Consider the following 57,671-nt stretch of genomic DNA (forward strand, 5'->3'; position numbering starts at 1 on the left):
TTCGGTGTTTCCAACCTTACCAGATCCTTTTTCCGTTCCGTTTCCGGTTCGGATTCTGTTTCCGGTGGCCGTTGGAGGGCCTTTGCCTTTCGGCTGCTCCGACTTTATCAGAGTTTCTCAGTCGGAATTTCCGGCTCTTCCCGGTCACCCTGAGAGACACACGAAGGTGTCGGGTGCCCGGTCTGGCGGAGCCGTAAACGTACTGGAGCGGGGCGCCCCGATGCAAATCGAGGGGCCCCGCTCCGGTGGACGAGCCGACAGGTCGTCAGACCTCCACGACCACAGGGAGGATCATCGGGCGCCGGCGGTAGGTGTCCGAGACCCACTTGCCGATGGTCCGGCGGATCAGCTGCTGGAGCTGGTGCGGCTCCGCGACCCCGTCCGCGGCCGACTTGGCGATGGCGTCCTGGACCTTCGGGACGACCGCGTCGAACGCGCCGTCCTCGATGCCGGAACCGCGCGCCTGGATGTGCGGGCCGCCCACGATCTTGCCGGTGGTGGAGTCCACGACCACGAAGACCGAGATGATGCCCTCGTCCCCGAGGATGCGCCGGTCCTTGAGGTGGACCTCGGTGACGTCTCCGACGGAGAGGCCGTCGACGTACACGTACCCCGCCTGGACCTTGCCGGTGATCCGCGCCTTGCCGTCGACGAGGTCGACGACGACGCCGTCCTCGGCGATGACGATGCGGTCCTTGGGGACGCCGGTCAGGGCGCCCAGCTCGGCGTTGGCGCGGAGGTGGCGCCATTCGCCGTGGACCGGCATCAGGTTCTTCGGCTTGCAGATGTTGTAGAAGTACAGCAGCTCGCCGGCCGAGGCGTGGCCCGAGACGTGGACCTTGGCGTTGCCCTTGTGGACGACGTTGGCGCCCCAGCGGCTCAGGCCGTTGATCACGCGGTAGACCGCGTTCTCGTTGCCCGGGATGAGCGAGGACGCCAGGATCACGGTGTCGCCCTGGACGATCCGGATCTGGTGGTCCCGGTTGGCCATGCGGGACAGGGCCGCCATCGGCTCGCCCTGCGAGCCCGTACAGACGAGCACGACCTCGTGGTCCGGCAGGTCGTCGAGGGTCTTGACGTCGACGACGAGGCCCGGCGGGACGCGCAGGTAGCCGAGGTCGCGGGCGATGCCCATGTTGCGGACCATCGAGCGGCCGACGAAGGCGACGCGCCTGCCGTACTCGTGGGCGGCGTCGAGGATCTGCTGGATGCGGTGCACATGGCTGGCGAAGCTCGCCACGATGATCCGCTTCTGGGCTCCGGCGAAGACCGAGCGCATCACGTTGGAGATGTCGCGCTCGGGCGGGACGAAGCCCGGGACCTCGGCGTTCGTGGAGTCCGAGAGGAGGAGGTCGATGCCCTCCTCGCTCAGCCGCGCGAAGGCGTGCAGGTCGGTGAGGCGGTTGTCCAGCGGGAGCTGGTCCATCTTGAAGTCGCCCGTGTGCACGACCATGCCCGCGGCGGTGCGGATGGCGACGGCCAGGGCGTCCGGGATGGAGTGGTTGACCGCGATGAACTCGCAGTCGAAGGGGCCGAGCTGCTCGCGGTCGCCCTCCACGACCTCCAGGGTGTACGGACGGATCCGGTGCTCCTGGAGCTTGGCCTCGATGAGCGCGAGGGTCAGCTTCGAGCCGATGAGCGGGATATCGGGCTTCATCCGGAGCAGGAAGGGGACGCCGCCGATGTGGTCCTCGTGGCCGTGCGTGAGCACGATGCCCTCGATGTCGTCGAGGCGGTCCTTGAGGCTGGTGAAGTCCGGCAGGATCAGGTCGATGCCGGGCTGCTCCTCCTCGGGGAAGAGGACGCCGCAGTCGACGATGAGCAGGCGGCCGTCGAACTCGAAGACGGTCATGTTGCGGCCGATCTCGCCGAGACCGCCGAGCGGGGTGACGCGCAGGCCGCCCTTGGGCAGCTTCGGGGGCGCGCCGAGTTCAGGATGCGGATGACTCAAAAGACTCTCCTCACCACACACGCCACGTACCAGTGAGGCACGTGGCGTGTATGTCATTCGTGCACTTGCTGTTGTCTGATGTTGCGTTCGTATTCAGTTGTGAAGTCTGTGGTTACAGCTGTACCCCGCCGGCGGCGAGGTCGATCTTGAGCTGCGCGGTTTCCTCCGGGGTGAGCTCCACCAGCGGCAGGCGCAGCGGCCCGGCGGCGTGGCCCTGGAGGGCGAGGGCGGCCTTGGTGGTGATGACGCCCTGGGTGCGGAACATGCCGGTGAAGACCGGGAGCAGCTGCTGGTGGATCTCGGTGGCCTTCTGGACGTCACCGGTGAGGTGGGCGTCGAGGAGGGCGCGGAGCTCCGGGGTGACGATGTGGCTGACCACGGAGACGAAGCCGCAGCCGCCGACGGAGAGCAGCGGGAGGTTGAGCATGTCGTCGCCGGAGTACCAGGCGAGGCCGCTGCGGGCGATGGCCCAGCTGGCGCGGCCGAGGTCGCCCTTGGCGTCCTTGTTGGCGACGATCCTCGGGTGGGCGGCGAGGCGGACGATCGTCTCGGTGTCGATCGGGACGCCGCTGCGGCCGGGGATGTCGTAGAGCATCACGGGCAGGCCCGTGGCGTCCGCGATGGCGGTGAAGTGGCGGAACAGGCCCTCTTGCGGGGGCTTGTTGTAGTACGGCGTGACGGCGAGCAGGCCGTGTGCGCCGGCGCGCTCGGCGGCGCGGGCGAGTTCCACCGAGTGGTGGGTGTCGTTGGTGCCGATGCCGGCGACGATGTGGGCGCGGTCGCCGACCGCCTCCAGGACCGCCCGTACGAGCTGCTCTTTCTCCGCGTCGCTGGTGGTCGGGGACTCGCCGGTGGTGCCGTTGAGTACCAGGCCGTCGTTGCCTGCGTCGACCAGGTGGGCGGCGAGCCGCTGGGCGCCGTCGAGGTCGAGCGCGCCGTCCGCCGTGAAGGGCGTGACCATCGCGGTGAGGACCCGCCCGAAGGGGGTCTGCGGAGTGGAGATCGGAGCCATGGGTAACACGCTACTCGCTGCTCTGCCCGCTGGGTCCCCTCGGGGGACGTGAGGAAGGTGGAGCCCGGCACTGCCTGCTCGGGGGTTCAAGCAGTGCCGGGTCCGTTTGATCAGCCTAGATGAACTTCTCGAAACGCCGCAATACGGACACTTCGGGCGGCTGATCCGTACATCTGTGCCGTGCGCTGACCTGCGACGACTACGGAGCGACGCGGCCGTTGGCGTTGAACGCCGCGTACGTCAGAGGCATCAGCCGGGCCCACTCCTGCTCCATCTTCTCGCCGACCATCTCGATCTCCCGCTGGGGGAAGGACGGCACCTTCGCCAGCTCGTGCTGGGTGCGCAGGCCGAGGAAGTGCATCAGCGAGCGCGCGTTGCACGTGGCGTACATCGAGGAGAACAGGCCGACCGGGAGGACCGAGCGGGCGACCTCGCGGGCCACACCGGCGGCGAGCATCTCCTGGTACGCCTCGTACGCCTGGACGTACGCGCTCTCCATCGTCCGTCCGACCAGGGCCTGCTGCTCCTCGGTGCCCTCCACGAAGACGTACTTGCCGGGGCGGCCCTCCTGGACGAGCTTGCGGGAGGCGTCGGGGACGTAGAAGACCGGCTGAAGCTCCCGGTACCGGCCGGACTCCTCGTTGTACGACCAGCCCACGCGGTGCCGCATGAACTCGCGGAAGACGAAGATCGGGGCGCTGATGAAGAACGTCATCGAGTTGTGCTCGAAGGGGCTGCCGTGCCGGTCCCGCATCAGGTAGTTGATGAGCCCCTTGGAGCGCTCGGGGTCCTTCTGGAGCTCCTCCAGGGACTGCTCGCCGGCGGTGGAGACCCGGGCCGCCCACAGCACGTCGGTGTCGGCCGCGCTGTGCTTGACCAGCTCGACGGTCACATCGCTGCGGAAACTGGGCTTCAGGTCTTCTGCGGGGGTGTCGCTCACCGGCGGGTCCTTCCCATTGCGTCGCTCGGGCGGCGCCCACTTTACGGCCCGGCACCGACAGCACATGAATCCCTGGGATTCGGGCACCGAGAGGGGCACCAAACCGCCGCTTCACACGTCTGTCCCTGTAGCAGCGTCCCGCACCGAGTACCTAGGAGGGTTCTCACATGTTCCGCCGGCGTGAGGCAGTCCCGTTCGCGTTCGTCGCCGAGGCCGACCGCTTCCGCAGTAACGTCACTCCCCCGGCTCGGCAGCGTCCCAGCATTTCCGAGGTCACCGGTCGTACGCTGATCGGGCTGACCGTCGTGGCCGGTCTGGTCGGGTCGCTGCTCTTCGGGCTTCCGGCGATGGAGGCGGGCCCGGGCACCACCGGTCACCAGCAGCAGTCCGAGGCGTCCCACGGGCGCTGACGCGGCCCCGCCCCCCGTACGGCCCCCTGATGTGGCCGGTCACGGCACTGCTGGGTAGCCTCACCCGGCACCAGCCCCATCGAGCGTGCGTATGAGTGAGGACCAGCCGTGCCCCTGCCCTTCCTGACGGCCGACCGTGGTTTCGACACCGACGAGGACGTCGCGCTGCCGTTCGACGACCACGACCAGTGGCGCCGCCCCTACCGCCCGGGCCCCTGGCGGGTCGGGGCGGCGGCGCTGGCCCTGCTGCTGGCCTCGTTCATGCTGCTGGCCACGATGATCGTCGCCTTCGCCGGGGCCCTGCCGGCCGCCGCCGTCTGCTTCGGGCTGGCGGCGCTGGTGATCGGCGCCGCGCTGCGGATGCTCCGGATGGGGACCTGGGTGAGCCGGCACGGCGTGCGGCACGTCGCCTTCCTCCGTACGGTGACGCTCCCCTGGGAGCGGACCGGCGGGGTCCGCACCGTGCAGCAGCCGGTGCGCCTGCTGGGGCTGCCGCGCACGGTCCAGGGGCAGGCCCTGGTCGTCGAGCGCGCCGGCGGTGAGCGGCTCGCGCTGCTCACCGATCACAGCGCGGACTTCCTCGCGCGCGTGGAGGCCTTCGACCGGGCGGCGGACACGGTAGAGGCGTGGAGCGAGGAGTACGCGGTCAGTTCCTGACCGGCTGCCCGTCCCGGTCCCGCTCCCCCGCCGCGTGGAGGGCGATCGCGCGCTGCATGGCCTTGCGGGCGCGCGGGGTGTCGCGGGCGTCGTGGTACGCCACCGCGAGCCGGAACCAGCAGCGCCAGTCGTCCGGGGCGTCCTCCGTCTCCTCGCGCCGCCTGGCGAAGACGGCGTCGGCCGAGTCGCGGTCGATCCGGCCGCCGGGGGTCCGCTTCAGCTCGTCCACCGGCAGGCCGCCCTCCGCCTCCAGCTCGGCGGCCAGCCGGTTGGCCCGGGTGACGAAACGGGTGTTCTGCCACAGGAACCAGACGCCGATGGCCGGCAGGACGAGCACCGCGCAGCCGAAGGCGACGGTGAGCACGGTGCCCTGCTGGATCAGCATCACGCCACGGCTGCCGACCAGGACGAAGTAGACGACCAGGACGGCTGCCGTGACGGCGTACGTGATCTTCGCGCGCATGGTGTGATCAGCCCAGGTCCAGGAAGTTTTCCAGCCCGAAGGTCAGACCGGGGGTCGTCACCACGCGGCGGGCGCCAAGCAGGATGCCCGGCATGAAGCTGCTGTGGTGCAGCGAGTCGTGCCGGACGGTGAGGGTCTCGCCCTCGCCGCCGAGCAGCACCTCCTGGTGGGCCAGCAGCCCCCGCAGGCGTACGGCGTGGACCGGTACGCCGTCCACGGACGCGCCGCGCGCCCCGTCCAGCGCCGTGGTGGTGGCGTCCGGCTGCGGGGCGCTGCCCGCCTCGGCGCGGGCGGCGGCGATGAGCTGGGCGGTGCGGGTCGCGGTGCCGGAGGGGGCGTCCACCTTGTTGGGGTGGTGCAGCTCGACGACCTCGACGGACTCGAAGTACGGCGCGGCGATCTGCGCGAACTTCATGGTCAGGACGGCGCCGATGGAGAAGTTCGGCGCGATCAGCACACCGGTCTCCGGGGACGCCTCCAGCCAGCCGCCGAGCTGCGCGAGCCGCTCGTCGGTCCAGCCGGTGGTGCCGACGACGGCGTGGATGCCGTGGCGTACGCAGAAGTCGAGGTTGCCCATGACGGAGGCCGGGGTGGTGAGCTCCACCGCGACCTGGGCGCCGTTCTCCGCGAGCGTCTCCAGCTTGTCGCCCCGGCCGAGGGTGGCGACCAGTTCCATGTCGTCGGCGGCCTCGACGGCGCGTACGGCCTCGGAGCCGATACGCCCCTTGGCGCCGATGACCGCGACCCGCAGCTTGCTGCTCATGCTCGTACTTCCTTCGGTTCCGTACGGTGGTGCCTGACGGGGGACGGGGTGCCGGGCCCTTACGCGACCGCGGTGTGGAGGCGGTCCGCCTGCTTGTCCTTCAGCGGGCCGATCACCGACAGCGAGGGGCGGCGGCCGAGGAGCTCGGCGGCCACGTCCCGGACGTCGTCGGGGGTGACGGCCGCCATCCGGGCGAGCATGTCGTCGACCGACATCTGGTCGCCCCAGCACAGCTCGCTCTTGCCGATGCGGTTCATCAGGGCGCCGGTGTCCTCCAGGCCGAGGACGGTGGAGCCCTTGAGCTGGCCGATCGCCCGCTCGACCTCGTCGTCGGTGAGGCCCTCGTGCGCGACGCGGTCCAGCTCGTCGCGGCAGATCCGCAGCACGTCGTGGACCTGGCTGGGCCGGCAACCCGCGTACACGCCGAACAGGCCGCAGTCGGCGAAGCCCGAGGTGTACGAGTAGACGCTGTACGCCAGGCCGCGCTTCTCGCGGACCTCCTGGAAGAGGCGCGAGGACATGCCGCCGCCGAGGGCCGTGTTGAGCACGCCCAGGGCCCAGCGGCGGTCGTCGGTGCGGGCGAGGCCGGGGACGCCGAGGACGACGTGGGCCTGCTCGGTGCGGCGGCTGAGCACCTCGACGCGGCCCGCGGTGCGGATGGTGCGGCGGCCGTCGCGGGGGGCGACCGGGGCGGCGGCCGCGCCGGAGAGGGCGCCGGCCTTCTCGAAGGCGCGGCGCACCTGGCGTACGACCGTGGCGTGGTCGATGTTGCCGGCGGCGGCGACGACCAGGTGCGTGGGGTCGTAGTGCTTCTTGTAGAAGCGGCGGATGCGGTCCGCGGTGAGGCCCTCGACGGTCTCGACGGTGCCGAGCACCGGGCGGCCCAGCGGGCTGTCGCCGAACATCGTCTTCGCGAACAGGTCGTGGACGACGTCACCCGGGTCGTCCTCGGTCATCGCGATCTCTTCGAGGATGACGCCGCGCTCGGCGTCGACGTCCTCCTGGAGGATCAGCGAGCCGGTGAGCATGTCGCAGACGACGTCGATGGCGAGCGGCAGGTCGGTGTCGAGCACCCGCGCGTAGTAGCAGGTGTACTCCTTCGCGGTGAAGGCGTTCATCTCGCCGCCGACCGCGTCGAGGGCGGAGGAGATGGCGAGCGCGCTGCGCCGGCGGGTGCCCTTGAAGAGGAGGTGCTCCAGGTAGTGCGTGGCGCCGCCGAGGGAGGGCGTCTCGTCGCGGGAGCCGACGTGCGCCCAGATGCCGAAGGTGGCGGAGCGCACGGAGGGCAGGGTCTCGGTGACGATGCGCAGGCCGCCGGGGAGGGTGGTGCGGCGGACCGTGCCGATGCCGTCCTTGCCCTCGAGAAGCGTTTGGGTACGGGCGACGGCCCGCGCCTCCGAGGAGGTGCGGGCCGTCGGCCTCGGACTACGGGACGTCACTGGTCGGCGTCGTCCTTCTTCTCGCCCTCGGCGGCGTCCTCGTCCGCCATCACGGGGATGAGGGAGAGCTTGCCGCGCTGGTCGATCTCGGCGATCTCGACCTGGACCTTGGCGCCCACCGCGAGCACGTCCTCGACGTTCTCCACGCGCTTGCCACCGGCGAGCTTGCGGATCTGCGAGATGTGCAGCAGGCCGTCCTTGCCGGGCATCAGGGAGACGAACGCACCGAAGGTGGTGGTCTTGACGACCGTACCCAGGTAGCGCTCGCCGACCTCCGGCATGGTCGGGTTGGCGATGCCGTTGATCGTGGCGCGGGCGGCCTCGGCCTGCGAGCCGACCTGGGCACCGATGTAGATGGTGCCGTCGTCCTCGATCGTGATCTCGGCGCCGGTGTCCTCCTGGATCTGGTTGATCATCTTGCCCTTGGGGCCGATGACCTCACCGATCTTGTCCACGGGGATCTTGACGGTGATGATCCGCGGGGCGTTCGGGGACATCTCGTCCGGCGTGTCGATCGCTTCCATCATCACGTCGAGGATGTGGAGGCGGGCGTCGCGGGCCTGCTTGAGGGCCGCGGCCAGGACGGAGGCCGGGATGCCGTCCAGCTTGGTGTCGAGCTGGAGGGCGGTGACGAACTCCTTCGTACCGGCGACCTTGAAGTCCATGTCGCCGAAGGCGTCCTCCGCGCCGAGGATGTCGGTCAGCGCGACGTAGTGCGTCTTGCCGTCGACCTCCTCGGAGATCAGGCCCATGGCGATGCCGGCGACGGGGGCCTTGAGGGGCACACCGGCGTTCAGCAGGGACATGGTGGAGGCGCAGACCGAGCCCATGGACGTCGAGCCGTTGGAGCCGAGGGCCTCGGACACCTGGCGGATCGCGTAGGGGAACTCCTCGCGCGTCGGCAGCACCGGCACGATGGCGCGCTCGGCGAGCGCGCCGTGGCCGATCTCGCGGCGCTTGGGCGAGCCCACGCGGCCGGTCTCACCGACGGAGTACGGCGGGAAGTTGTAGTTGTGCATGTAGCGCTTGCGGGTCACCGGGGAGAGGGTGTCCAGCTGCTGCTCCATGCGGAGCATGTTGAGGGTGGTGACGCCCAGGATCTGGGTCTCGCCACGCTCGAAGAGCGCCGAGCCGTGCACGCGCGGGATGGCCTCGACCTCGGCCGCCAGCGTACGGATGTCGGTCAGGCCACGGCCGTCGATGCGGACCTTGTCCTTGATGACGCGCTCGCGGACCAGCTTCTTGGTCAGCGCGCGGTACGCCGCGGAGACCTCCTTCTCGCGGCCCTCGAACTGCGGGAGCAGCTTCTCGGCGGCGATCTCCTTGACGCGGTCCAGCTCGGTCTCGCGCTCCTGCTTGCCGGCGATGGTGAGCGCCTGCGCGAGCTCGTTCTTGACGGCGGCGGTCAGCGCCTCCAGGACGTCGTCCTGGTAGTCGAGGAAGACCGGGAACTCGCCGACCGGCTTGGCGGCCTTGGCGGCCAGGTCGGACTGGGCCTTGCAGAGGACCTTGATGAAGGGCTTCGCGGCCTCGAGACCGGCGGCGACGACCTCCTCGGTGGGGGCCTCGGCGCCGCCCTTGACCAGCTGGATGGTCTGCTCGGTGGCCTCGGCCTCGACCATCATGATCGCGACGTCGCCGTCCTCCAGGACGCGGCCCGCGACGACCATGTCGAAGACGGCGTCCTCGAGCTCGGTGTGCGTCGGGAAGGCGACCCACTGGCCACGGATCAGCGCGACACGGGTGCCGCCGATCGGGCCGGAGAAGGGCAGGCCGGCCAGCTGCGTGGAGCAGGAGGCGGCGTTGATCGCGACCACGTCGTACAGGTGGTCGGGGTTGAGCGCCATGATCGTCTCGACGATCTGGATCTCGTTGCGCAGGCCCTTCCTGAAGGAGGGGCGCAGCGGCCGGTCGATCAGGCGGCAGGTGAGGATGGCGTCCTCGGAGGGGCGGCCCTCCCGGCGGAAGAAGGAGCCGGGGATCTTGCCGGCCGCGTACATCCGCTCCTCGACGTCCACCGTGAGGGGGAAGAAGTCGAGCTGGTCCTTGGGCTTCTTGGAGGCGGTGGTCGCCGACAGCACCATGGTGTCGTCGTCCAGGTACGCCACGGCGGAGCCGGCGGCCTGCTTGGCCAGGCGGCCCGTCTCGAAGCGGATGGTGCGGGTGCCGAACGCGCCGTTGTCGATGACGGCCTCGGCGTAGTGGGTCTCGTTCTCCACTAGCGGTTTCTCCATTGCTTGTCGTCTTTGGTCCCCTCGCCCGTGTGGCGGAGGGACGGGGCGGAGAAGCGCGCCTTGTGTGCGGGCCGGTCTTCGATCGAAGCACCCGGGGTGTCTCCCGGGGGCCACTACCGAGGACCGGCGGCGAGGGCGCCTCTCCTGATCCGTTTCCGGATCCGTTCCGGATCTGATTCCGGTCTGTTCCGGATCTGATCCGGTGAAACGTCGGTCGTGCTGTCTGAAGTTTTTACACGGCGTTCTGGGACCAGCCTACAAAGCGGCGGTGACAGTCCGCACGTACAGCAAAGGGAGCGGCCCCCTGATCGTGGGAACCGCTCCCTTCACGGCGTCTTACTTGGCGCCGCCGGCCGCACCGCGGCGGATGCCGAGGCGGTCGACCAGCGCGCGGAAGCGCTGGATGTCCTTCTTGGCCAGGTACTGCAGGAGGCGGCGACGCTGGCCGACCAGGATCAGCAGACCCCGGCGGGAGTGGTGGTCGTGCTTGTGGGTCTTGAGGTGCTCGGTCAGGTCCGAGATGCGGCGGGAGAGCATCGCGACCTGGACCTCGGGGGAGCCGGTGTCGCCCTCCTTGGTGCCGAACTCGGCCATGATCTGCTTCTTCGTAGCGGCGTCGAGAGACACTCGGTACTCCTCTTGGTGTTCGATGCGCCCGCGAGTGCCCCTGGTCGGTGTCTCAGGGGAGCTTCCGTGACTCGGAGGCGAAGGTCCGATGAGCGCTGCTTCCAGATGCTCCGGGAGCGCGTACACAAACGGCCGTCACACAGAGTACCAGCACGGCGGAGCGGTCGGGTCCGTGGCGGGTGCCGCGGAGCGGACCGGTGCGCCGGTCCGCTCCGTGCCGGGGCGCCGCGGCGTCAGGACGTCGTCGCGCGGATCGCGTGGTAGACGTCGAAGACGGCGAGGCACAAGGGCAGCAGGGTCAGCAGGACGAAGGTCTCCGCGATCTCCAGGAAGCGCCCCCAGAACGGGGTGACGCCCTTGCGCGGCACGATCAGGCCGATGGCGGTGATCAGGGCGGCGACGCCGGCGACCGCGGCGGCGAGCCACACCGTACGGATGTCCAGGGCGGTGGAGTCGCGCCACAGGTCCTCCGGCGGGTTCAGGCACAGGCCGAGGCCCAGCAGCACCAGGGCGCCGAGACCGGCGGCGAGGGCGCAGCCGACCTGGGCCGTGTAGCGGAAGAGGTGGGCGCGCATCAGCATGGCCACGCCGGTGGCCAGGGCCAGCAGCTGCGCCCACACGTTCCCGGAGAAGCCGAGGACCGCCGCGGCGCCCACGGTCAGCAGCGCGCAGCCGCCGACCAGCCCGACCAGCAGCTCGTGCCCGCGCCGCACCTGGGCGGCGATCCGGGTGGCGTCGACCGGGCCCTGGGGCTCCGGCTCCGTTCCGTAGCCGCCGACGGCCGTACGGGGCGGTTCGAAGCCGATGGGCAGGCGGGCGAACCGGGTGGAGAGGCCCGGCAGGAAGGCCAGGGCGCCCACGCCGAGCGGTGCGCACACGGCGGCCGTCTCGGAGGGGGTCATGGTGGTGAGGATCGCGACGAAGGTGACGAGCACCCCGGTACCGGACGCGAGGACGAACGCGACGAAGGGGCCGTCCCCGCCGGGTGAGACGAACATCAGGACGACGGCGACGACCAGGACGGCGGCGCAGGCGAGCAGGAACTGGAGCTTGCCGTTGCCCTGGCCGGCGGCCGGCGCCAGCAGTCCGGCGCCGGCGACGGCGGCGTTGGCCATCGCCCCGACGCCGAGCGCCACGGCGGAGCCCCGGTCGTCGTAGACACGCGCGCGTACCGCCGCCAGGGCGAGCAGCAGCACGGCGCCGACCGCGGCGAGGATGCCCGGCAGGCCGTGCATGTCGTGCCGGGGGCCGGAGGACCACAGGACGAAGGCGAGCAGCACCAGCAGGACCGAGCCGCCGAGGAGGCCGGCGCCGCGCATCAGGTCGTCGGACCAGAGGGTGCGGTCGCGGGCGACGGCCGAGGCGACGGCGTCGGAGACGTCGTCGAAGACGGCGGGGGGCAGCGACTCGGCGAACGGCCGCAGGGACAGCAGCTCGCCGTCGAGGATGCGCTGGGCGGCGAGCGAGCGCGCGCTGTCGAGGACGGTGCCGTCGCGGCGTACCAGGTGGTAGCCGACCGGGGCGCCGGGGGCGGGGCTCTGGCCGGACAGCCGCAGGATCTCCGGGTGGAGGTCGGCGACGGGGATGTCCTCGGGCAGTGCGACGTCGATGCGGCCGTCCGGTGCGACGACGGTGACCCGGCAGAAGCCGGTTCCGCCGCCGGACGGAGGCGCGGGAGTCGCGTGACCGGTTCCGGTTCCGGTGGCCGCGGCTGGGGCCGTCATACTCACCTGCTGCTTCCCCTCGTGGTGGTGGTGGAGCGCCCCGCGCGTGCCGGACGCGCGGCCGCCCGTGGTGCGCGGCCGCCCGTCGTGCTCGGCGGCCCGTCGTGCTCGGCTGCGCGTCGTGCTCGGCTGCGCGCCGTGCGCGGTTGCGCCGGGCGCGTGTTGCGGCCGCGTCCGGCGCGGTCGGCGGCGGCGTGGTGACGGGTCGCCGGCCGGTGGTGCCGGGGCCTCTCCGGTCCCCCGGGCCGCCGGGCCGATCGCCCCGCGGTCGAGGGGCGGCGCGGCCCCGCGATTTGCGTTGGTTCACGCACGCGCCAACTCGTCGCGCCACCCTACCGCCCACCCGTCACCCCCACCGCCAGTAGGATCCCCTCCGCGGATGGAGCCCGTCGCCACGGGGGCGCCGATAGGAACATATCCGTCCGGCAAGGGAATTGGTGAGCTGTGAGTCAGATCGTCGTCAAGCGCCCACCACGGGCCCTTCCCTCCGAAGTGCCGGGCGATCCGGTGCAGCTGCAACCGCCGCCGGAGTTGCCGCGGGGACAGCAGGAGGGCGTCCTGATGCAGCTGCTGCCGACGCTCGGCATGGGCGGTTCGGTCGTGTTCTTCTTCATGACGCCGAACCCCGTGATGCGCATCATGGGCATGGTGATGATCGCGTCCACCGTCGCCATGGCGATCGCGATGATGGTGCGCTACCGGCGCGGCACCCAGGGCCAACTGGCCGATCTGCGGCGCGACTACCTCAAGTACCTGACGCAGACCCGGCGCTCGGTGCTGCGGACGGCACGGCTCCAGCGCGACGCGCAGTACTACCTGCACCCGTCGCCCGAGCAGCTCTGGGCACTGGTCGCCGAGGGCAGCCGGGTGTGGGAACGGCGCCTCGGCGACGAGGACTTCGGGCAGGTACGCATCGGCCTGGGCAGCCAGCAGCTCGCCACGCCCCTCGTCGCGCCCGAGACCGCCCCCGTCGACGAGCTGGAGCCGCTCACCGCGGGCGCGATGCAGCAGTTCCTGTCCGCCCACGGCACCCTCGACGGGCTGCCGATGGCCGTGTCGCTGCGCGCCTTCTACCACGTGACGGTCAGCGGCGAGGAGGAGTCCGCCCGCTCGGCGGCCCGTGCCATGGTCGGCTCGCTCGCCGCGCTGCACTCCCCCGAGGACCTGGTCGTCGCCATCGCCACCGGCAGCGGCACCGCCGACCGGTGGGAGTGGGCCAAGTGGCTCCCGCACGTCCAGGCCCCCGGCCCCGGGGACGGCGCGGGCAGCCGGCGGCTCATCACCACCGACGCCCGGGACCTGCACGACATGCTGGCGGCGCGCCTGGAGGGCCGGCCCCGCTTCGGCGGGCAGCCGCTGCTGGACCAGCCGCACATCGTGGTCGTACTCGAAGGCCAGTCGGTGCCCCCGGCGTCACCGCTCGCCTCGCCCGAAGGCGTCCAGGGCGTGACCGTCATCGAGGTCGTACCCGGTGAGGTGCACGGCCCGCGCGGCGGCCTGTCCATGACCGTCACACCGGACACGCTGCGCCTGGAGTCGGGCCACGGCCTGGTCTACGACGGCGTACCGGACCGGCTGAGCCCGGAGGCGGCGGAGGCGCTGGCCCGCCAGCTCGCCCCGCTGCGCATCGGCTCGGGCGCGGACGACGACGAACCGCTGCTGGCGAACCTGGACTTCACCGACCTGCTCAACCTCGGCGACGCGGCCTCGGTCGACGTCGGCCGCACCTGGCGGCCCCGCTCCCAGTCGGAGCGCCTGCGGGTGCCCATCGGCGTCGGCGAGGACGGCTCCCCGGTGATGCTGGACCTCAAGGAAGCGGCGCAGGAGGGCATGGGCCCGCACGGGCTGTGCGTGGGCGCGACCGGTTCCGGCAAGTCGGAGCTGCTCCGCACCCTGGTGCTCGGCCTCGCCGTCACCCACTCGTCCGAGACCCTCAACTTCGTCCTCGCGGACTTCAAGGGCGGTGCCACCTTCGCCGGCATGTCGCAGATGCCGCACGTCGCCGCGGTGATCACCAACCTGGCGGACGACCTGACGCTGGTCGACCGGATGGGCGACTCGATCCGCGGTGAGCTGAACCGCCGCCAGGAGATGCTGCGCGACGCGGGCAACTACGCCAACATCCACGACTACGAGAAGGCCCGCGCCGCCGGCGCCCCGCTGCAGCCCATCCCCTCGCTGGTGCTGGTCATCGACGAGTTCAGCGAACTCCTCACCGCCATGCCGGACTTCATCGAGATGTTCGTGCAGATCGGGCGCATCGGCCGGTCGCTGGGCGTGCACCTGCTGCTGGCGTCGCAGCGGCTGGAGGAGGGCCGGCTGCGGGGCCTGGAGACGTACCTGTCGTACCGGATCGGTCTGCGGACCTTCTCGGCCGCCGAGTCGCGGGCGGCGATCGGTGTGCCCGACGCGTACCAGCTGCCGAACGTGCCCGGCTCCGGCTATCTGAAGTTCGGTACGGACGAGATGGTCCGGTTCAAGGCCGCGTACGTCTCGGGCGTCTACCGGGCGAACCGGAACGCCGCCGTTCCGGGCGGCCCGCTGCCGGTGGACCGCAGGCCGGTGCCGTTCACGGCGGCGCCGGTCCCGGTGCGGTACGCCGAGCCGGCCGCGCGGGCGCGGGTGCCCGAGCCGCGGGCGGCGGAGGACGACGCGCTGGCGGACTCGGTGCTCGACGTGATCGTGCGGCGGCTGGAGGGGCGCGGCGCGGAGGCCCACCAGGTGTGGCTGCCGCCGCTGGACAACCCGCCGCCGCTGGACGAGCTGCTGCCGGGCCTCACCGGGGTGGAGGGCCGCGGCCTGACGCAGCCCGGCTACGAGGGCGCCGGCCGGCTGGTCGTACCGCTGGGCGTGGTGGACAAGCCGTTCGAGCAGCGCCGGGACGTCCTGTACCGGGACTTCTCCGGCGCGGCCGGCCATATGCAGATCGTGGGCGGTCCGCAGTCGGGCAAGTCGACGCTGCTGCGCACGCTGGTGGCGGCGTTCGCGCTGACGCACACGCCGCAGGAGGTGCAGTTCTACGGGCTGGACTTCGGTGGCGGCGGCATGTCGTCGGTGGCGGGGCTCCCGCACGTCGGCGGGGTCGCCTCCCGCCTCGACCCGGAGAAGGTGCGGCGCACGGTCGCCGAGGTGTACGGCATCCTGGCGCGGCGCGAGGAGTACTTCCGCAGCGCGGGCATCGACTCGATCGGTACGTACCGCAAGCTGCGCGCCCGGGGCGAGATCTCGGTGGCGGACCAGCCGTGGGGGGACGTGTTCCTGCTGATCGACGGGTGGGGCAACTTCCGTACGGAGTACGAGGCTCTGGAGCACGCGGTGGTCGACATCGCGGCGCGCGGGCTGGGTTACGGCATCCATGTGGTCGTCACCGCGTCCCGGTCCATGGAGGTCCGCGCGAATCTCAAGGACCACCTGATGAACCGGCTGGAGCTGCGGCTGGGCGACACCATGGACTCCGAGCTGGAGCGCAAGATGGCCGCGAACGTGCCGACGGGCGTGCCGGGCCGCGGTCTCATCCCGGAGAAGCTCCACTTCATGGCGGCGGTCCCGCGCATCGACGGCATCAACTCGGACAGTGACCTGTCGGAGGCCACCGCCGCGATGGCCCAGGAGGTCGGCCGCCACTGGACGGCGCCGGGAGCCCCCGCCGTACGGCTGCTGCCGCGCGAACTCGACGCCAGGAGCCTGCCGGCGGGGCACGCCGAGCCGAAGCGCGGTGTCGCCTTCGCCATCGACGAGAACAACCTGGAGCCGGTCTTCGTCAACTTCGACCGCGACCCGTTCTTCCTGGTCTTCGGGGAGAGCGAGTCGGGGAAGACCAATGTGCTGCGGCTGCTGATCAAGCAGTTGTGCGAGCGGTACGACGGCGACTCGGCGAAGTTCTTCGTGATCGACAACCGGCGCGGGCTGCTGGACGTCACGCCGCCGTCGCACCTGGCGGAGTACGTGCCGATGTCCAACGCCATGGACCACCACGTGGACGCGCTCGCCGACCTGATGCAGCGGCGTACGCCCTCGCCGGACGTCACGGCCCAGCAGCTGCGGGACCGCAGCTGGTGGCGCGGTCCCACGGTGTACGTGGTGGTCGACGACTACGACCTGGTGTCCACGTCGAGCGGCAACCCGCTGGCCAAGCTGACGGAACACCTGCCGTTCGCCCGTGACGTGGGGGTGCGTTTCATCGTCGCCCGCAGCGCGGCGGGGGCGAGCCGCGCGGCGTACGAGTCGTTCATGCAGCGGCTGATGGAGCTGGGCGCGCAGGGCGTGCTGCTGTCGGGTGATCCCCAGGAGGGCGACATCCTGGGCGGCGTCAGGATGCGTCCGATGCCGGCGGGCCGGGGCATCTTCGTCTCGCGTCAGCGGGGCAACCCGCTGGTGCAGACCGGGTGGCTGGGCGAGCCGGAGTGAGCGTGCCGCGCCGCCCGCCGTGGTGGGCGGCGCGGAGTTCGCGTGCCGGGGCGTACGAGGTGAGGTGACGGCGCGCCGGAGCAGTGCCAGGGCGCAGGCCGGTCGCCGTACACGGTGCCGGAAGGTGACGAGGGAAGGGCGAGCACATGGCGTGGGACGAGTGGGAGCAGCTGAAGTCCTCGGCCGCTGAGAAGCAGTCGACGGGCATGAGGCTGAACGGGCTGCCGCCGGAGGACAGACCGAACGCGGGCGGCCCTCAGGGCGATCTGCACGTGGACCAGCAGGACCTGGCGAAGATCGGGGACCACGCCTTCGGGCTCTACAACCGGCTGTGGAAGGAGGCCCGGGTCACCAGCACCGATGCCACGGGCACCGACCTGACCTCGCAGGGCTTCGCGCTCGGCCAGGCGCTGCAGCACGTCTCGACACGGTGGGACAAGCAGCTGGGGTCGGTGATGGACGCGTGCGCGCTGATCTCCAACCACCTGGACTTCACCAAGAACGCCCACGCGGGCGACGAGATCCACATCGAGCGGCATGTGAGCAGCATCTACACGCTGGACGCGGGCTTCGACGACGACTGGGCCAAGCGGGGCGAGAAGAACCCCGTCTACGGTCAGAAGGAAAAGAAGAAGGACGAGGGCTGAGGAGCATCTGATGGATTTCGAAGCCCTTCACTCGGCCTCCTTCGGCCTGCTCGACGACACGGTGAGCGACTGGACCAGCATGCTGACCCGGCTCACGAACCTGAAGAAGGCCGCCGAGGACGGCCTCCACAAGCAGGCCAACAAGTCCAACTGGGCCGGCTACAACGCGACCGTGTCACGGGAGTTCGTCGGCAAGACCGCCGGGGAGTTCGGCGACGCCGTCGTCCAGGCCACGTCCATCCGCAACATCATGCGGGACACCCGTGACGAGCTGAAGGCGCAGCAGCGCCTGCTGAAGGACGCCATCGAGCGCGGACGCGGGAAGAACCTCACGGTCACCGTGAACGGCGGCGGCTTCACCGTACGGGAGAATCCGGACAAGAAGGCGCCGGGCGGGCAGGCGGACGTGGACGCCCTCCGGGACGAGCTCCAGGGCATCCTGAACAAGGCCACGGAGATCGACACCACCGCGTCGACCGCCCTCAAGGCGCTGGTCGACCTCGTCGACCACGGCTTCTCGGACGCGTCCTACAAGGACCGCGACACCGCCGCCGGTGCGGTGAAGGAGGCGGAGCGGCTCGCCGCCCTCGCCAGGAAGAAGCCCGAGGACCTCACTCCGGAGGACTTCGACGCCCTGAAGGCGGGGCTGGGCAGGTACGCGGGCGACGAGATCTTCGCCGAGCACTTCGCGTCCACACTCGGCGCGAAGGGCACCCTGGAGTTCTGGGCCGGGGTCAATGAGCCCCGGCTCGCCTACCGGATCGGTCACGAGCGTGTCGACCAGTTTGACGACCTCCAGAAGCACCTGAGCCTGACGCTCGCCACGGCCACGCAGGCGGACACCCCGGAGATGTCGAAGTGGAAGGCCGACATGGTCAGCCTCGGCGACCAGCCGGTCTCCCGGAACAGCACGTCCATGGGCTTCCAGGTGATGAGCAACCTGATGCGCTGGGGCAACTACGACGACCGGTTCCTTACGGACTACGGCAGCAGGCTCATCGAGACCGAGAAGAAGCTGTCCGACAACGGCCGCCATGTGCCGATGGCCTGGCAGCACATGATTCCGAGTCCCTACCTCAACAGGACCGGCACCGACACCGGGTCGGATCCGATGACCGGCTTCCTCAAGGCCCTGTCGAACAGCCCGGACGCGGCCACCGACTTCTTCAATGGCACTTTCGTCAGCAAGGACGAGGACCACGAGTTCATGACGAAGGACAAGGAAGGCAAGGAGGTCAAGGACACCCTGTCGAACTTCGACTATCTCTTCGAGGAGCGGGACTGGCCACAGGAGCGTGACGACAAGGGCGAGGACAGCATCAGCGGCCGGAACAACCTGGCACTCGCCCTCGAAGCGGCGACGACCGGCCACCCGGCCGGTGAGATGCCCACGGCGGACACTCCGCCGCACAGTGAGGCACAGGCGAAGCTGATGGAACGTCTTGTCAGCTCGATTTCCGAGGACAACAAGCGTCTTACGGATCACGGCTACATGTCCGACAGCATCGGACAGATCGCATCCGAGTACCTGCCGGACATCAACCGGGCCACCACGGACACCGACTCGAGTGCGGACGCCGGACGGGTCGAGAAGGAGGCCCGGGCGCGCGTTGAGAAGTTGTTCCCCGTTGCCGGGGCAGAAGCGGTCATGGACCACCGGGACGTTACGCGTTTCCTGCTCACGGTCGGTCAGGATCCTGAGGGATACGCCGCGGTCGAGGTGTCGCAGAAGGCATATATGGCCAACCTGATGGACTACCACCTCAACCCGGATCTGCCGGCCGATCAGCGTTACAGCGACAACAAGCAGTTGCTCGTCAGCGAGATCGCTCACGCTTCTGGCGAGGTCTCCGGAACTCTTAACGTCGGCCGTCAGGAGGCGGTGGCCGGCCCCGCAGCCGAAGCGGACAAGAAGTACGAGCAGTCCATGGCTCAGTGGAAGAACGGCGTTTCCGGCGGAATCGGCACCGGGATCGGCGTCGGCGTGTCGTTCATCGCCAGCCCCGTGGTCGGGGCGGCGGTAGGAGGCGCTGCCACCACCGTGAGCAGCCTGATCCTCGAAGAGATCTTTCAGAACGCCGAAGCAAAGGCCAAGGATGCCGCCGGCGCGCAAATGGGAGAAGACTGGGAGAGCGGGCTGGACAGCAACGTCAAGTACACCCAAAGCGCTGCTGCGGAAGCAGCGAAGGTGCACAACCTTCCCGATGAGGGCGACATCGCGGAGTGGGCACGCACTGGAGCCCGGGACGGCTACCAGCATGCCGGCGACTTCGCGGACCGTGTGGCGCCGGAGCTCCAGACAGACATCTGACGCCCACAGCTGCCAGGACCAGTGGAATCCCTACATGCGGAAGGACTGCAAATGATCCCGAACCCCCGGAGCGGGTTGCCGCGGGCAGTACTGCCCGCCATCGGCTTGTCGATCATGCTTGCGCTTACGACTTCGTGCTCGTCACCCGAGCGGGAGTACGCCGTACCCGGCGATCTGTGTGGCGTGCGCGTTCCCGCGAAGGCGCTGGAGCCGGTTCTCCCAGCGGGCAAGGAAGCCACGCTGCATCCGAGTGCGATCGGGGAAAACAAGCGCTGCCGCATCCACGTCGATGGAAAGTCCGTCTTTTCGGCCAGCATCGAGCCGTGGGAAAAGGATGCCAAGGCGCAAGACGTCGCGCGGGTGACGCTCTCGGTCGAGCCGAGCGACACCCTCAGCAAGGACCGTCGCTACATCTACTCCCCCACTGGGGCGGTGGGTCGTGTCGAGTGCCCGGCGCCCCCGGACTCGAAGCGGTCAGTGTGGGCGACGGTGCGGGTCACCCATGACGACGCGACAGAAGCCGACATGAAAAATCTCATCGAGGCCTACGCCAAGGCCGTCGCCGCGTCCGGTGCGTGTCGGGAGATGCTGGGTGGCTGACCTGGCGCGGAGGCGGGCCCGTGCGAGCAGCAGCGCGCCTGATGCCGGGCAAAGCTGGAAGGTACCCGAGCTCAAGCAACTGTCTGCGGAGAACCGCTGCGGGCGCCGGCGTCGGAACCGAACGTGAACTCCATGGCGGCGGACCTCAAGACGGACATCTGATGCCGTACGACACCGGCACGGGCACCGACACCGGAAGGCGATACGTGAGCAATTCCGCACCCTCCCCGGGAGAGGTATTCAGTCGAGAGGGACACGAGGGTCACAACGCCGTGAAAATGAGGAAGGCCGCATTGCTGGCGGCGGTGGTCGCCGCCGTGAGCGTCCTCTCGTCCTGCTCCGGCGGGACGACCGAAGAGCGGAAGTACGCGATCCCCGACGCCCTGTGCGGGGTCGCCGTGGAACCCAGTCTGCTGACGCCTTTCCTGCCCCCGGGAGAGAAGGTGTCCACGCGGGAGGAGTCGCCGTCCGGCGGGACACAGCGATGCAGCGTCCTTGTGGACGGGCAGGTGGCCCTCACGGCGACGCGGATCTGGTGGCGGGAGGGGGACAGCGTCAGCGACGTGGCCGCGGTGCACGCCAAGGTGGAGCCCGGTGAGGCCGTGGACGGCGGGAAGTACCTCTTCTCGGGCACCGGAGCAGTGGGCAGAACGGCGGGCTGCGCCGACGCGACCCACCCGGAGCAGGCTCTGTTCACGGTGCTTCAGGTGTTCGCCCCCGACCGGGACGACGAACCGGCGATGAAACGCCTGATGCCGGCGTACACGAAGGCGGTCGAGCGCTCGAAGGATTGCCGGCCCGGGGGCGCCGCGTAAGACGCCTGTCAATTATGAGGAGTACGAGTGTGCGCGATGATCTACGACGCCAGCGGCTGAAGGGGGCCGAGAGCTGCCCACCGGCCGATGAGCGTCCATCACCACATGGCCGGGCAGTCCTCCGCGGCCTTCTCTCTGCCGTCGTCATCGCCTTTCTCGCGCTCGCCGTGCCGGGATGCGCCGGCGGTTCCGAGAAGCGTGCGTTCCAGGTGCCGCCGGACCTGTGCGGCATTCCGGTCGCGCCCTCGGCCCTGGAGCCCGTGCTGCCCGGGAGCGGCAGCACGCTGGAGGCGACTTCGAGGTCCAGGGCCGTCGGCAGCACCAACTGCACCGTGACGGTCGACAAGCAGAGCGTTCTCGCGGCGATCTCGGAGTGGCAGTGGGACGCATCCGTACGGGAGGTGGCCGGCAGCAATCCGTACCTCAAGCTCGACCAGCACATCAGCGCGGACGGTACGTATGCGTACTCGGAGCAGGGCGGCGCGAGTCTGGTCTCCTGTCCGGTGGCGGCCAAGGAGCACCCGGGGGCTCAGCTCTACGTGAGAATTCTGATCTACGAGGCCGGCACACATGACGAGGCGGGAGCCAAGCGATTGCTGCAGACCTACGCCACAGCGGTAGCCGGCTCGCCGCAGTGCACGGGGGCCGGGCAGTGAGCCGCCGACCGGTGAGGAGACGGGCGGGGCGGCTGACACGTCCGCTCATGGCGGGTGTCGGTCTGGCGCTCGCGGTCGGTCCGGGCGACATCGTGAGCGGTCATCTCATCGAGGCGTACGCCAAGGCCGTCGCCGCGTCCGGTGCGTGCGACGACATGCTCGGCGGCTGAGCCGACCGAGCCGCACGACACCGTCGGCCGACGAAAAGGGTGGGCACCTCCCGCGCGTGCCCACCCTTGTGCGTGCGTCCGGCCTGCTCTAGAAGAAGCTGGCGGCCCTCTTGTCGCCCGCCTCGTAGGCCGGCCCCGCCTCGCGGACACGCGCCGCGATGCCCATCAGGGCCTGGTGGATGGCCCTGGTCTCCTTGTCCCAGTTGCGGTGCGCGGTGTCGGCCGCGGTCTTGGCCTCACCCTGGAAGGTCTCGGAGACACCCCGGATCTTCTGCTGGATGACGTCGAGCGCCTGGTCCAGTGCGGTCGCCTGCTTCTCGATGGTCCTGGCCGCCTCGTCGAGGGACGCATAGGTGACGACCATCACGCCGTCGTTGTTCTGAGCCACGGGTCCTCCTGTGTCGGTTGGTGCGTTGTCGGTTGTGCGGCTCAGTAGCCGGCGATGCTGGACGTCGCGCGCTTCTCCGCGCCGGCGTCTCCGCTGAAGCCGGCGGCCACGTCGACGCCCTGAAGGGCCTGCTTCACGTCGGCGTCGGTGTTACCGGCGGTCGTGCGGGTGACCTCGATCGCTTCCTGGAAGTTCAGCAGCATCTTCGCGATGCGCACCATGCCCTGGTTGATCTCGGTCTGCTTGACGTCGAAGGCACCGGCACCGATGCCCTTCCACCGGCCTTCGAGGCTGTCGATGACGCCCTGCAGGGTCTTCAGCTGGCCCTTGACGCCCTCGAACCGCTCGGTGAGCTCGTCCTGGAGCAGCTTGAGATCGTGATCGCCGACCTTCTGGACTGACATGTGTCGCTCTCCCTTTCCTGGGTTTTCCTTGCGCTGCGCCCTGCCGGTTCAGCCGGGCACGGGTGTGGTGCGCGGAAGCCTTGCCGTACCGCGCGTGAGGTCAGGCGTTGCGCCGCCGACGGGCCACGAGGAAGACGGCTCCCGCGACGACGACCGCGGCGGCGGCCCCGCCGAGGACGAGGCCCCATGTGCCGCCGTCCTCGGACGGCTGAGCTGCTTGCTTCCCGGAGCCTGCCGCGACCGCGTCCGAGCCGGGCCTGCCGCCCGGTGTCTTTGACGCGTCCGGTGCGGAGGGGGCCGGTGAGGCGGTGGCGCCGCCGACTCTCTCGTTGGTGAGGGGCGTGACGTTTGGGTCTCCCGGCTTGCCAAGGCCCCGGTTGATGTGTGCGCCGGGGCGGACGATGCCGTGGCCGAGGTAGTTGCTGACGGTGCCCGGCTTCCAGCCCTCGCCCCGCCCGGCTGACTCAAACATGACGCGCAGCACCTGATTACCGGTCCAGTCGGGGTGCTTGGACCAGATGAGGGCGGCGGAGGCGGAGGCGATGGCGGTGGCGGAGCTGGTGCCGCCATGGCCGTCGCAGTAGCTCGCGAAATTCTCGTCGCACCACCGCGGCAGCACACCGGACGGAGCAGCGATGTCAACGAACTCGCCGTGCTGCGAGTACTTGAGCACCCTTCCGTCCGGCCCGGACGCAGCCACTGCAACAGCTTCGGGATAGGCGGCCGGGTACTCCTCCTTGTTGGCCTTGTCGCCCGTGTTCCCAGCTGCGGCGAAGAAGAGCTTTCCCTTGGCCTGGGCATACTCGACAGCATCCCGGATGTCCGAAATGTAGTACTCACTGCCCCACGACATGCTGATGATCCGCGCGTCGCTGTCCGCGGCAGCGCGAATCGCCTGCTGGACGTCGAAGGCGTTCACCTTGTTGTTGTTCTGCAGTTCGGTGTCCGACACGCGATACGGAATGATCTTGGCTCCTGGCGCCAGGCCCTTCAGCCCGCCGCCCTTCCCCGTGCCGGCGATGAGTTCGGCCATCGACGTTCCGTGTCCGGTGTAGTCGTCGGTCTCGTCGCCCTGGATGCCCGTGAGGTCCTTCCCCTTCAGGACCTGGCCCTGCAGAGAAGGGGTGGACGGATTGACGCCGCTGTCGATGACGGCCACCTTGACACCTTCACCGGTGGTCGTCTTCCAAATGGTCTCGGCGTGCATGGCCTTCAAGTACCACTGCTTCGCCTGCACATCGGCAGCCGGTGCAGCGACGGCGGGCCCGCACGTGATCATTGCCCATGCACCAGCCGCGGCCAGGGCGGGCAACGCTCTTCGCCGCATCCGGCGCTTGGCCATGCGATCGGTGGTCCGGCTCATCACTGGCGTCATCCTGATTCCGAATCTTCCCGCGTACTAGTCGATCACCGGGGGCACAGCACCACGTCGCCTGCTCGCCCACGTCTCTTCGTCTTCGGTCAGGTAGTCAGGGCGCGTGCTGGTCTGCTCCGTCGTTTCGTTCCGGGGACGACTCTGCGGCGGACGGCCTCCTGCGGAAGCCGCTCCCGCGCTGCGGGGAGTTCCCACCACACCGTTGGTGCTCGGAGTGCCTCGTCCCGTGGGTCGGGAGGTATTGCCACCCTGGTTGGCTCTGATGACGCCGGCCTGACTCGGCCTCGCCGCCGGAGCGCGGCCCGTCGTCGCTCCCTCGGCACCGATGACCGTCGCCCTCGGGATGCGCGATCCGGTGGTGCCGTTGGTGGCGCGCTGTGGGGTGCCTCCCACGATCCCGTTCGAGTGACCCGCACGGGTGGTACTCGAAGGTGTCTGACGGCTGACCGGGGCGGTCTGCCCCGGCATGCCGGCACGGCCGGTGACCGGCCCGTTGCCACTCGCCGCACCTGCCCTGCCCGTGCCGGTCCCGCCGCCCATGATCCCGGGGCGCCCGGCAACGGGGCCGGAGCGTCCGGTCGCTGACGAGGGACTACCTGTGGACACCGGCCGACCGACCCCCGAGGCCTGGGCGGAACGCCCCGCCTGCGAAGGATGTGAAGTGCCGGTCCCACCGGAACGGCCGACTGCTGGCGAGGTGCCCGGGCCGCCACCGGCCCGGGCAACACCTTGAGTGCCTTGCGCACGCGTCGGAGGAGTCAGGCGGGTCGTGCCGAAGTTGGTCGGCACCGGAGGAACCTGACCCGTGACCGGGCCAGAAGTAGTGCTCTGCGGTGCGGGCGGCGTGGTGCCGGTCGCCTGAGAAGGCGCCGTCGGCGTCAGCACACTGTCGACCTGCACCGATGTGCTCGCGCCGATAGGCTCCACCGGCTTGTCAATGACCTGCGAGCGGGGTGAGCTGCCCTCGCCGCCCACCGCGCCGCGGCTCCCGCCCGATTCGGCAACCGCCGCTCCGGACAGGTTTTCGCCCGAGTCAGAGGGTGCCGAGGCAACGGGAGAACCCCCTCGCGCACCTGCGGGGGGCGGCACTGCCGCGTTCAGTGGCTTCGGGAGAGGCGGGGGCTCCTGGGACGCCAGGGTGCTTTCCGAGACCGAGTAGAAGGACGCCAGGCGGTTCATCTGGTTGATGGCCTCCTGGCGGTCCTTCTCCACCTGGACGGCCTGCTGGTACTCCTTGTTGTCCTGCGTTCTTTCCGGCAACTCGAACTCGTCCGGTGTCTTCTGGACGAGACGCCCGTCGCGCGGCGGCTTCGAGTTGCGTACCGAGGCAAGGCCCGTGCTGGCCACCTCCATCTGCGCACCGACTGCGTTGGCGAAGTTTCCCAGCTTGTAGGCGTAGCTGACGAGCTGAGCGCCATAGGAGCGGAAGGCCTCCGCTCCCTCACCCTTCCAGTCGGGTGCCGCGACGGCGTCCGCGAGGTCCTTCGCCGCGTCGTTGAGAGCCTTGGTGGCCCTCTTGAGGCTCGCCGACGCGTGCTCCAGGTCAGCGGGGTTGGCGCTGTCGAGGAGGTTGAGCATGTCGTTGAGCTTCTGGTCCTCGAAGTTCGTCTTTCCGAACAGGCTGTTGCCCGCCCGCCCGCCGTTGAAGAACCCGTCCAGGAGGTCGGTGACCCGCACCGCCATGTCGGTGGCGACGAACCGGCCGTGGATCTCCTGCTGGACGGTCCGCTGCTTCTCCTCGACCTGCTTCGCCTGCTGATCAGGCGTGGGTTCGTCGGGCTGCGTCGGCTGCTTGTCTTCACTCATCTCAGTGATCACCCCAAGCCCGTCGTGCCGCTAGCGGCGTCGTGGCGCTCCTGCTTGGCGCCCTTGTCTCCCGCTGACTTCTCCCGCGACCGTTCCGCCGCGTCGTGCTCCTTGTCCAGGCGAGTCCGCAGCTCGTAGAAGCGACGCCGGGCCTCTTCATCCACGTTGTCGTAACCGACGTCCGCCGCATGCACAGCGATGCGCAGCAGCTCGAGCTGCTCGCCCAGGGACTTGGAGAGCTGAACGAGAGCCGCATGGACGCGGCTGTATTGGGCAAAAAAGCCGTCTGCCTCGAGAAACTTGAGGCCCGTTCCAAGAGCATCGCGGGTCACCCGCTCCAGAGCGACTTGGGAGCTGCCGGCGGCGCCCCCTTCGAGTTCCTTCAGGAGAGTGTCGACACGGCTCTGAAACGTCGTGAGCGCCCCCACTCCGCGCTCGAGGTCACCCGCCATGCCCGCCCCCGTCAACCACTGTTCCGAGCACGATGCTCAGTCCTCCCCGTTTGCTTCAGCTGACACACAGTGTCGTGGTCACTCTAGTCACTGGCTCTGACAGTCCCAAGCGCCTTACGCGTCACGCGACTTCCCTTCCGTGCGGGTGCAACCGCGCAACGCGGCGGGCGCGGCGGCGGGAGTCGCGGAGGGCGACCGCCGCGCCGGTGAGGGCCGCGACCAGGACGCCGCCGCCGATGACGGCGTACGTCGCGAGGCGGGCGTTCCGCTGGTCGGGGGTCTCGCCGAGGTGCAGTTCGGCCGGGGTGGGGGCCTCCGCGCGCGTGACGCCCTCGTGGGCGACCGGGGCCTCGATGGGCTTGTCGTCCTCGGTGAGTGCGCGGACCGGGTCGACGACGCCCCAGCCGACCAGGCGGTCGTGGCCGGCGACGGACCGCTCGGCGGTCTGCTGGATCTGGGCGACGATCTGCCTGCCGGTCCAGTCGGGGTGCTTGCTCCTGACGAGCGCCGCGAGCCCGGCCACGTACGGGGCGGAGAAGCTGGTGCCGTTGTCGGCGCAGTGGCCGCCCCCGGGCACGGTGGAGACCATGTCGACGCCCGGGGCGGCGACGCCCACGAAGTCGCCCGACTGGGAGAAGGCGGCGCGCTCGTTGTTGCGGTCGGAGGAGGCCACGGCGAGGACGCCCTCGTACGAGGCGGGGTAGGTCTTCTTGACGTTGCCGCCCATGCCGTCGTTGCCCGCCGAGGCGACGACCACGATGTTCGCCTCCAGGGCGTCCTGGACCGCCTCCTCCAGGAGGGGCGTGGGTTTCACCGCCTTGGCCGTGTCCTGCGAGATGTTGATGACGTGGGCCTTCTCGTCGATGGCGTGCCGGATGGCGGCGGCCAGGGTCTCGGCGGTGCCGTGGCCCTCGGCGTCGTTCTGCTGGACGGGGATGATCGTGGCGTCGGGGGCGAGGCCGACGAAACCGGTGCCCTTGGCCGGGCGGGCGGCGATGATGCCGGCGACCTTGGTGCCGTGGCCGACGGTGTCGGTGGTGCCGTCCTCCTTGCCGCGCTCGATGGGGTCGCCGTTGTCGTCCTTGATGCCCCTGGGGATCAGGTTGATCCCGCTCTTGGTGTCGACGGCCTTGGTGAGCTGGGGGTTCTTGATGTCGACGCCGGTGTCGACGACGGCGACCCGTACCCCCTTTCCCGTGGACTGCTTCCACAGTTCGTCGAGCAGGACCCGCTGGAGGGACCAGGGGCGGCCCTCGTACGGCTTGCCGGGGAAGGTGCACTGCGTGTCGTCCGCGGCGGCGGGGCTCGCGGGCAGGGCGGCGAGGGCGACCGCGGTGGCGGCGGCGCCCGTCGCGAGGCGCCGGAGGGTGGAGGTCATCGGCGTACTCCCCCGGCCCTCAGGAGCCCTGCGGCTGGCGTGCCGCACCGGTGGACAGCCGGGGGCCGGTCGGCAGCAGCGTCGACCAGGCAGCGGGTACGGGCACGGGGTCGACGTCCTTGTAGCCGAGCCGGTTCTGGGCCTGCTGCGCCTCCTGCTGCCGGGCCTGCTTCTCCTCCTTGGAGCCGGACGACCCGATGCCGGCGTCGTCGGTGGCGCTGTCGCCGTTGGACTGCATGGCGTAGCGCAGTCCGGTGTCGGTGACGAGGAAGAGGAAGCCCGATCCGGTGGTGGAGCCCTTGAACTGACGGAACAGCTGGCCGGATCCGGGGGTGACGTAGGCGCTGCTGGAGCCGGTGGCGAGGGTCGCCGGGAAGTCGCTGCCCGCCCAGGTGCTGAGCGTGGTGGCCCCGGTGTCGCCGTCCACCTTCCGCAGGACGTTGCAGACGGTGTTGCGGCTGCCGTCGGCGACGCCGGCCTCGTTGACGGGCTTGGGCGCGTACCGCGGCCACTTCTTGTCCTTGCCGAACGCCTCGCCCGGTTCGAAGGTCCCGGCGCTGACGGACGTGGCCCGGCCGGCCTGGCCGAGTTCGATCAGCTCGCGGCTGTTGAGCAGGAGTTTGGCCGTGAAGTCGGAGACGGGCGCCACGCGTCCCTTCAGGACGACGTACTGCTGCTGCTTCGTCCCGTCGGTGGCGGTGAGGATCATGCCCACCTTGTTGTGCTCGGGGTCGAGCATGCCGGGTACGCCGGCGGGTTCGCCCGCGGTGTCGGGGAGGGCGGGGAAGGCGATGGTGTCGCCTCGGTGGAGGGTGGCCAGCCAGGGCTCGGACACCCGCTGGGGGGCGCGGCCCTGTCCGACGAGCTGGCGCAGCAGCAGTTCGTCCTTGTCCACCGGGTACGCCGTGCCGCCGGCGTCCACGATGTAGCGGGTGCTGTCGGGGCCCTCCACGTAGAGGAGTTCGCCGCCGCGCAGGCGGTTGTCGCCCTCGGTGCGGTCCTTCTCGCGGTCGGCGAAGACGAACGCGGCCTTCTGGATGGCCCGGCCGCCCTCTCCGGGCCGCTCGCACACCGCCCAGCGCTTGGCCGCGCCGGCCTCCTTGCCGTCGGGCAGCCGGTCGGGGGCGTAGGGGATGCCGAGGGTGGCGCCGTGCGGGATCTTCCCGCTGTCGAGCACCGACTCGTCGACGTTGATGACCTTGCCCTTGTCGGGGTTCAGGAGGAGTTTCGCGGAGGACATGTTGAGGACCGGGTGCAGCTGGACCTTGTCACCGGTCTTCAGCACGACATAACGGGTGGTGGACTTGCTGGCGATGATGACGTTCTCGCCCGGGGTGTCCCACTTCTTGGGCGCCACCGGCTTGAACATGCCCCAGGCCGCGAACACCGCGAGGACCACCGCGCCCACGATGGCTCCCGGCACCACCGCGCGCAGGGGGCGGGGGGCGCCCTCCTCGGAGCCCGTGGTGTTCGGCTGCACGAACTGCGCAACAAGCCTCCGCTTTGCGAAGGTATAGGCGTTGAGTTCGTCCCGTCGTGATGCCATTTGTCCGCTGCCCCTATTCCCCTCTGGGCGACCAGGTTCCCACACGCACAGAGCGCCTCTGCTGTCGCGCCGGGCACTACTATGCCTGCCGACTCCGGTGTCTCCCCGCTCAGGTAGGGTGATCGCCCGGTCAACGCCCATGCGGATGCGGCGAATCAGGACACGAGGGGGCAACGCGGCGATGGGTACGGCGACGCGCGCGCGGAGTGGGCGGACATCCGAACGAGCCCCCGACAGTTCCCGACGGCAACGGAGTAACGCCCGCCGCCGGAACAGCGGTGACGGCGGGCGCGACACCCGGCCGGCCACCGCCGCCCCGGGGGTCCCCGCGACGACCACCCTCCGGCCCCTGGGCCGCGCCGGGCGCGTCGGCCCGTTCCAGCTGCGGCAGTTGGTGCTGGTGGAGGCCGCGCTCGCGCTGGCCGCGACCGGTGTCGCCCTCGGCGGCCTCTGGCTCGTCCCGACCTGCGCCGTCGCCTGCCTCCTGGTGCTGCTCGCCGTGATCCGCCGCCGGGGCCAGGCCCTTCAGGACTGGCTCGCCACCGCCCGCGCTCTGCGCGCCCGCAAGCGCCACGCCGTCGCGCCCTCCGCCGACGCCGACCCCTCGCTGGCCGGCGTGACGGAGAGCGTGCCGGGCTTCCGCCCGTACCCGTACGTCGACCGGAACCGCCGTACCGTCGGCATGGTCGGCGACGGCACCTTCCTCACCGCCGTCGTACGCATCGAGACCCAGGGCACCGGCCTGCGCCCCGCCTCCGGCGCCCGCGCGCTGCCCCTGTCCCTGGTGGGCGACGCCCTCCGGGTCGACGACATCGTCCTGGAGTCGGCGCAGCTGGTGCAGCAGGTACGCCCCGCGCCGGCGCCCCACCTGCCCCAGCAGGCCGTGGCGCGGCTGTCCTACGCACCGCTGCACGAGCGGACCGGGGCGCCCGCGCTGCGCATGACCTGGGTGGCCCTGAAGCTGGACCCGGAGCTGTGCCCGGAGGCCGTCGAGGCGCGCGGCGGCGGCGTGGAGGGCGCGCAGCGCTGCCTGGTGCGGATCGCCGACCATGTCGCCAGCCGGATGACCGGCGCCGGCTTCCAGGCCGTGGTGCTGGACCAGGAGGAGCTCAACTCCACCGTGGCGACCGCCGCGTGCGCCAACCCCCGGCTCGCGGCCAGGGCGACGCAGCCCGGCGCGGCGCAGCAGCGCCGTACCGCCGAGACGTCCCGGGTCTGGCGGTGCGACGACCGCTGGCACACCACGTACGCCGTCGGCCGCTGGCCCGAGCTGGGGCGGGGCGCCACACCGCTGCCGCAGCTGGTCTCGCTGCTCACCTCGGTCCCCGCGTACGCGACCACCGTCAGCCTGACGCTCCGGCGGGGGGCGCGGCAGGGAGCGACGAACATCCTCGGCCACGTCCGCATCACCGGCGGCTCGGACACCGAACTCGTCGGCGTACGGCGGGCGTTGGAGCAGGCCGCCCGCTCGGCGAAGGTCGGCCTCCAGCGCCTCGACCGCGAACAGCTGCCCGGCGTGCTGGCGACGCTGCCGCTCGGAGGTGCCCGCTGATGGCCCGTACCCCTTCCGCACACCGCCCGCGCGGCCTGCGCGGCCTCTTCGGCCCCGGCCACACGGGGCACAGCGCGCTCACCGACCACCTGGGTGCCCTCTCCCTGCCCGTCGGGGACGACGGCGTGGTCATCGGCGACGACGCCGAGGGCCGCCCCCAACTGGTGGGCTTCCACCGCTCGACGCCGTACGACGTCCTCCTCATCGGCGGCCTGTGGACGGCACAGGTGCTGGCCCTGCGCGCCGCCGGCACCGGGGCCCGGGTGGCGGTGGAGACCGGCCGCCCGCAGGAGTGGACCACCCTGTCCCAGTCGGCGGGCGCCGGGCTCGCCTGCGTCACCCTCCACGACGTGGGCCGCGTCCCGCCCCTGGGCGCGACGGTGGGCAGTCCGGTCGTGGTGGTACGGGACTGCGGCATGCGCCCGCCGCGCGGACGCGTGGTGTCGTCGCCGTGGCAGTCCGTCCTCACCCTGCTCCCCTACCTGAGCCCGGTGGCACCCCGGCTGATGCGGATGGCGACCCTGGTGGGCGTCCAGCGCGTCTCGCCGCAGGAGGCCCAGCAGATCGGCCGCATACTCGGCCTCCACCCGACCGAGACGGACGCGCTGCCGACCCTGGCGGACGGCGTGACACTGTGGTGCGCGGGGCGGGAGCGGCACTGGGTGATGACCAGCGCCACCGACGCCGAGTCCGGCCTGCTGGGGATGCCCCGCCGGATGGACTGAGCGCCGGCGCGCCGCCCCTCGCTCCCCCGGGTGATGCCCGGCCGGGCCCGCGCCCGGGGGCCGCACCGATTCACGGAAGCGCTCCCTCCCCCTGCCCTGAGCTGGCCTAGGATGCCTACGGTGACGCTGGGGCCTTGGGCAACTACGCGCCGCCACAGGGCGTTTGTCCACGCCCGTCCGTCCAGCCGGCCGTGAGCGAAGGGAACCGTGATGGGGAGCGCAGAGGAGAAGGACGCGCTGTACGCACTCGACATCTCCGGCGTCGAATGGCAGGGCGCCCCGGGTACGAGCCCGGACGAGGAGCGCGTCGAGATCGCCCACCTGCCGGGCGGCGCCGTCGCCATGCGGTCGTCGCTGGACCGCGAGACCGTCCTGCGCTACACGGAGGCCGAGTGGCGCGCCTTCGTGCTGGGCGCACGTGACGGGGAGTTCGATCTGCGCTGACGCCCGGCCGGACGGGGCCGAGACCCGATCGTTGGCAAGCCCCTCCGGACGGCCCCGGCGCCCGGATCCCCCGTCCTTGCGGTGATTTGCCACGCCTTCGCTCCTCACGCTCCGCCGCGCCCGGGTCACCTCGGGGCACCACCGGCGGGCCGGGAGCGGGGCGACCGCGGGCGGGCCTGCCGGGCGGGTGGTGTTGGCGATTAGGGTGGGTGAGGGCGCGGCACGGGATGGCGGTGATGCCGTTACGTCCCCGGGGGAGAGCCGGGCCGATCGGAACAACGGTGGCCCCCACCCACGACGGCACAAGGGTGCTCGACCACACCAGGAGGCAAAGTGAACGGCGATCGGGACGACATCCACGGGAGCTGGAACATTCCCGTCGAGGAGTCCGACGCGGATCCCGCCGAGATGACGGGTGAGTTCACCATCGACTACACCCCGCCGGCCTGGTACACGCAGAACGCGGGCGACAGCTCGGGTGGCGGTACGCCGGCGGCGCCTCCCGCCCCCGCCGCGCCCGCGCCCACGCTTCCCCCGCCGCCGAGCGGGGCGGCGCCGGTGGCCGTGCCCGGCCCGCCCGCGCCGCGAAACGGTGAGCCCGAGCCGGACTGGACCCCGGCCGCTCCGGGTACGCCGGGTGGCCCCGGTACGCCGGGGGTGCCTGGTGCGCCGGATGCCTCTGGTACGCCGGGTGCTGCTGGGGCGCCTGGTACGCCGGATGCCTCTGGTGCGCCGGATGCCTCTGGTGCGCCGGGGGCACCTGGTGCGCCGGGGGTGCCGCCCGTGCCTGTCGCGCCGGCCCCGGGGGCGGCGGAGGGTCCCGCGCCCGAGCCCGCCGCCGTGGCGCCGGAGCCGCCGGCCCCCGCGCCGGCGGCCGAGCCCGAGCCGGCGGCTCCCGTGGCCGCCGCCGAGCACCCCGGGCCCGCCGCACCCGAGTCCGCCGCGTCCGCTCCGGAGGACGAGGCTCCGCGGGCGTTCGGGGGCGGCGACGTGGAGAGCGGCGCCACCATGCGGTTCTCCCCCGCCGCGCTGAAGCGCGAGATGGCCGAGATCGCGGAGCGCGAGGCGGCCTCGGCCGGGGCGGAAGCCCCCCAGGAGCAGGCCGCCGGGACCGGGCCCGAGACCGGCACCGCGACCGGTGCGGCCGAGCCCGGGCCCGAGGCGCCCGAGGCCGGCACCCCCGACGCGGTGGCCGCGCCCGCCCCGCAGGGCGCCGTACCGCAGGACGCTCCGCAGGACGCCGCCCCGCCCGCGCAGCCGCAGACGCCCGCGCAGCCGAACGCCCCCGCGCAGCCGCCCGCTCAGCCGTGGGCACCCGCCCAGCCGCCCGTGCCGGGGCAGCAGGGCGGGGCCGGACTGCCGCCGCTGCCGCCCGCGTTCCAGCCGGCCGCGCCCGCCGGTGCGCCCCAGTGGCCCGCACAGCAGGCCCCGCAGGCCCCGCAGCCCCCGCACGCCCAGCAGCCGGCCCCGCAGCCCGAGCAGCCGGCCGCCCCGCAGCCCCCGTACGCCCCGCAGGCCGGGCAGCCGGTCCCGCACGCCGCCCAGGCGCCGCTGCCGCCGCAGGCTCCCGCGCAGCCGCAGGGCGGGTACGGCTTCCCGCAGCAGCCCCCGGCCCAGCCCCAGGGCGGCTACGGGTTCCCCCACCCCGGGCAGCCGGCGCCCGGTGCGGCGCTGCCGCCGCAGGAGCCGCAGGGCGGGTACGGCTTCCCGGGGCCCGCCGCGCCGCAGCAGCCGCCCGTCGACCCCCGTACCGGGGCCGCCTGGCCGACCTCCGTCCAGCACGACCAGCGCGAGCGCTCGGTGCCCGGCGCGCCGCTCGGTTACACGGCGGCCGTCGAGCTGTCCTCCGACCGCCTGCTGCGCAACAACAAGCAGAAGGCCAAGTCCAGCCGGAATCCGTCCGCCGCCGCCCGCTTCAAGCTCGGCGGCAAGAAGGAGGAGGCCGAGCGGCAGCGGAAGCTGGAGCTGATCCGTACGCCGGTGCTGTCGTGCTACCGGATCGCGGTCATCTCCCTCAAGGGCGGTGTCGGCAAGACCACGACGACCACCGCCCTGGGCGCGACCCTGGCGACCGAGCGCCAGGACAAGATCCTCGCGATCGACGCCAACCCGGACGCCGGCACCCTCGGCCGCCGGGTGCGCCGCGAGACCGGCGCCACCATCCGCGACCTCGTCCAGGCGATCCCGTACCTCAACTCATACATGGACATCCGCCGCTTCACCTCGCAGGCGCCCTCCGGTCTGGAGATCATCGCCAACGACGTGGACCCGGCGGTCTCGACGACCTTCAACGACGAGGACTACCGGCGCGCGATCGACGTGCTGGGCAAGCAGTACCCGGTCATCCTGACCGACTCCGGCACCGGTCTGCTCTACAGCGCGATGCGCGGGGTGCTGGACCTCGCCGACCAGCTCATCATCATCTCGACCCCGTCCGTGGACGGCGCGAGCAGCGCCAGTACGACGCTGGACTGGCTGTCCGCGCACGGGTACGCCGACCTGGTGCAGCGCTCGATCACGGTGATCTCCGGGGTCCGCGAGACCGGGAAGATGATCAAGGTCGACGACATCGTGCAGCACTTCGAGACGCGCTGCCGCGGGGTGGTCGTGGTGCCGTTCGACGAGCACCTGGCCGCGGGCGCCGAGGTGGACCTGGACATGATGCGGCCGAAGACGAGGGAGGCGTACTTCAACCTTTCCGCGATGGTGGCCGAGGACTTCGCGCGGGCGCAGCAGGCGCAGGGGCTGTGGACCGGGGACGGCCACGGCTCGATGCCGCCGCAGATGGCGCCGCCGGTGCCCGGCCAGCAGGTGCCCGGCCAGCACGTTCCGGGGCAGCCGGTGCCCGGCCAGCCGTATCCGGGCCAGCCGTACGGCGGTCAGCAGCCCGCGCCCGGCGGGCCGTACCCGCCGCAGCAGCCGGCACCGGGGCAGCCGTACCCCCAGCAGGGCTGGCCGCAGCAGCCGTACGCCCAGCCCGGGGAACACCAGCCGCCCCAGCAGGACGCCCAGCCCCACCACCCGCAGGCACCCCACCAGCCCCACCAGCCCCAGGCTCACCAGCAGCCCCACCAGCCCCAGCCGCACCCTCACGCTCAGCCGGATCAGCAGCTTCCCCAGCCTCCGCAGCAGTACCCCGGCTGGCCGCAGCAGCAGCCCCAGCAGCAACCTCCGCAGGCACCGCCGGCCCCTCAGCAGTAGGGCGACAGAGGACTGGACCAATGAGGGCCCGCACCGTCACCACGGTGCGGGCCCTCCGCCGTATTCCCGCAGTACAGAAGAGGGTTGACGCATCGTTGACGGGGCTTCACCACCGCTGATAGACCTTCGCTTCACCAGCCGGCGCCCTAGATCGACGCGAGGTCACCTCATGGTCATCACGGCTCCACACCGCACCCTCCGCGCGCTTCTCGCCTCAGCCGTCGCCCTCACCCCACTCGCCCTCGGAGCCCCGGCCCGCGCCGCGGCGGAGGAGGCGGACGACCGGGGCGACAGGACCGTCCTCACCGTCGCCGTGGCGCAGAGCGTGGACTCCCTGAGCCCGTTCCTCGCCCAGCGGCTGGTCTCCACCAGCATCCACCGGCTCACCTACGAGTATCTGACCAACTACGACGCCAAGGACGCCCGCACCATCCCCGGCCTCGCCACCGCCTGGAAGCCGTCCGCCGACAAGCTCACGTGGACGTACACGATCCGCGACGACTCCACCTGGTCCGACGGGAAGAAGGCCACCGCCGAGGACGCCGCGTGGACGTTCAACACGATGATGACCGACGAGAAGGCGGCCACCGCCAACGGCAGCTTCACCGCCAACTTCGCCAAGGTCACCGCCCCCGACCCGCGGACGCTCGTCATCAGGCTGAAGAAGCCCCAGGCGACGATGACCGCCCTCGACGTGCCGATCGTGCCCAAGCACATATGGGAGAAGGTCGGGGACTTCTCGGCCTTCAACAACGACAAGCAGTTCCCGATCGTCGGCAACGGCCCCTTCATCATCACCGACTACAAGGTCGACCAGTACGTCAGGCTCAAGCCCAACAAGGACTTCTGGCGCGGCGCGCCCAAGTTCGACGAGCTGGTGCTGCGCTACTACAAGGACGGTGACGCGGCGGTCGCCGCCCTCCGCAAGGGCGAGGTCTCCTTCGTGTCGAACCTGACCCCGGCCCAGGCCGCGTCCCTGAAGTCCGCCGAGGACATCAAGGTGAACGACGCCCCCGGCCGCCGTTTCTTCGCCCTCGCCACCAACCCCGGGGCCCGCTCCAAGGACGGGCGGACGTTCGGCAGCGGCCACCCGGCGCTGCTCGACCCCGCCGTCCGCAAGGCCCTGTTCCACGCGGTCGACCGGAAGACGATCGTCGAGAAGGTGTTCCAGGGCCATGCCGTGGAGGGCGAGGGCTACATCCCGCCCCGCTTCGACCGGTACTTCTGGAAGCCGGCGGCCGGCCAGCGGATCGACCACGATCCCGCCAGGGCCGCGCGGCTCCTCGACAGCGCCGGCTACCGCGAGAACAGCGCCGGCAAACGGGTCGGCAAGGACGGCAGGCCGCTGGACTTCCGCATCCTGTGCCACGCCACCGACCCGCACGACAAGGCGGTCGGCAAGTACCTCCAGGAATGGTGGGGCGACCTGGGCATCGGGCTGAAGGTCGACTGCCTCGACAACGTCTCCGACCCCTGGCTCAAGGGCGACTACGATCTCGCCTTCGACGGCTGGTCGGTCAACCCCGACCCCGACTTCGTCCTCTCCATCCACACCTGCGGCGCGCTGCCCGCCACCCCCAAGGACACCGGGGCGACCGACAACTTCATCTGCGACAAGCGGTACGACGAGCTGTACGCCCGGCAGGCCGTCGAGTACGACCCGGCCGAACGCGCCGATTTGGTACGGCAGTTGCAGTCGCGGCTGTACGACACCGGGTACATGAACGTCATGGCGTACCCCAACGCCGTGGAGGCGTACCGCACCGACCACATCGCGTCCATCACCACCATGCCCGCGGACGGCGGCAACATCTACGGACAGGACGGCTACTGGAGCTGGTGGTCCGCCGAGCCGGCCACCCGCGGCGCGGGCGACGACTCCGGCGCACCCACCGGCATGTGGATCGGGATCGGCGCCGCCGCGGTCGTCCTCGTCGCCGTGGGCGCCCTCACCGCCGTACGCCGCCGCTCCACCGCCGACGACCGCGAGTAGGCCCCGTGACCACAGCCACCACCACCGGCGCGACCGGACCGCCGCGGACGGCGCGGCGCACGAAGGGGACGACGAGCGCCTACCCGCGCTACCTCGCGGGCAAGCTCGGCGGCGCCGTCGTCTCCCTCTTCGCCGTGCTCGTCACCAGTTTCTTCCTCTTCCGCATCGTCCCGGGCGACCCGGTCAGGGCCATGACCCACGGCGTACCGACGTCCGCCGAGCAAATGGCGACCCTGCGACGGCAGTTCGGGCTCGACCAGCCGTTGTGGCAGCAGTTCACCGACTACTGCGCCAAGGCGCTGACGGGCGACCTGGGGACGTCGTACCAGTTCCGGGCGCCGGTCGGTGAGCTGATCGCCCAGAAGCTCCCCGCCACCCTGCTCCTCACCGGCGTGGCCGTCGTCCTCTACTCCGCGCTCGGCCTGTGGCTCGGCACCCGCTCCGCCTGGCGCCACGGCGGCCCCGCCGACCGGCTGCACCGGAGTGGCGCTGACCCTCTGGTCGGTCCCGTCGTTCTGGCTGGGGCTGCTGCTCATCATCGTCTTCTCGGTGGGCATCGGCCCCGTCCCGGGCCTGTTCCCCACGGGCGGCATGGAGTCCGGGAACGAGACGGGGATCGCGTACGTCCTCGACGTGGCGCACCACATGGTGCTGCCCGTCCTCACCCTCGTCGCGGTCGGGTACGCGCAGACGCTGCTGGTGATGCGTGCCTCGCTGCTCGACGAGATGGGCAACGACTACCTGACGACCGCCCGCGCCAAGGGCCTGCGCGACGACGCCGTGCGCCGCCGGCACGCCGTGCCCAACGCGCTCCTGCCCACCGTCACGATGATCTTCATAAACCTGGGCCATGTGGCGGCCGGTTCGATCCTGGTCGAGACGGTGTTCTCCTGGCCGGGGCTCGGCGGGCTGTTCTACCAGGCGCTGTCCGTGCCCGATCTCCCGCTCGTGCAGGGCCTGTTCGTGGTCTTCGCGGGCGCGATGATCCTGACGAACCTGCTCGCCGACCTCCTCTACCCGTTCCTCGACCCCCGGGTGGGCCGATGACCTCACTCTCCTGGTCCCGGCGGCGGGCGTCGGCGGCCCGCTTCTGGAGCCAGTACCGCCGTCGGCGCGCGGGGCTGTACGGGCTCGGCGCACTCGTCCTCATCGCGCTGCTCGCACTCGCCGCGCCCCTGCTCACCGGCGGGAACGTGCAGAGCGTCACCCAGGCGCCCGGCACGTCGCTGGAGCCGCCGAGCGCCCGCTTCCCGCTGGGCACCGACCAGTTCGGCCGGTCCCTGCTCGGGCTGCTCGTCTGGGGCGCCCGGGTGTCCCTCGCCGTGGGGCTGCTGGCCGCCGCGCTGTCCGTGGCCATCGGCACCCTCATCGGCATCCTGGCCGGCCACTACGGAGGCTGGTTCTCCACCGTCGTCATGCGCGTCACCGACTGGTTCCTGGTGATGCCCGCCCTCGTGCTGGCGATCGTGCTGGCCACGGTGCTGTCGCGGAGCATGTGGACGGTGGTCCTGGCCATCGGCATCACCAGCTGGCCCACCACGGCCCGGCTCGTCCGCGCCCAGACCATCGCGGTGGAGTCCCGCCCGTACATCGAGCGCGCCAGGGCGCTCGGCGGCGGCCACGGGCACATCATGAGCAGGCACGTCCTGCCCAATGTGATGCCGCTGGTGCTGTCGCAGACCACCCTGTGCATCTCCAGCGCGATCCTCACCGAGGCCACGCTGGCCTTCCTGGGCCTCGGCGACCCGACGGTCGTCTCCTGGGGCGGCATGCTCCAGGACGCCCGCGAGGCCGGCGCCGTCTCGTCCGGCCACTGGTGGTACCTGGCGCCGCCGGGCATCGCCATCGCGGTCGTCGCGCTCGCCTTCACCCTGTGCGGGCGGGCGATCGAGTCCGTGCTCAACCCGAGGCTGGGAGCGGGACGTTGAGCCTCCTCACCGTCAAGGACCTGTACGTCACCTACGGCTCGGGCCCCGGGGCCGTCCCCGCCGTCCGCGGCGTCGACCTCACCCTGGACCCCGGCCGCAAGCTGGGCGTCGCGGGCGAGTCCGGGTGCGGCAAGTCGACCCTGGCGCTGGCCCTGCTGCGGCTGCTGCCCGCCTCCGCGCGGCTCACCGGCGAGATCCTGCTGGACGGCGAGGACGTCCTCACCATGAAGTGGGGGCGGCTGCGGGCGGTGCGGTGGGCGGGCGCCTCCATCGTCTTCCAGGGCGCCATGCACGCGCTCAACGCGGTCCACCGGGTGGGCGACCAGATCGCCGAGCCCCTCCTCGTCCACCACCACCTGACGCCCGCCGCGGCCCGCAAACGGGTGGGCGCCCTGCTGGAACAGGTCGGCCTGCCCGCCTCCCGCGCCCGCGCCCACCCCCACGAGCTGTCCGGCGGCCAGCGCCAGCGCGTGATGATCGCCATGGCGCTGGCCTGCGAACCCCGGCTGATCGTGGCGGACGAGCCGACGACCGCGCTCGACGTGATGATCCAGGCGCAGATCCTCCGGCTCATCGAACGGCTGGTGAGCGACCAGGGGATCGGCCTGCTGCTGATCAGCCACGACCTCGCCGTCCTCGCCGACACCTGCGACCGGCTCGCCGTGATGTACGCCGGGCGGGTCGTCGAGGACGGCCCGGCACGCGCGGTGTACGACGCGGCCCGGCACCCCTACGGCCGCGCCCTGTCCGCCGCCTTCCCCCGCGTCGGCGACCCGGCGTCCCGGCGCGCCCCGCGCGGCCTGCCCGGCGACCCGCCCGACCCCGCCGCGCTGCCCTCCGGCTGCACCTTCCACCCCCGCTGCCCGGTCGCCCTCGACACCTGCGCCACCGAGGACCCGCCCCTGCTCCGGGCGGCCCCCGGGCACCGCGCCGCCTGCGTCCTCACGCCCGGGAGCCCCGCGTGAACCCCCTGCTCACCGCCACCGGCCTGCACATCGCCTTCCCCTCCCGGCGCGGCGCGCCGCCCGCACGCGCCGTGGACGGCGTCGACCTGGACATCGGCGCCGGCGAGATCGTCGCGCTGGTCGGCGAGTCCGGCTGCGGCAAGACCACCCTGGCCCGGTCGCTGCTGGGCCTGGTCCGCCCCACGTCCGGCACCGTCACCTTCGCCGGCGCGCCCCTGTCGTACGCCTCGCGCGACCTCAAGGCCCACCGGCGGCGGGTGCAGCTGGTGCTCCAGGACCCCAGCGGCTCGCTCAACCCCCGGCACACCGTGTACGACGCGGTCGCCGAGGGCCTGCGGATCCACGGCCACCCCGGCGACGAGCGCGCCACCGTGGCGTCCGCCCTCGCCCGCGCGGGGCTGCGGCCCCCGGAGCGCTTCTTCCTGCGCTACCCGCACGAACTGTCCGGCGGCCAGCGCCAGCGCGTCGTCATCGCCGGGGCGCTGGTCCTCGAACCCGAACTGCTCGTCGCCGACGAACCGGTCGCCTCGCTCGACGCGTCCGTACGGGGCGAGATCCTCGCCCTGCTGCTGCGCCTGCGCGACGAACTGGGCCTGTCCGCGCTGGTCGTGACGCACGACCTGGGCCTGGCGTGGAACATCGCCGACCGGGTGGCGGTGATGTACCTGGGGCGGATCGTCGAGACCGGCACGGTCGAGGAGGTCCTGTCGGCGCCGCGGCACCCGTACACCCGGGCGCTGCTGTCGGTGCTCCCCGAGTCCGGCACGCCCCCGGTGGTCCTCACGGGCGAGCCCCCGGACCCGTCCCGCGTCCCGGCGGGGTGCCGCTTCCACGCGCGGTGCCAGGTCCTCGCGTCGGGCGAGGCGGACCGGGTGGGCCTCGCGGAGTCCTGCCGTACGCGGGAGGTCCCGGTCCTCCCGGGCCACGGCCGAGGCGCGGCCTGCCACGTCCACCCCACCCCCTGACGGGGGCGCCACCCCACCGTCCCGCACTCGGCGACGCGCCGGGGTGGGGCCGTGCCCCTCCCCCCACCGTCCCGCAGCCGGCGTACGGCCGGGGTGGGGCCGTGCCCTACCCCCCACGACCCGCAGTCGGCGACGCGCCGGGGTGGGGCCGTGCAGGGTCGCCCCCGCAGCGGTTGGCGGCGACGCACGGTCACCCGACCGGTAGGGCAACCCGCCGACCGCGAGGAGGCGAGCCCGGAGGGGCCCCGCCCCACCACCCACCGGCACCGCCCCGGGGGCAACCCCCAGGAACGGGCACCGCCCCGGGTGCGTTGTGCCCACCCGTCCCGCCCTGCGGGACGATTGCCCACAACGGGGGCCGGCGGGACGTCTGCCCACAACGTGGTGCGGGGACAGGGGCGCGCACCGCGCCGGGAGTGGGCCTACCCGGTGGTGAGCGTGCGGCAGTGCTCGACGTCCTGCGCGATCGCGTCCAGCAGCTCCTCGATGGACGCGAACTTCTGCTGGCCCCGCACGTACGCCAGGAACTCGACCGCCACGTGCAGCCCGTACAGGTCGAGCCCGACGCGGTCGATCGCGTACGCCTCGACGGTCCGCTCCGTGCCGTCGAACTGCGGGTTCGTGCCGACCGAGATGGCCGCCGGCATCCGCTCGCCCGCCGCGGTGAGCCACCCGGCGTACACACCGTCCGCCGGGACGGCCGTGTGCGGCAGGGTCTCGACGTTCGCGGTCGGGTAGCCCAGCTCGCGCCCGCGCTGGGCGCCGCGTACGACGACGCCCTCCACGCGGTGCGGGCGGCCCAGGATCTCGGCGGCGCCCGCGACATCGCCCTCGGCGACGAGCCGCCGGGTCAGCGTGGACGAGAAGGGCTCGCCGCCGCCCGCCTCGCCGCGCACGTACAGGTCGACGACCTCGACCTCGTAGTCGTAGGTGGCGCCCATCTCGCGCAGGAAGTCGACGTTCCCCGCGGCCTTGTGGCCGAAGCGGAAGTTGGGGCCCTCGATCACGGCGCGGGCGTGCAGCTTGTCGACGAGGACCTTGACGATGAAGTCGGCCGGCGAGAGCTGCGAGAACTCGGCGGTGAAGGGCAGGACCAGCACGGCGTCGACGCCGAGGCCGGCCATCAGCTCGGCGCGGCGGTGGTGGGGGGCGAGCAGCGGGGGGTGGCTGCCGGGGCGGACGACCTCGGAGGGGTGCGGGTCGAAGGTGACGACGACGGCCGGCACGCCCAGCTCACGCGCGCGCTCCACGGCCCGGCCGATGATGAGCTGGTGTCCGCGGTGCACCCCGTCGTAGGAGCCGATGGTGACGACGCTGCGCCCCCAGTCCTGGGGGATGTCCTCCAAGCCACGCCAGCGCTGCACTGTGACCGCTCCTCGCCCGAACCCGTGTACGTCATTGACCTCTTACGCAGGTCTAAGACTGCCATGCTCACGGCTCGCGGCCCGCATCGGCACCGGAAGGACCGGGCCGCCCAGGCGCTCCACGGTCCGCCGGGCGCCGGGGCCGAGGACGAACGCCCAGTCACCGGGCGCCTGCCGGAGCCAGCCGGCGACGAGCGCGGCGAAGCCGGGCACCTGCCGGGCGAGCTCGACGAGCCGCCGGTCGAAGCAGGTGGCGCCCTCGGGGGTGCGGGCGAGGAGCAGTCCGGTGCGGAGGACGAGGTCGCGGGTGCGTTCCTCGGGGCGGCGGGCGGAGCCGAGGGCGGCGGCGCGCAGGAGGGCGTCGGGCACCGCGAGGTCGGGGCCCGCGCCGCCCCTTCCGCACCGCTCGTGGCCGTCGTGGCTCTCGTACTCCAGGAGGACGTCGAGCAGCTCGTCGCGCAGGGGCCGTGAGGCGGGGGTGCCGGGCGCGGCGAGGACGGGGGCGAAGGCGCTGCGGACCTCGGGGGTGGAGCCCCGCAGCACGCCGCTGACCAGGGGGAACAGCACGGCTCGGGCGGATGGGCCCTGTTCCAGCCGGTGGTCGGTGTACGTGGCGGCGTGGGCGGCGCCGGAGGGGTGCCGCCGTACGTAGGCGAGGACGAGCCCGGCGGCGCGGCGGGCCAGGGCGGGGGTGCGGACCTCGGCGAGGACGGCGAGGACGGCGGCGGCGCCGGGGCCGGGCCCGCCGGTGAGGAGGCGGGCGCGGTAGGCGGCGAGCACGGGCTCGGGGTGGGTGTGCAGGGCGGTGGCGAGCGCGCTCGCGGGCAGTCCGGGGTCGCCGGCCCGGAAGGCGGCGAGGGCGGCGCCGAGGTGGTCCGGCCGGGAGTGCGGGTCGCGGACGAGCAGGGCGAGCGCCGTCCCGTGCAGGGCCCGGTCGCCGGGGCGGGCGAGCAGCGCGCGGGCGGCGTACCGGAGGTGCTCGCGCGCCTCCCCGGTGGCGTACGGGGCGAGGAGGGGCATGTACGCGGCGGCGGCGACCCGCCGGGCGGGCCGGGTGTCGTCGTGGGCCCAGCGGTCGACGGCCCGGCCGAGCGCGGCGGGCTCGTCCTGGGCGAGGGCGGCGAGGAGCTCGTCGGCGCGGGGGTGCGCGGTGGTGACGAGGGCCTCGCACAGGTCGTCGACGGCCAGGTCGCGGTGGGCGTGCAGCAGGGCCTGGGCGGCTCCGGCGACGGTGGCCCGGACGGGGCTGCCGGGCTGCGCGGGCAGCGGCCGCTCGTCGGTGAACCAGCGGCACAGCAGCGGCTGGACGCCCCGGGGGTCGCGGGCGAGCCGGGCGGCGACGGCGTCCAGGTGGCGCGGGGTGTCGCCGGTGCCGGGCGGCGCGTCGGCGGGGACGAGGCGCCGCAGCAGGTCGAGGCGGTCGTCCTCGCCGAGGGGCAGCCGTTCCCAGAACCAGGGCCCGAACTCGGCACGGGCGGCGGGGGCCGCGTCGTCGCTCGCGAGCCGGTCGGCGAGGCGCCGCAGGACGTCCAGGTGGGGCCGGGGGTCGGGGACGCGCGCGAGGGTCCCGCCGAGGAGCCGGGCGGCCCACCAGCCGGTGTCCCCGTGCGGGCCGCCGCCGGGGCGGCCGCCCCCGGGGACCAGGGCGTCGGTGAGCCGGTCCAGCCGCCGGGCCAGGGCGGCGGGTCCCTGGGCGCGGCCGAGCAGCAGCAGCGCCTGGAGCACCGGGCCGATGCGGTGGCGCGGGACGGGCGGCGCGGGTGTGCCGTCCGGGCGGTGGGCGAGGTCCTCCAGCGCGGCGTCGAGGTCGAGGTGGCCGCCCTGGAGCCAGTCGCCGAGCTCGTCGTGGGCGAACCGGTATCCGTCGCCGGCCGGGACGAGGAGGCCCTCGGTGAGGACGGCCGCGGCCCAGCCGGTCGCCCAGGGGAAGAGGTCCTCGAAGGCCGCCCGGTCCAGCCGGCCCTGCCCGGGGCCGAGGCAGAGCCGGGCGGCCTCGTGGACGCGCCCGGCGACCCGGGCGGCGAGCCGGCGCACGGCGGTGCCGCGCAGCGGGGGCCGGGACGCGGCGGCGATCCGGCCGGCGACGCGGAGGCACACGAGGTCGAGGTGGGCGGCGAAGACCTCCTCGCGGTGCGGGCGGCCGGGGGCGTCGGCGGGGAGGGCCGCGCGGACCTCGGCGAGGAGGCGCAGGGCCAGCGGGTGGCGGGCGTCGCCGGGGGCGAGGGCGTCGGCGGGCAGCCCGTACCGCTCCTGGACGCGGCGGGCCTCCCGCCCGGACAGCTCGCCGATCCGCAGGGCGTCGGGGAGCCGCCAGGCGGGCCGGCCGGGCCGGTGGAGCGCCCCGGGCGGGTAGTGGGCGCCCGCCTGCTCCCAGTGCTCGGGGCGGCAGGCGACGACGAGCCGGGTGTGGTGGTCGCGCAGCCAGCCGGCCGTGCGGGCGGTCCAGTCGGCGAGCCGGCCGGCGAGGGCGGGCGGCATCTCCTCGGGGGCGTCGAGGAGGACGAGCAGGGGGCGGCCCGCGCGGTGGGCGAGGAGCGCCAGGTGCGCGGGGGTGGCGGTGCCGGGGTCGCCGGGGGCTTCGGAGCAGGCGAGGACGCGGCCGGACTGGCGCAGGGCCCGCGCGAGGGCGTCGGCGAGGGAGGTGTCGTCGGGGTGGAGGTCGGCGCCGCGCAGCCAGAGGGTGGGGGCGGGTGCGGGGCCGTCGGCGCGGCGGGCGGCGAGGGCGCGCAGTTCGGTGGTGCGGCCGGTGCCGGGGTCGCCGACGAGGGCGAGGACCAGGGCGGTGGACTCCAGGAAGGCCGCGGTCTCGCGGGTGACGGCGCGCCGTTCCACCGGGTCGGCCCAGGGGGCGGGCCCGCCGGCGGTCCGGCGGGTGGTGTCGGTGAGCCGGAGGGCGCCGGCGAGGTTGAGGTCGTCGCCGTACGCGGGGACGGTGGCGGCGTTGCGGCGCAGCAGCGCGGCCAGGGGGCCGCCGGGGGTGGCGGCGGCGACCCGGGCGAGGGGGACGGCGAGCCCGGCCGCGCGGTGCCCGGCGTGCAGGGCGGTGCCGAGGACGCCGAGCACGGCGCCGGTGCGGGCGTCCAGCACGGGGCCGCCGGCCGCCTCGCCGCCGATGCGCAGGGCCTCGCGGCCCTCGGTGCCGACGGCCAGCTCCAGGGCGTCGCCGAGCAGGTGGAAGCGGTCGGCGGCGGTGTAGGTGACCCGGGCGGTGCCGAGTACGCGTGCGTCGCGCCAGCCGTTGGCGGCGATCCGGACGTACGTGCCGGGTTCGGCGCGGTCCCGGGCGGCGATCGGCAGCGGGTCCACGCCGAGGCCGCCGGTGCGCACCAGCGCCAGGTCGGCGCCGGGCAGCGGGACGAGGGCGTCGCCCTCCGCGACCCGGCCGGCGCCGGGCTCCTCGCCCGGGGCGCACACCACGACCCGGTCGAGGCCGTCGACGGTCTCGTGGCTGGTGACGACCGTGCCCTCGTGGTCGGCGACGAAGCCGGCCCCGCGGGTCCGGCCCGCCGGATCGCAGATCCGTACCAGCCGCGCCCGTTCCCCGTGTTCCATGGTCCGACGGTAGGGCGGTGGTGATCACCGGGTGAAGGGCGCCGGGAGAAAGCGCCCCCGGGTGCTCCCGCCGTTCGCTCCGAGCGCCGGGCCAACCAGGTGAATCACGGGCGCGGGAGGCATGAAGCGCACGGGAGCGGGGGGGGGGGGGGGGGGGGGCCCCCCCCCCCCCCCGCCCCCGTGTGCCGTTCCGTACCGAGGCGGGTGACCTCGCAGGGCCCTAGCCGAACACGGCCAGGCTCTTCGCCTTGCCGTTCTTCTCCTCGACGAGGGCGAGGAACCGGTCGCCGGGCCCGAAGACCGCGATCGGCGCCCTGTCGTGGGGCGGGATGTCCAGCCGTACGCCGTTGAGCAGCAGCTTGGCGCGGCGCTCGTCGACGTCCCAGCGGGGGAAGGCCGCCGCGGCGGCGTCGGCGATCGGCATCACGGTCAGCTCCTCCTGGAGCTGGTCGAGCGTGCGGGCCGTGTCGAGCTTGTACGGGCCGACGCGGGTGCGCCGCAGGGCGGTGAGGTGGCCGCCGGTGCCGAGCCCGGCGCCCAGGTCGCGGGCGAGGGCGCGGATGTAGGTGCCGGAGGAGCAGACGACGGAGACGACGAGGTCGACGACCGGGGTGCCGTCCTCGGCGACGGCGTCGCGCATGTCGTACACCCGGAACGAGGAGACGGTCACCGGGCGGGCCGGGATGTCGAACTCCTCGCCGCCGCGCACGCGCGCGTACGACCGCTTTCCGTCGATCTTGATGGCGCTCACCTTGGACGGCACCTGCATGATGTCGCCGGTGAGCTTGGCGACCTCGGTGTCGACGGCCTCGCGGGTGACCTTGGAGGCGTCGGTGGACGAGGTGATCTCGCCCTCGGCGTCGTCGGTGACGGTGTCCTGCCCGAGGCGGATGGTGCCCAGGTACTCCTTCTCGGTCAGCGCGAGGTGGCCGAGGAGTTTGGTGGCCCGTTCGACGCCGAGGACGAGGACCCCGGTCGCCATCGGGTCGAGCGTCCCCGCGTGTCCGACGCGGCGGGTCCTGGCGATCCCGCGCATCTTGGCGACGACGTCGTGCGAAGTGAAGCCCGACGGCTTGTCGACGACGACAAGCCCGTCGGGCGTCCTGCTGTGCTGTGTCATTCCGGGTTGTCGCCCCCGCGCTCGTCGTCGCGCGCGTCCTCGTCCTCGGGCTTGCGGTACGGGTCGGCCTCACCGGCGTACGTCTTGCCGGTGGACACCTCGCGCACCTCCGCGTCCTTGGCGCGCGCCTTGTGGAGGAGGTCCTCGATGGTGCGGGCGTTGTCCGGGAGGGCGTCCGGGACGAAGGTGAGGGTGGGCGTGAAGCGGACACCGGTCTGCCGGCCCACCTCGGAGCGGAGGATGCCCTTGGCGGACTCCAGGGCCGCCGCGGAGGCGGCCCGCTCCTCCTCGTCGCCGTAGACCGTGTAGAAGACCGTGGCCTCCCGCAGGTCACCGGTGACCCGGGCGTCCGTGATGGTCACGAACCCCAGTCGCGGATCCTTGATACGCCGGTCCAGGGTCTCCGCGACCACGACCTGGATGCGATCGGCCAGCTTGCGGGCCCGCGCGTTGTCGGCCACCGGTCCTTCTCCTCTTTCGTCCTACGTTCGTCGTGCCGCTCGGCGGCACGTTCAGTCTTCATCGGTGTGCATGCGCCGTCTCACGGACAGCAGCTCCACCTCGGGCCGGCCCGCGACCATGCGCTCGCACCGGTCCAGTACGTCCGTCAGGTGCCCGGTGTCCCCCGACACCATCGCGACGCCGATCTGGGTCCGGCGGTGGAGGTTCTGGGAGCCGGTCTCCGCCACGCTCACCGCGAACTTCCGCTGGAGTTCCGCGACGATCGGGCGGACGACGGAGCGCTTCTCCTTCAGCGACCGTACGTCGCCGAGGAGCAGGTCGAAGGACAGAGTCCCCACATACATGTGTGCCCGGATGTCCCGCCGGTTCGGGTTCGGTGCCCCGCCAACCGCTTGGCAGGGACACCAAGAACCGTACACGGAACGGCCGGGGCCGATCGACGGAAATACTCCCGCCGACCGGCCCCGGCTGCCGCGGCTGTGATCAGCCGCGCGGCTTCTCGCGCATCTCGTACGTCGCGATGACGTCGTCGATCTTGATGTCGTTGAAGTTTCCGAGGTTGATACCACCCTCGAAGCCTTCGCGGATCTCGGTGACGTCGTCCTTGAAGCGGCGCAGACCCTCGATGTTGAGGTTCTCCGCGATGACCTTGCCGTCGCGGATGAGGCGCGCCTTGGTGTTGCGCTTGACCTCGCCGGAGCGGATGAGGACACCCGCGATGTTGCCCAGCTTGGACGAGCGGAAGACCTCGCGGATCTCCGCCGTACCCAGCTCGACCTCTTCGTACTCCGGCTTGAGCATGCCCTTGAGGGCCGCCTCGATCTCCTCGATGGCCTGGTAGATCACCGAGTAGTACCGGACGTCGACGCCCTCGCGCTCCGCCATCTGCGCGGCACGGCCGGCCGCGCGGACGTTGAAGCCGATGACGATGGCGTCGGAGCCCATCGCCAGGTCGATGTCGGACTCCGTGACCGCACCGACACCGCGGTGCAGGACCCGGATGTCGACCTCTTCGCCGACGTCGAGCTGGAGCAGCGACGACTCGAGCGCCTCGACGGAACCGGAAGCGTCACCCTTGATGATGAGGTTGAGCTGCTGGATCTCGCCGGCCTTGAGCACCTTGTCGAGGTCCTCGAGGGAGACGCGGCGCACGCGCTTGGCGAACGCGGCGTTGCGCTCACGGGCGGCACGCTTCTCGGCGATCTGACGGGCCGTACGGTCCTCGTCGACCACCAGGAAGTTGTCGCCGGCGCCCGGGACGTTGGTGAGGCCGAGGACGAGGACCGGGGTCGAGGGACCCGCCTCTTCCACGTTCTCGCCCTTGTCGTCGAGCATGGCGCGGACACGGCCGTAGGCGTCGCCCGCGACCATCGTGTCGCCGACCCGCAGGGTGCCTCGCTGCACCAGGACGGTCGCGACGGCGCCGCGGCCCTTGTCCAGGTGGGCCTCGATGGCGATGCCCTGCGCGTCCTGCTCCGGGTTGGCCCGCAGGTCGAGCGAGGCGTCGGCCGTCAGGATCACGGCCTCCAGCAGGGAGTCGATGTGCAGCCCCTGCTTGGCGGAGATGTCGACGAACATGGTGTCGCCGCCGTACTCCTCGGCCACCAGGCCGTACTCGGTCAGCTGACCGCGCACCTTGACCGGGTCGGCACCCTCGACGTCGATCTTGTTGACCGCGACCACGATCGGCACGTCGGCCGCCTTGGCGTGGTTCAGCGCCTCGATCGTCTGGGGCATCACACCGTCGTTGGCCGCGACCACGAGGATCGCGATGTCGGTGGACTTCGCACCACGGGCACGCATGGCGGTGAACGCCTCGTGACCCGGGGTGTCGATGAAGGTGATCTTGCGGTCTTCGCCGTTGACCTCGGTGGCGACCTGGTACGCACCGATGTGCTGCGTGATACCGCCGGCCTCGCCCGCGACGACATTCGTCTTGCGGATCGCGTCCAGCAGCCGGGTCTTGCCGTGGTCGACGTGACCCATGACGGTCACGACCGGCGGACGGGACGCGAGGTTCTCCTCGCCGCCCTCGTCCTCGCCCCACTCGAGGTCGAAGGACTCGAGCAGCTCGCGGTCCTCCTCCTCGGGGCTGACGATCTGAACCTGGTAGTTCATCTCGTCGCCGAGCAGCTGCAGCGTCTCGTCGGAGACGGACTGCGTGGCGGTGACCATCTCGCCGAGGTTCATCATGACCGCGACGAGCGACGCCGGGTTGGCGTTGATCTTCTCCGCGAAGTCGGTGAGGGACGCACCGCGCGACAGGCGAACGGTCTCGCCATTGCCGCGAGGCAGCATCACGCCGCCGACCGACGGGGCCTGCATGGCCTCGTACTCCTGGCGCCTCTGCCGCTTCGACTTGCGACCACGACGCGCCGGACCGCCGGGACGGCCGAACGCGCCCTGCGTGCCACCACGGCCGCCGGGGCCGCCGGGACGGCCACCGAAGCCGGGACGACCGCCGAAGCCGCCGCCACCGCCACCGGGACCACCGGGGCGACCGCCGCCGCCACCGGGACGGCCGGCGAAGCCGCCGCCACCGCCACCGGGACCGGCCGGACGCCCGGCGAAGCCGGGACGACCGCCGCCGCCACCGCCGCCCGGACGGCCACCGCCGCCGGGACCGCGGCCACCGCCGGGGCCACCGCCGGGACGGGGGCCGGCAGCGGGACGCTGCGGCATCATGCCGGGGTTCGGACGGTTGCCGCCGGGGCCGCCACCGGGGCGCGGCGCCTGCGGACGGGGCATGCCGCCCGGGGTCGGGCGGGGACCGCCGGGACCGGCCTGCGGACGGGGACCGCCCTGACCGGCGCCCTGCGGACGCGGACCGCCCGGGGCACCGGGGCCACCGGGACGCGGGGCACCGCCGGGACGGGGCGCCTGCGGGCGCGCCATGCCGGTGGAGCCGCCGGAGGTGAAGGGGTTGTTGCCCGGACGCGGGCCCGCGGGACGCGGGGCACCCGGACGGGGGGCCTGGCGCTCGCCGCCGGGGCGCGGGGCGCCGCCGGGACGGCCGCCGCGCTCGCCGCCCTGACCGCGCTCGCCCTGGGGGCGGCCGGCGGGACGGGGGCCGGGGGTGGCACCGGGCCGGGGACCGGCGGCCGGGGCCGACGGGGGCGCGGTGAACTCCGGGTTCGCCGGAGCCGGCGAGGCGGGCGCCGACTTGGGCGCCGCCGCGGGCTTCGGACCCGGGGTGGGCCGCGGGCCGGGGGCCGGCGCCGCGGGCTTCTCGGCCGCCGCGGGCCGCGGTGCGGGAGCACCGGGCTTCGGGGCGGCGGGACGGGCCGCCTGCGCCGGCGAGGGCGCCGGGGCGGCGGGCTTGGCAGGCGCGGCCTTGCGGGGCGCGCCGGGCTTCGCTGCGGACTTGCCGGCGTTGCCGCCGGGCCCCTGCAGCGCGTCGGTCAGTTTGCGTACAACCGGCGCCTCGATCGTCGAGGACGCCGAACGGACGAATTCACCGAGTTCCTGGAGCTTGGCCATGACGACCTTGCTCTCCACACCGAACTCCTTGGCGAGTTCGTATACCCGGACCTTAGCCACTTCGCTCCTTTTAGGTCCGGGTTACCGCCGGACCGTCGCTACTTCATGGGCGTACTCATCGCGTACTCATCGAGTGCTCATCGCAATCTCGACCTACTTCCAACTCGCGAGGTACCTGACCGCACGGGGTTCCGTGCCGTACTTCTTCCTACGGTGCCGACTGCTCGACGTACCGGCGGACGTCCGCGACGTCGAGCGGCCCCTGGACCCTGAAGGCCCTCGGGAACGCCCGGCGGCGGACCGCCAGGTCGAGACAGACCGAGGCGGGATGCACATAAGCACCCCGGCCGGGCAGCGTACCGCGTGGATCGGGGGCGCACTCGCCCTTGATCAACACGATGCGCAGCAGATCGCGCTTGGCCGCTCGCTCCCGGCATCCCACACAGGTTCGCTCAGGGCAGGCGCGGGCGTGCGTCCGGCCAGACACGTTTAAGTCTACCTCCCCGCACCGACCTCACCCCTTTGGGGCAAGAATCGAACGGTTGTTGTCGTGATCTCGCCATCGTCCTGCAACGCGACGACGGCGTTCCCTGTTCCCGCGCCGGTCCCGGGCACCGCTCCCGCGCCGGTCCCGGGCACCGCTCCCGGCCGCCCGGGAGGACCGGCGTCCGGGGCCTCAGCCCTGGGCGTCGGCGGGCTGCTCGGTGTCGGGGCGGATGTCGATGCGCCAGCCGGTGAGCCGCGCGGCCAGCCGGGCGTTCTGCCCCTCCTTGCCGATGGCCAGCGAGAGCTGGTAGTCCGGCACGGTCACCCGGGCGGACCGGGCGGCCAGGTCGACCACCTCGACCTTGGAGACCCGGGCCGGGGAGAGCGCGTTCGCCACCATCTCGGCCGGGTCGTCCGACCAGTCCACGATGTCGATCTTCTCACCGTGCAGCTCGGCCATCACATTGCGCACCCGGCTGCCCATGGGGCCGATGCAGGCGCCCTTGGCGTTCAGGCCCGAACGGGTGGAACGAACCGCGATCTTGGTGCGGTGGCCGGCCTCGCGGGCGATGGCAGCGATCTCCACCGAGCCGTCCGCGATCTCCGGCACCTCCAGGGCGAAGAGCTTCTTCACCAGATTGGGGTGGGTGCGCGAAAGAGTGACGGAGGGACCGCGCACGCCCTTGGCGACCCGGACGACGTACGTCCGCAGCCGCAGACCGTGCTCGTACTCCTCGCCCGGCACCTGCTCCTGCACCGGAAGGATCGCTTCCAGCTTGTCGTCCAGCTTCACCAGGACGTTCTTGGGGTCCTTGCCCTGCTGCACCTGGCCGGCGACGATGTCGCCCTCGCGCCGGGCATACTCGCCGAACGTCACGTCGTTCTCGGCGTCGCGCAGCCGCTGCTGGATGACCTGGCGGGCGGTGCTCGCCGCGATGCGGCCGAAGTCCGACGGCGTGTCGTCGAACTCCTTGGGCTCCTGCCCCTCCTCCAGGTCCGCCGGGTCCTCCTTCGCCCACACCGTCACATGGCCGGTCTGCCGGTCCAGCACGACACGGGCGTGGCGGCGGGCCCCCTCGGTGCGGTGGTAGGCGATGAGGAGGGCCGACTCGATGGCCTCGACCAGCAGGTCGAAGGCGATCTCCTTCTCCTGTGCCAAGCCCCTCAGGAGCTTCACGTCGATGTCCACGGCTACGCCTCCTCTTCCTTCTTGTCCTTGCGGTTGAACTCGATCTCCACGCGCGCCTTGGCGATGTCCGGGAAGGCGACGCGGCGGGCGGTGGGCTTGCGCCCCTTCACGCCCGGCACCTCGAGATCGAGGCCCTCGTCGTCCACGGAGAGGATGCGGGCCACCAGGTCGCCACCCTCATGAAGCTGGAACTTCACCAGGCGGCCGGTGGCGCGTACGTAGTGGCGGTGCTCGGTCAGCGGGCGGTCCGCGCCCGGCGAGCCGACTTCGAGGACGTACTCCTCGTCGCCCATCGCGTCCGTCTCGTCGAGCTTGTCGGAGATGGCGCGGCTCAGCTCGGCACAGGTGTCGAGCTCCACGCCCTGGTCCGAGTCGACGATGATCCTCAGCATCCGCCGCCGGCCCGCCCGGGTCACCTCGATCTCCTCGAGGTCCAGGTCCTTGGCGCTGACCAGCGGTTCCAGCAGCCCGCGCAGCCTTTCGCTCTGGGTGGTGCTCATCCGGGTGACTCCTCGGCCGCGTGTGCTGTTGTGGGATCGTCGCGTGTCAGATCAAAGGGTATCCGGTCAGGAGGGGTGTTGCCGTCCACCCTGTGGACGGCCGCGGGTACGCTCGCCTGCGGTGATCTTCGGAGCCTGATGAGGGAGTGACGCGTGGGGCGCACGGGAACGACACGCAGACGCGCGCTCGCCGTCACGGGCGCGCTGGCCGCGGGCGGCGCGCTCGGGGCGTGCACCGGGGACCGGCCGGGCGCCGCCCCGTCCGCCGCCGCCGAGCGGGCGGCCCGCGCCGAGGCCGCCCTGCGGCGCCGGTCGGCCGCCGCCAGCGCGGCCCTGCTCGCCCGGTACGACGCGGTCCTCGCCGCCCACGCCTCGCTGGCGCCCCGGCTCGGCCCGCTCCGCGCGGCGGTGGCCGCGCACGTCGCGGCCCTGGGCCCGGTGGGCGCCCCGCCGCCCCCGGGGGCGGCCACCACCCCGCCCGCGCCTCCCGCCCCGAGCGCGTCCACGGCGCCGGAGCCCCCGGCCCGCGCGGGCGTCCCCGCCTCCCCCGGGCCGGCCGCGCCGTCCGCGGTGCCCGCCGACCCCGGGGCCGCCGTGGCGGACCTGGCGGCCGTCACCCGGCGGACCGCCGACGCGCACGCCGCCGCCCTGATGGACGCCCCGCCCGAGTACGCCCGGCTGCTGGCGTCGGTCGCCGCGGCGGGCGCCACGCACGCGTACCTGCTGACCGCCCAGGGACCGCTGTCATGACCGGGACGCCGAGCCGGACCCCGGGCCGGGACGGAGACGGGGACGGGGACGGGGCCGCCCTGGAGGCCGCGCAGGCGGCGCTGGCCGCCGAGCACGCGGCGGTGTACGGGTACGGGGTCGTCGGCGGCCGGGTCGGCGACGACCGTACGGCCGAGGCCGCCGCCGCGCACGCCGCGCACCGCGCACGCCGGGACGCGATGGCCCGCGCGGTGCGCGACCTGGGCGGGAAGCCCGCCGCGTCGGCCGCCGCCTACGCGCTGCCCTTCCCGGTGCCGGACGCGCCCGCCGCCGTCCGGCTGGCCGCCGAGCTGGAGGACCGGGTCGCGGGCGTCTACTCCGACCTCGTACGGTCCTCCGGGGGCGCGCTGCGCCGGGAGGCGGCGAGCGCGCTGCGGGAGGCCGCGGTGCGGGCGGTGAGGTGGCGCGGCAGCGGCGTAGCCTTTCCTGGGCTCGCCGAGCGGAGCTGACGGCACGGGCCGGACGCGACCGCCGGGGCCGTGAGCCCCGGCCACGGTGAGCCACGGTTTCGAAGGGGAACGACGCACGCATGGGTTTTGAACCGCCGCAGCGACTGGTGCGGGCTCTCGGCGAGACGTACGGGGACGCCGCCGCCGGCGACTGGCTGACCCGCCTCCCCGAACTGGCCCGGCGGGCGGCGGAAGCGCGGGAGCTGGCCGTGGAGCGGGTGATCGCCCCGGGCGGGCGCAGCAGCCTGGTCGTCCTCGTACGGCTGCCGGACGGCACGCCGGCCGCGCTGAAGGTGGCGCCGCCCTTCGCCGCGCCGGACCTGGAGCGGGCCGCCCTCGCGCACTGGAACGGCTGGGGCGCGGTGCTCCCGCTGGACGCCGACGGCCCGGACCTGCTGCTGGAGCGGCTGCACACCGAGGTGAGCCTGCGGTCGCTGCCGGAGGCCAAGGCCCTGCTGGAGGCGGCGGGCACGGTGCGGCGACTGTGGGTGGCCCCGCCGGAGGGCCACGGTTTCGAGTCGGTGGCCGCCCGTACGGCGCGGCAGGCCGAGGCGATGCGGGCGGCCGGGGACGACGAGACGGGCGCGCTGGTGGCGGCGGCGCTGGACGCCCGCGACGGGCTGGTGGCGGACCCCGGCGAGGAGCTGCTGCTGCACGGGAACTTCCGGCAGGGCAAGGTGCTGGCCGGGGACCGGGCGCCCTGGCTGGCGGTCGGCCCCGACCCGCTCGTGGGGGAACGGGCGTACGACCTGGCACGGCTGGTCCGCGACCGGGTCGAGGACCTGGTGGCGGCGGCGTCGGGCGCGGCGGCGGGGCGGCGCCGGGTGAACAAGCTGGCCGACTCGCTGGACGTGGACCGCGAGCGGCTGCGCGGCTGGACGCTGTTCCGGGCGGTGGAGTCCGGGACGCGGGCGCTCGCGGCCGGGCGGCGGCAGGACGGCGAGCTGCTGCTGGAGTTCGCGGGCTGGCTCCACGCCTGAGCGGGGCCCGGGCCGGGGGGCCGGGGGCGGGGGCCGGGGGCGGTGGCGGGCCGATCCGCCGGGAAGAAATCTCCCCTTATGGGTGAACAGGTGCGATATTGGGCATAACGCCCGCCTACCCCATTCCGTACTCACCCCTCACTGAGCTCCGCACCCACCGACCCCGGCTCGGACGGGAGGCCGTCATGGTCGAGGAACTGCTGGCAGCGGCCGTGGCCGTCGGATCGGCCGCCGCGCTCTACCTGGCCGCCGCCGCCAAGGTCGTCAAACAGTACGAGAAGGGCGTGGTCCTCCGCTTCGGCCGGCTCCGCAGCGGCGTCCGCGGCCCCGGGTTCACCATGGTCGTCCCGTTCATCGACCGGATGAACAAGGTGAACATGCAGATCGTGACCATGCCGGTGCCGGCCCAGGACGGCATCACCCGGGACAACGTCACCGTCCGGGTGGACGCGGTCATCTACTTCAAGGTGGTCGACGCAGCGGCGGCGATCATCCGCGTCGAGGACTACCGCTTCGCGGTCTCCCAGATCGCCCAGACCTCCCTGCGGTCGATCATCGGCAAGAGCGACCTGGACGACCTGCTCTCCAACCGGGAGAAGCTCAACCAGGGGCTGGAGCTGATGATCGACAATCCGGCCGTCGAGTGGGGCGTCACCATCGACCGGGTGGAGATCAAGGACGTGTCCCTGCCCGAGACCATGAAGCGCTCGATGGCCCGCCAGGCCGAGGCCGACCGCGAGCGGCGGGCCCGGGTCATCAACGCGGACGCCGAGCTCCAGGCGTCCAAGAAGCTCGCCGAGGCCGCCGGGGTCATGTCGGACACGCCGTCCGCGCTCCAGCTGCGGCTGCTCCAGACCATCGTGGCCGTCGCCGCCGAGAAGAACAGCACGCTGGTGCTGCCCTTCCCGGTGGAGCTGCTGCGCTTCCTGGAGCGCGCCGCGCAGAACCCCCCGGCCGACCGGTCCGCCGGGCAGTCCCCCGCCCCCGGGCAGGCCCCCGCCCCGGGGCAGCACCCGCCGCTGCACGTGCACGACCCGCACCTGCACGACCTGCTGGAGCCCGAACGCGAACCGGCGCCGGCGCCCCGGTCACGGGACGACGACGCCGGTACGGCGGGCTGCATCTGATCCACCCGGCCGGGCGGGCGCCTTCGACGGGCGCCCGCCTCGGCGTGCCGGGCGCCGGGCGGGTGGGGTGCTCGGCGCCGGGTGGGCGGTGTGCTCGGCGCCGGGCGGGCGGTGTACTCGGCGCCGGGCGGCAGGCTCAGGCGGAGAGGCGGGCGACGGCCTCCTCGACCGTCAGCTCCTCGCGCTCACCGGTACGGCGGTCCTTCAGCTCCAGGACCCCGTCGCCCGAGCGGCGGCCGGCGACCAGGATCTTCGGTACGCCGATCAGCTCGGCGTCCGTGAACTTCACGCCCGGCGACACCCCGGCCCGGTCGTCCACCAGCACCCGCAGCCCGGCGTCCTTCAGCTTCTCGGACACCTCCAGGGCCAGCTCGGTCTGGAGGGCCTTGCCCGCGGCGACCACGTGCACGTCGGCCGGGGCGATCTCGGCGGGCCAGCACAGCCCCTGCTCGTCGGCGTGCTGCTCGGCCAGGGCCGCCACCGCGCGGGAGACGCCGATGCCGTACGAGCCCATGGTGACCCGGACCGGCTTGCCGTTCTGGCCGAGCACGTCGAGCTGGAAGGCGTCGGCGTACTTGCGGCCGAGCTGGAAGATGTGGCCGATCTCGATGGCCCGGTCGATCTTCAGGTCGGAGCCGCAGTGCGGGCAGGGGTCGCCCTCCTCGACCACCACGACGTCCAGGTACTGCTCCACCTCGAAGTCGCGGCCGGCGACCACGTTCTTGGCGTGCTTGCCGGGCTTGTTGGCGCCGGTGATCCAGCCGGTGCCGGGCGAGACGCGCGGGTCGGCGAGGTACCGGACCTTGTCCAGGCCCTGCGGGCCGACGTAGCCCCGTACCAGGTCGTCACGGCCCTCGAAGTCCTCGGCGGTGACCAGCTCCACGACGGCCGGGGCCAGGTGGTCCTCCAGCTTGCCGAGGTCCACCTCGCGGTCGCCGGGCACGCCCACGGCCACGATCTCGCCGTCCACCTTGACCAGCAGGTTCTTCAGCGTGCGGGACGCCGGGACGCCCAGGTGCGCGGCGAGCGTCTCGATGGTCGGCGTGTCGGGGGTGTCCAGCTCCTCGACCGGGCCGTGCGCGGTGGGGTCCTCGGGCTGCTGCTTGAACGTGACGGCCTCGGTGTTCGCGGCGTAGTCGCAGTTCGGGCAGTAGACGAAGGTGTCCTCACCGGCGGCGGCCGGCGCCAGGAACTCCTCCGACGCCGAGCCGCCCATGGCGCCCGAGACCGCCGAGACGATCTTGTG

The 57,671-nt window shown here is 72.4% G+C and carries 47 protein-coding genes and 1 pseudogene (1 of these 48 running past the window's edge); 22 read left to right on the forward strand and 26 right to left on the reverse strand.

The features are described 5' to 3' along the window. Positions 1-265 precede the first annotated feature (265 nt). The 3 genes from ACF08D_RS29840 to thyX all read right to left on the reverse strand — a co-directional run bounded on the left by ACF08D_RS29840 (position 266) and on the right by thyX (position 3,903). Positions 266-1,951 carry a ribonuclease J gene (locus tag ACF08D_RS29840; RefSeq protein WP_392227111.1) on the reverse strand — a complete coding sequence of 562 codons (1,686 nt, stop codon included), beginning with the start codon at positions 1,949-1,951 and terminating at the stop codon, positions 266-268. A gap of 112 nt (positions 1,952-2,063) precedes the next feature. Beyond that, positions 2,064-2,963 carry a 4-hydroxy-tetrahydrodipicolinate synthase gene (dapA, locus tag ACF08D_RS29845; RefSeq protein ID WP_392227113.1) on the reverse strand — a complete coding sequence of 300 codons (900 nt, stop codon included), beginning with the start codon at positions 2,961-2,963 and terminating at the stop codon, positions 2,064-2,066. A gap of 199 nt (positions 2,964-3,162) precedes the next feature. Beyond that, positions 3,163-3,903: an FAD-dependent thymidylate synthase gene (thyX, locus tag ACF08D_RS29850; RefSeq protein ID WP_392227115.1), complete on the reverse strand. Its 741-nt coding sequence runs from the start codon at positions 3,901-3,903 to the stop codon at positions 3,163-3,165. A gap of 167 nt (positions 3,904-4,070) precedes the next feature. Between thyX and ACF08D_RS29855 the strand changes: the two genes are divergently transcribed. Together ACF08D_RS29855 and ACF08D_RS29860 are read left to right on the forward strand one after the other, a co-directional pair. Next, positions 4,071-4,313, forward strand: a complete 243-nt coding sequence (locus ACF08D_RS29855) for a hypothetical protein (RefSeq protein ID WP_392227117.1) — start codon at positions 4,071-4,073, stop codon at positions 4,311-4,313. A gap of 108 nt (positions 4,314-4,421) precedes the next feature. Beyond that, positions 4,422-4,970 carry a hypothetical protein gene (locus tag ACF08D_RS29860; RefSeq protein ID WP_392227118.1) on the forward strand — a complete coding sequence of 183 codons (549 nt, stop codon included), beginning with the start codon at positions 4,422-4,424 and terminating at the stop codon, positions 4,968-4,970. On the opposite strand, the gene ACF08D_RS29865 is transcribed toward ACF08D_RS29860, so the two are convergent. The 6 genes from ACF08D_RS29865 to eccD form a co-directional block, all read right to left on the reverse strand. Next, positions 4,960-5,433, reverse strand: a complete 474-nt coding sequence (locus ACF08D_RS29865; protein WP_392227120.1) for a hypothetical protein — start codon at positions 5,431-5,433, stop codon at positions 4,960-4,962. The genes ACF08D_RS29860 and ACF08D_RS29865 overlap by 11 nt on opposite strands. Positions 5,434-5,440: 7 nt before the next feature. Beyond that, the gene (gene dapB / locus ACF08D_RS29870; RefSeq protein WP_392227122.1) at positions 5,441-6,196 is read right to left on the reverse strand and encodes a 4-hydroxy-tetrahydrodipicolinate reductase; all 756 of its coding nucleotides are present in this window, start codon (positions 6,194-6,196) and stop codon (positions 5,441-5,443) included. Positions 6,197-6,255: 59 nt separating this feature from the next. Continuing rightward, positions 6,256-7,635, reverse strand: a complete 1,380-nt coding sequence (locus ACF08D_RS29875) for a M16 family metallopeptidase (protein ID WP_392227124.1) — start codon at positions 7,633-7,635, stop codon at positions 6,256-6,258. Continuing rightward, entirely contained in the window at positions 7,632-9,854 is a 2,223-nt protein-coding gene (locus tag ACF08D_RS29880) for a polyribonucleotide nucleotidyltransferase (RefSeq protein WP_392227430.1), read from the reverse strand. The genes ACF08D_RS29875 and ACF08D_RS29880 overlap by 4 nt, the downstream gene beginning before the upstream one ends. Positions 9,855-10,205: 351 nt before the next feature. Next, positions 10,206-10,496 carry a 30S ribosomal protein S15 gene (rpsO, locus tag ACF08D_RS29885; protein ID WP_003958228.1) on the reverse strand — a complete coding sequence of 97 codons (291 nt, stop codon included), beginning with the start codon at positions 10,494-10,496 and terminating at the stop codon, positions 10,206-10,208. A gap of 233 nt (positions 10,497-10,729) precedes the next feature. Beyond that, positions 10,730-12,220, reverse strand: coding sequence for a type VII secretion integral membrane protein EccD (eccD, locus tag ACF08D_RS29890; RefSeq protein WP_392227127.1), 1,491 nt, complete (start codon positions 12,218-12,220; stop codon positions 10,730-10,732). A 444-nt stretch (positions 12,221-12,664) separates the two neighbouring features. Between eccD and eccCa the strand changes: the two genes are divergently transcribed. The 7 genes from eccCa to ACF08D_RS29925 all read left to right on the forward strand — a co-directional run bounded on the left by eccCa (position 12,665) and on the right by ACF08D_RS29925 (position 21,826). Next, the gene (gene eccCa, locus ACF08D_RS29895) at positions 12,665-16,627 is read left to right on the forward strand and encodes a type VII secretion protein EccCa (RefSeq protein WP_392227129.1); all 3,963 of its coding nucleotides are present in this window, start codon (positions 12,665-12,667) and stop codon (positions 16,625-16,627) included. 146 nt (positions 16,628-16,773) lie between these two features. Then, positions 16,774-17,274, forward strand: coding sequence for a hypothetical protein (locus tag ACF08D_RS29900; RefSeq protein WP_392227131.1), 501 nt, complete (start codon positions 16,774-16,776; stop codon positions 17,272-17,274). 10 nt (positions 17,275-17,284) lie between these two features. Further along, positions 17,285-19,585: a hypothetical protein gene (locus tag ACF08D_RS29905; RefSeq protein WP_392227133.1), complete on the forward strand. Its 2,301-nt coding sequence runs from the start codon at positions 17,285-17,287 to the stop codon at positions 19,583-19,585. A 51-nt stretch (positions 19,586-19,636) separates the two neighbouring features. After that, complete coding sequence (locus ACF08D_RS29910; RefSeq protein WP_392227135.1) at positions 19,637-20,185, forward strand: hypothetical protein; 549 nt, start codon at positions 19,637-19,639, stop codon at positions 20,183-20,185. Positions 20,186-20,346: 161 nt separating this feature from the next. Continuing rightward, a complete protein-coding gene (locus ACF08D_RS29915) occupies positions 20,347-21,000 on the forward strand; it encodes a hypothetical protein (protein ID WP_392227137.1) in 654 nt (217 codons plus the stop codon). A gap of 29 nt (positions 21,001-21,029) precedes the next feature. After that, entirely contained in the window at positions 21,030-21,656 is a 627-nt protein-coding gene (locus ACF08D_RS29920) for a hypothetical protein (protein WP_392227139.1), read from the forward strand. A 47-nt stretch (positions 21,657-21,703) separates the two neighbouring features. After that, a complete protein-coding gene (locus ACF08D_RS29925) occupies positions 21,704-21,826 on the forward strand; it encodes a hypothetical protein (protein WP_392227141.1) in 123 nt (40 codons plus the stop codon). An 88-nt stretch (positions 21,827-21,914) separates the two neighbouring features. Here ACF08D_RS29925 and ACF08D_RS29930 read toward each other — a convergent pair whose 3' ends face one another. The 7 genes from ACF08D_RS29930 to eccB form a co-directional block, all read right to left on the reverse strand. Further along, complete coding sequence (locus tag ACF08D_RS29930; protein ID WP_392227143.1) at positions 21,915-22,214, reverse strand: WXG100 family type VII secretion target; 300 nt, start codon at positions 22,212-22,214, stop codon at positions 21,915-21,917. Positions 22,215-22,255: 41 nt separating this feature from the next. Further along, positions 22,256-22,618 carry a WXG100 family type VII secretion target gene (locus ACF08D_RS29935; RefSeq protein WP_392227145.1) on the reverse strand — a complete coding sequence of 121 codons (363 nt, stop codon included), beginning with the start codon at positions 22,616-22,618 and terminating at the stop codon, positions 22,256-22,258. A 100-nt stretch (positions 22,619-22,718) separates the two neighbouring features. Further along, positions 22,719-23,981, reverse strand: a complete 1,263-nt coding sequence (locus ACF08D_RS29940) for a S8 family serine peptidase (protein ID WP_392227147.1) — start codon at positions 23,979-23,981, stop codon at positions 22,719-22,721. A 36-nt stretch (positions 23,982-24,017) separates the two neighbouring features. Continuing rightward, positions 24,018-25,799: a hypothetical protein gene (locus ACF08D_RS29945; protein WP_392227149.1), complete on the reverse strand. Its 1,782-nt coding sequence runs from the start codon at positions 25,797-25,799 to the stop codon at positions 24,018-24,020. 8 nt (positions 25,800-25,807) lie between these two features. Beyond that, on the reverse strand, positions 25,808-26,251 hold the full coding sequence (locus ACF08D_RS29950) for a hypothetical protein (RefSeq protein ID WP_392227151.1): 444 nt from the start codon (positions 26,249-26,251) through the stop codon (positions 25,808-25,810). A gap of 121 nt (positions 26,252-26,372) precedes the next feature. Further along, entirely contained in the window at positions 26,373-27,629 is a 1,257-nt protein-coding gene (gene mycP / locus ACF08D_RS29955; RefSeq protein ID WP_392227153.1) for a type VII secretion-associated serine protease mycosin, read from the reverse strand. A gap of 19 nt (positions 27,630-27,648) precedes the next feature. Then, positions 27,649-29,175, reverse strand: coding sequence for a type VII secretion protein EccB (eccB, locus tag ACF08D_RS29960; protein WP_392227155.1), 1,527 nt, complete (start codon positions 29,173-29,175; stop codon positions 27,649-27,651). Between the two features lie 181 nt (positions 29,176-29,356). On the opposite strand from eccB, the gene eccE reads away from it, so the two are divergent. The 9 genes and pseudogenes from eccE (at position 29,357) to ACF08D_RS30005 (ending at position 40,948) form a co-directional block, all read left to right on the forward strand. Further along, positions 29,357-30,727 (forward strand): type VII secretion protein EccE, encoded by a 1,371-nt coding sequence (gene eccE / locus ACF08D_RS29965; RefSeq protein WP_392227157.1) that lies wholly within the window; start codon positions 29,357-29,359, stop codon positions 30,725-30,727. Further along, positions 30,727-31,452 (forward strand): hypothetical protein, encoded by a 726-nt coding sequence (locus ACF08D_RS29970; RefSeq protein ID WP_392227159.1) that lies wholly within the window; start codon positions 30,727-30,729, stop codon positions 31,450-31,452. The genes eccE and ACF08D_RS29970 overlap by 1 nt, the downstream gene beginning before the upstream one ends. 210 nt (positions 31,453-31,662) lie before the next feature. Beyond that, complete coding sequence (locus ACF08D_RS29975; RefSeq protein WP_392227160.1) at positions 31,663-31,896, forward strand: DUF397 domain-containing protein; 234 nt, start codon at positions 31,663-31,665, stop codon at positions 31,894-31,896. Between the two features lie 333 nt (positions 31,897-32,229). Further along, positions 32,230-35,097: an SCO5717 family growth-regulating ATPase gene (locus ACF08D_RS29980; protein WP_392227162.1), complete on the forward strand. Its 2,868-nt coding sequence runs from the start codon at positions 32,230-32,232 to the stop codon at positions 35,095-35,097. Positions 35,098-35,266: 169 nt separating this feature from the next. Further along, positions 35,267-37,090, forward strand: coding sequence for an ABC transporter substrate-binding protein (locus ACF08D_RS29985; protein ID WP_392227164.1), 1,824 nt, complete (start codon positions 35,267-35,269; stop codon positions 37,088-37,090). A 5-nt stretch (positions 37,091-37,095) separates the two neighbouring features. Next, positions 37,096-38,137: pseudogene (locus ACF08D_RS29990) on the forward strand (ABC transporter permease). Further along, positions 38,134-39,018, forward strand: a complete 885-nt coding sequence (locus ACF08D_RS29995; RefSeq protein ID WP_392227166.1) for an ABC transporter permease — start codon at positions 38,134-38,136, stop codon at positions 39,016-39,018. Before ACF08D_RS29990 ends, ACF08D_RS29995 begins: the two are co-directional and overlap by 4 nt. Then, entirely contained in the window at positions 39,015-39,983 is a 969-nt protein-coding gene (locus tag ACF08D_RS30000; protein ID WP_392227168.1) for an ABC transporter ATP-binding protein, read from the forward strand. The genes ACF08D_RS29995 and ACF08D_RS30000 overlap by 4 nt, the downstream gene beginning before the upstream one ends. Next, entirely contained in the window at positions 39,980-40,948 is a 969-nt protein-coding gene (locus ACF08D_RS30005) for an ABC transporter ATP-binding protein (RefSeq protein WP_392227170.1), read from the forward strand. The genes ACF08D_RS30000 and ACF08D_RS30005 overlap by 4 nt, the downstream gene beginning before the upstream one ends. A gap of 422 nt (positions 40,949-41,370) precedes the next feature. On the opposite strand, the gene ACF08D_RS30010 is transcribed toward ACF08D_RS30005, so the two are convergent. The 9 genes from ACF08D_RS30010 to rimP form a co-directional block, all read right to left on the reverse strand. Further along, positions 41,371-42,312 (reverse strand): bifunctional riboflavin kinase/FAD synthetase, encoded by a 942-nt coding sequence (locus tag ACF08D_RS30010; protein WP_392227172.1) that lies wholly within the window; start codon positions 42,310-42,312, stop codon positions 41,371-41,373. Between the two features lie 42 nt (positions 42,313-42,354). Further along, the gene (locus ACF08D_RS30015) at positions 42,355-45,864 is read right to left on the reverse strand and encodes a trypsin-like peptidase domain-containing protein (protein WP_392227174.1); all 3,510 of its coding nucleotides are present in this window, start codon (positions 45,862-45,864) and stop codon (positions 42,355-42,357) included. Between the two features lie 220 nt (positions 45,865-46,084). Continuing rightward, on the reverse strand, positions 46,085-46,984 hold the full coding sequence (gene truB, locus ACF08D_RS30020; RefSeq protein ID WP_392227176.1) for a tRNA pseudouridine(55) synthase TruB: 900 nt from the start codon (positions 46,982-46,984) through the stop codon (positions 46,085-46,087). Next, a complete protein-coding gene (gene rbfA / locus ACF08D_RS30025) occupies positions 46,981-47,445 on the reverse strand; it encodes a 30S ribosome-binding factor RbfA (protein ID WP_392227178.1) in 465 nt (154 codons plus the stop codon). Before rbfA ends, truB begins: the two co-directional genes overlap by 4 nt. A 51-nt stretch (positions 47,446-47,496) precedes the next feature. Next, positions 47,497-47,790, reverse strand: coding sequence for a DUF503 domain-containing protein (locus ACF08D_RS30030; RefSeq protein WP_392227180.1), 294 nt, complete (start codon positions 47,788-47,790; stop codon positions 47,497-47,499). A 139-nt stretch (positions 47,791-47,929) separates the two neighbouring features. Then, complete coding sequence (gene infB / locus ACF08D_RS30035) at positions 47,930-50,986, reverse strand: translation initiation factor IF-2 (RefSeq protein WP_392227182.1); 3,057 nt, start codon at positions 50,984-50,986, stop codon at positions 47,930-47,932. A gap of 148 nt (positions 50,987-51,134) precedes the next feature. After that, on the reverse strand, positions 51,135-51,413 hold the full coding sequence (locus tag ACF08D_RS30040) for a YlxR family protein (protein ID WP_392227184.1): 279 nt from the start codon (positions 51,411-51,413) through the stop codon (positions 51,135-51,137). Positions 51,414-51,602: 189 nt separating this feature from the next. Then, positions 51,603-52,601: a transcription termination factor NusA gene (gene nusA, locus ACF08D_RS30045; RefSeq protein WP_392227186.1), complete on the reverse strand. Its 999-nt coding sequence runs from the start codon at positions 52,599-52,601 to the stop codon at positions 51,603-51,605. Between the two features lie 2 nt (positions 52,602-52,603). After that, on the reverse strand, positions 52,604-53,101 hold the full coding sequence (gene rimP / locus ACF08D_RS30050) for a ribosome maturation factor RimP (RefSeq protein WP_392227188.1): 498 nt from the start codon (positions 53,099-53,101) through the stop codon (positions 52,604-52,606). Between the two features lie 153 nt (positions 53,102-53,254). On the opposite strand from rimP, the gene ACF08D_RS30055 reads away from it, so the two are divergent. From ACF08D_RS30055 to ACF08D_RS30070, 4 genes are all read left to right on the forward strand, one after another. Next, positions 53,255-53,851 carry a hypothetical protein gene (locus ACF08D_RS30055; RefSeq protein ID WP_392227189.1) on the forward strand — a complete coding sequence of 199 codons (597 nt, stop codon included), beginning with the start codon at positions 53,255-53,257 and terminating at the stop codon, positions 53,849-53,851. Beyond that, the gene (locus ACF08D_RS30060) at positions 53,848-54,318 is read left to right on the forward strand and encodes a DUF4439 domain-containing protein (RefSeq protein WP_392227191.1); all 471 of its coding nucleotides are present in this window, start codon (positions 53,848-53,850) and stop codon (positions 54,316-54,318) included. Before ACF08D_RS30055 ends, ACF08D_RS30060 begins: the two co-directional genes overlap by 4 nt. Positions 54,319-54,398: 80 nt before the next feature. After that, positions 54,399-55,298: an aminoglycoside phosphotransferase family protein gene (locus ACF08D_RS30065; protein ID WP_392227193.1), complete on the forward strand. Its 900-nt coding sequence runs from the start codon at positions 54,399-54,401 to the stop codon at positions 55,296-55,298. A gap of 185 nt (positions 55,299-55,483) precedes the next feature. Next, entirely contained in the window at positions 55,484-56,425 is a 942-nt protein-coding gene (locus ACF08D_RS30070; RefSeq protein ID WP_392227195.1) for a slipin family protein, read from the forward strand. Between the two features lie 136 nt (positions 56,426-56,561). On the opposite strand, the gene ACF08D_RS30075 is transcribed toward ACF08D_RS30070, so the two are convergent. Then, on the reverse strand, positions 56,562-57,671 hold the 3' portion of the coding sequence (locus ACF08D_RS30075) for a proline--tRNA ligase (protein ID WP_392227196.1). 585 nt of this gene lie beyond the right edge of the window; only the last 1,110 of its 1,695 coding nucleotides appear in the window; the start codon falls outside the window, past its right edge; its stop codon occupies positions 56,562-56,564.

The organism is Streptomyces sp. NPDC015131 (genome assembly GCF_043079975.1).
Taxonomy (GTDB): domain Bacteria; phylum Actinomycetota; class Actinomycetes; order Streptomycetales; family Streptomycetaceae; genus Streptomyces.

Excerpts from the sequence above, each read along its gene's own strand:
- dapA (WP_392227113.1), bottom strand. The coding sequence starts at position 2,963 with ATGGCTCCGATCTCCACTCCGCAGACCCCCTTCGGGCGGGTCCTCACC.
- ACF08D_RS29855 (WP_392227117.1), top strand. The coding sequence starts at position 4,071 with ATGTTCCGCCGGCGTGAGGCAGTCCCGTTCGCGTTCGTCGCCGAGGCC.
- ACF08D_RS29865 (WP_392227120.1), bottom strand. The coding sequence starts at position 5,433 with ATGCGCGCGAAGATCACGTACGCCGTCACGGCAGCCGTCCTGGTCGTC.
- dapB (WP_392227122.1), bottom strand. The coding sequence starts at position 6,196 with ATGAGCAGCAAGCTGCGGGTCGCGGTCATCGGCGCCAAGGGGCGTATC.
- eccD (WP_392227127.1), bottom strand. The coding sequence starts at position 12,220 with ATGACGGCCCCAGCCGCGGCCACCGGAACCGGAACCGGTCACGCGACT.
- ACF08D_RS29900 (WP_392227131.1), top strand. The coding sequence starts at position 16,774 with ATGGCGTGGGACGAGTGGGAGCAGCTGAAGTCCTCGGCCGCTGAGAAG.
- ACF08D_RS29905 (WP_392227133.1), top strand. The coding sequence starts at position 17,285 with ATGGATTTCGAAGCCCTTCACTCGGCCTCCTTCGGCCTGCTCGACGAC.
- ACF08D_RS29910 (WP_392227135.1), top strand. The coding sequence starts at position 19,637 with ATGATCCCGAACCCCCGGAGCGGGTTGCCGCGGGCAGTACTGCCCGCC.
- ACF08D_RS29915 (WP_392227137.1), top strand. The coding sequence starts at position 20,347 with ATGCCGTACGACACCGGCACGGGCACCGACACCGGAAGGCGATACGTG.
- ACF08D_RS29925 (WP_392227141.1), top strand. The coding sequence starts at position 21,704 with ATGGCGGGTGTCGGTCTGGCGCTCGCGGTCGGTCCGGGCGACATCGTG.
- ACF08D_RS29935 (WP_392227145.1), bottom strand. The coding sequence starts at position 22,618 with ATGTCAGTCCAGAAGGTCGGCGATCACGATCTCAAGCTGCTCCAGGAC.
- ACF08D_RS29940 (WP_392227147.1), bottom strand. The coding sequence starts at position 23,981 with ATGAGCCGGACCACCGATCGCATGGCCAAGCGCCGGATGCGGCGAAGA.
- ACF08D_RS29945 (WP_392227149.1), bottom strand. The coding sequence starts at position 25,799 with ATGAGTGAAGACAAGCAGCCGACGCAGCCCGACGAACCCACGCCTGAT.
- ACF08D_RS29950 (WP_392227151.1), bottom strand. The coding sequence starts at position 26,251 with ATGGCGGGTGACCTCGAGCGCGGAGTGGGGGCGCTCACGACGTTTCAG.
- mycP (WP_392227153.1), bottom strand. The coding sequence starts at position 27,629 with ATGACCTCCACCCTCCGGCGCCTCGCGACGGGCGCCGCCGCCACCGCG.
- eccB (WP_392227155.1), bottom strand. The coding sequence starts at position 29,175 with ATGGCATCACGACGGGACGAACTCAACGCCTATACCTTCGCAAAGCGG.
- eccE (WP_392227157.1), top strand. The coding sequence starts at position 29,357 with ATGGGTACGGCGACGCGCGCGCGGAGTGGGCGGACATCCGAACGAGCC.
- ACF08D_RS29970 (WP_392227159.1), top strand. The coding sequence starts at position 30,727 with ATGGCCCGTACCCCTTCCGCACACCGCCCGCGCGGCCTGCGCGGCCTC.
- ACF08D_RS29975 (WP_392227160.1), top strand. The coding sequence starts at position 31,663 with ATGGGGAGCGCAGAGGAGAAGGACGCGCTGTACGCACTCGACATCTCC.
- ACF08D_RS29985 (WP_392227164.1), top strand. The coding sequence starts at position 35,267 with ATGGTCATCACGGCTCCACACCGCACCCTCCGCGCGCTTCTCGCCTCA.
- ACF08D_RS29995 (WP_392227166.1), top strand. The coding sequence starts at position 38,134 with ATGACCTCACTCTCCTGGTCCCGGCGGCGGGCGTCGGCGGCCCGCTTC.
- ACF08D_RS30015 (WP_392227174.1), bottom strand. The coding sequence starts at position 45,864 with ATGGAACACGGGGAACGGGCGCGGCTGGTACGGATCTGCGATCCGGCG.
- truB (WP_392227176.1), bottom strand. The coding sequence starts at position 46,984 with ATGACACAGCACAGCAGGACGCCCGACGGGCTTGTCGTCGTCGACAAG.
- ACF08D_RS30030 (WP_392227180.1), bottom strand. The coding sequence starts at position 47,790 with ATGTATGTGGGGACTCTGTCCTTCGACCTGCTCCTCGGCGACGTACGG.
- rimP (WP_392227188.1), bottom strand. The coding sequence starts at position 53,101 with ATGAGCACCACCCAGAGCGAAAGGCTGCGCGGGCTGCTGGAACCGCTG.
- ACF08D_RS30060 (WP_392227191.1), top strand. The coding sequence starts at position 53,848 with ATGACCGGGACGCCGAGCCGGACCCCGGGCCGGGACGGAGACGGGGAC.
- ACF08D_RS30065 (WP_392227193.1), top strand. The coding sequence starts at position 54,399 with ATGGGTTTTGAACCGCCGCAGCGACTGGTGCGGGCTCTCGGCGAGACG.
- ACF08D_RS30070 (WP_392227195.1), top strand. The coding sequence starts at position 55,484 with ATGGTCGAGGAACTGCTGGCAGCGGCCGTGGCCGTCGGATCGGCCGCC.